The 57671-nt window shown below is 57.5% G+C and carries 56 protein-coding genes (1 of these 56 running past the window's edge); 41 read left to right on the top strand and 15 right to left on the bottom strand.

Features of this window, described 5'->3' with window-relative positions:
• From ACR0BU_RS18820 to ACR0BU_RS18810, 3 genes are all read right to left on the bottom strand, one after another.
• A protein-coding gene (locus ACR0BU_RS18820; protein WP_480738461.1) for a translocation/assembly module TamB domain-containing protein crosses the window boundary here: on the bottom strand, positions 1 to 2035 show its beginning. The gene continues 2054 nt to the left of window position 1, outside the view; the window shows 2035 of its 4089 coding nt (coding positions 1–2035); its start codon is at positions 2033 to 2035; the stop codon falls past the left edge of the window.
• Complete coding sequence (locus ACR0BU_RS18815; RefSeq protein ID WP_480738459.1) at positions 2032 to 3837, bottom strand: autotransporter assembly complex protein TamA; 1806 nt, start codon at positions 3835 to 3837, stop codon at positions 2032 to 2034. The genes ACR0BU_RS18820 and ACR0BU_RS18815 overlap by 4 nt, the downstream gene beginning before the upstream one ends.
• Positions 3838 to 3988: 151 nt before the next feature.
• Positions 3989 to 5212 carry a urate hydroxylase PuuD gene (locus ACR0BU_RS18810; RefSeq protein WP_480738457.1) on the bottom strand — a complete coding sequence of 408 codons (1224 nt, stop codon included), beginning with the start codon at positions 5210 to 5212 and terminating at the stop codon, positions 3989 to 3991.
• A 96-nt stretch (positions 5213 to 5308) separates the two neighbouring features.
• Here ACR0BU_RS18810 and ACR0BU_RS18805 point away from each other — a divergent pair, with 96 nt between their 5' ends.
• Positions 5309 to 6223, top strand: a complete 915-nt coding sequence (locus ACR0BU_RS18805) for a LysR family transcriptional regulator (protein WP_480738456.1) — start codon at positions 5309 to 5311, stop codon at positions 6221 to 6223.
• Positions 6224 to 6227: 4 nt separating this feature from the next.
• On the opposite strand, the gene uraH is transcribed toward ACR0BU_RS18805, so the two are convergent.
• Positions 6228 to 6584, bottom strand: a complete 357-nt coding sequence (uraH, locus tag ACR0BU_RS18800) for a hydroxyisourate hydrolase (RefSeq protein WP_480738454.1) — start codon at positions 6582 to 6584, stop codon at positions 6228 to 6230.
• A gap of 170 nt (positions 6585 to 6754) precedes the next feature.
• On the opposite strand from uraH, the gene puuE reads away from it, so the two are divergent.
• From puuE to ACR0BU_RS18785, 3 genes are read left to right on the top strand one after another with little or no spacing between them, the layout of a single operon-like run.
• Positions 6755 to 8173, top strand: coding sequence for an allantoinase PuuE (puuE, locus tag ACR0BU_RS18795; RefSeq protein ID WP_480738453.1), 1419 nt, complete (start codon positions 6755 to 6757; stop codon positions 8171 to 8173).
• Positions 8170 to 8676: an ureidoglycolate lyase gene (locus ACR0BU_RS18790; protein ID WP_480738451.1), complete on the top strand. Its 507-nt coding sequence runs from the start codon at positions 8170 to 8172 to the stop codon at positions 8674 to 8676. Before puuE ends, ACR0BU_RS18790 begins: the two co-directional genes overlap by 4 nt.
• Before the next feature lie 42 nt (positions 8677 to 8718).
• Positions 8719 to 10149, top strand: coding sequence for a uracil-xanthine permease family protein (locus ACR0BU_RS18785; RefSeq protein WP_299891038.1), 1431 nt, complete (start codon positions 8719 to 8721; stop codon positions 10147 to 10149).
• Between the two features lie 47 nt (positions 10150 to 10196).
• On the opposite strand, the gene ACR0BU_RS18780 is transcribed toward ACR0BU_RS18785, so the two are convergent.
• From ACR0BU_RS18780 to ACR0BU_RS18770, 3 genes are all read right to left on the bottom strand, one after another.
• Entirely contained in the window at positions 10197 to 11183 is a 987-nt protein-coding gene (locus tag ACR0BU_RS18780) for a type I glyceraldehyde-3-phosphate dehydrogenase (RefSeq protein ID WP_480738448.1), read from the bottom strand.
• Positions 11184 to 11237: 54 nt separating this feature from the next.
• Positions 11238 to 11561 (bottom strand): hypothetical protein, encoded by a 324-nt coding sequence (locus ACR0BU_RS18775; protein ID WP_300071014.1) that lies wholly within the window; start codon positions 11559 to 11561, stop codon positions 11238 to 11240.
• 100 nt (positions 11562 to 11661) lie between these two features.
• Positions 11662 to 12495, bottom strand: coding sequence for a bifunctional allantoicase/(S)-ureidoglycine aminohydrolase (locus ACR0BU_RS18770; RefSeq protein WP_480738447.1), 834 nt, complete (start codon positions 12493 to 12495; stop codon positions 11662 to 11664).
• Positions 12496 to 12670: 175 nt separating this feature from the next.
• Between ACR0BU_RS18770 and ACR0BU_RS18765 the strand changes: the two genes are divergently transcribed.
• Positions 12671 to 13027, top strand: a complete 357-nt coding sequence (locus ACR0BU_RS18765) for a hypothetical protein (RefSeq protein WP_298936617.1) — start codon at positions 12671 to 12673, stop codon at positions 13025 to 13027.
• 10 nt (positions 13028 to 13037) lie between these two features.
• Here ACR0BU_RS18765 and ACR0BU_RS18760 read toward each other — a convergent pair whose 3' ends face one another.
• A complete protein-coding gene (locus ACR0BU_RS18760; RefSeq protein ID WP_480738446.1) occupies positions 13038 to 13973 on the bottom strand; it encodes a 2-hydroxyacid dehydrogenase in 936 nt (311 codons plus the stop codon).
• A gap of 126 nt (positions 13974 to 14099) precedes the next feature.
• On the opposite strand from ACR0BU_RS18760, the gene ACR0BU_RS18755 reads away from it, so the two are divergent.
• From ACR0BU_RS18755 to ACR0BU_RS18740, 4 genes are read left to right on the top strand one after another with little or no spacing between them, the layout of a single operon-like run.
• On the top strand, positions 14100 to 15335 hold the full coding sequence (locus ACR0BU_RS18755; protein WP_480738445.1) for an acyl-CoA dehydrogenase family protein: 1236 nt from the start codon (positions 14100 to 14102) through the stop codon (positions 15333 to 15335).
• A gap of 12 nt (positions 15336 to 15347) precedes the next feature.
• Positions 15348 to 16148, top strand: coding sequence for a thioesterase family protein (locus ACR0BU_RS18750; RefSeq protein ID WP_480738444.1), 801 nt, complete (start codon positions 15348 to 15350; stop codon positions 16146 to 16148).
• A 29-nt stretch (positions 16149 to 16177) separates the two neighbouring features.
• The gene (locus tag ACR0BU_RS18745; RefSeq protein ID WP_480738442.1) at positions 16178 to 16870 is read left to right on the top strand and encodes a DUF1007 family protein; all 693 of its coding nucleotides are present in this window, start codon (positions 16178 to 16180) and stop codon (positions 16868 to 16870) included.
• Positions 16855 to 17769, top strand: a complete 915-nt coding sequence (locus ACR0BU_RS18740) for a nickel/cobalt transporter (RefSeq protein ID WP_299082477.1) — start codon at positions 16855 to 16857, stop codon at positions 17767 to 17769. Before ACR0BU_RS18745 ends, ACR0BU_RS18740 begins: the two co-directional genes overlap by 16 nt.
• Position 17770: 1 nt before the next feature.
• Here ACR0BU_RS18740 and truA read toward each other — a convergent pair whose 3' ends face one another.
• The gene (gene truA / locus ACR0BU_RS18735; RefSeq protein ID WP_480738441.1) at positions 17771 to 18538 is read right to left on the bottom strand and encodes a tRNA pseudouridine(38-40) synthase TruA; all 768 of its coding nucleotides are present in this window, start codon (positions 18536 to 18538) and stop codon (positions 17771 to 17773) included.
• A 108-nt stretch (positions 18539 to 18646) separates the two neighbouring features.
• On the opposite strand from truA, the gene ACR0BU_RS18730 reads away from it, so the two are divergent.
• The 11 genes from ACR0BU_RS18730 (at position 18647) to ACR0BU_RS18680 (ending at position 32997) form a co-directional block, all read left to right on the top strand.
• A complete protein-coding gene (locus ACR0BU_RS18730; protein ID WP_480738439.1) occupies positions 18647 to 20062 on the top strand; it encodes a YcjX family GTP-binding protein in 1416 nt (471 codons plus the stop codon).
• Entirely contained in the window at positions 20059 to 20514 is a 456-nt protein-coding gene (locus ACR0BU_RS18725) for an N-acetyltransferase family protein (RefSeq protein ID WP_480738438.1), read from the top strand. The genes ACR0BU_RS18730 and ACR0BU_RS18725 overlap by 4 nt, the downstream gene beginning before the upstream one ends.
• Positions 20507 to 21496, top strand: a complete 990-nt coding sequence (locus tag ACR0BU_RS18720) for a YcjF family protein (protein WP_480738436.1) — start codon at positions 20507 to 20509, stop codon at positions 21494 to 21496. The genes ACR0BU_RS18725 and ACR0BU_RS18720 overlap by 8 nt, the downstream gene beginning before the upstream one ends.
• Before the next feature lie 60 nt (positions 21497 to 21556).
• Positions 21557 to 22267 carry a VIT1/CCC1 transporter family protein gene (locus ACR0BU_RS18715; RefSeq protein WP_300071041.1) on the top strand — a complete coding sequence of 237 codons (711 nt, stop codon included), beginning with the start codon at positions 21557 to 21559 and terminating at the stop codon, positions 22265 to 22267.
• A 75-nt stretch (positions 22268 to 22342) separates the two neighbouring features.
• Positions 22343 to 23659: an SDR family oxidoreductase gene (locus ACR0BU_RS18710; RefSeq protein ID WP_480738434.1), complete on the top strand. Its 1317-nt coding sequence runs from the start codon at positions 22343 to 22345 to the stop codon at positions 23657 to 23659.
• Entirely contained in the window at positions 23659 to 24138 is a 480-nt protein-coding gene (locus ACR0BU_RS18705; RefSeq protein WP_480738432.1) for a DUF2269 family protein, read from the top strand. Before ACR0BU_RS18710 ends, ACR0BU_RS18705 begins: the two co-directional genes overlap by 1 nt.
• Positions 24139 to 24235: 97 nt before the next feature.
• On the top strand, positions 24236 to 26953 hold the full coding sequence (locus tag ACR0BU_RS18700) for a DUF2339 domain-containing protein (RefSeq protein ID WP_480738431.1): 2718 nt from the start codon (positions 24236 to 24238) through the stop codon (positions 26951 to 26953).
• Between the two features lie 176 nt (positions 26954 to 27129).
• Positions 27130 to 30090, top strand: coding sequence for an isoleucine--tRNA ligase (gene ileS / locus ACR0BU_RS18695; protein WP_480738429.1), 2961 nt, complete (start codon positions 27130 to 27132; stop codon positions 30088 to 30090).
• Between the two features lie 154 nt (positions 30091 to 30244).
• Entirely contained in the window at positions 30245 to 30805 is a 561-nt protein-coding gene (locus ACR0BU_RS18690; RefSeq protein ID WP_480738427.1) for a GbsR/MarR family transcriptional regulator, read from the top strand.
• Between the two features lie 65 nt (positions 30806 to 30870).
• Entirely contained in the window at positions 30871 to 31512 is a 642-nt protein-coding gene (locus tag ACR0BU_RS18685) for a DUF4166 domain-containing protein (RefSeq protein WP_480738426.1), read from the top strand.
• Positions 31513 to 31521: 9 nt separating this feature from the next.
• Positions 31522 to 32997 carry a TIGR01777 family oxidoreductase gene (locus ACR0BU_RS18680; protein WP_480738424.1) on the top strand — a complete coding sequence of 492 codons (1476 nt, stop codon included), beginning with the start codon at positions 31522 to 31524 and terminating at the stop codon, positions 32995 to 32997.
• 103 nt (positions 32998 to 33100) lie between these two features.
• Here the strand turns inward: ACR0BU_RS18680 and ACR0BU_RS18675 are convergent, their stop codons facing one another.
• Entirely contained in the window at positions 33101 to 35053 is a 1953-nt protein-coding gene (locus ACR0BU_RS18675) for a hypothetical protein (RefSeq protein WP_480738422.1), read from the bottom strand.
• Between the two features lie 142 nt (positions 35054 to 35195).
• On the opposite strand from ACR0BU_RS18675, the gene ACR0BU_RS18670 reads away from it, so the two are divergent.
• Positions 35196 to 35651 carry a methylated-DNA--[protein]-cysteine S-methyltransferase gene (locus tag ACR0BU_RS18670; RefSeq protein ID WP_480738420.1) on the top strand — a complete coding sequence of 152 codons (456 nt, stop codon included), beginning with the start codon at positions 35196 to 35198 and terminating at the stop codon, positions 35649 to 35651.
• A 76-nt stretch (positions 35652 to 35727) separates the two neighbouring features.
• Positions 35728 to 36195, top strand: a complete 468-nt coding sequence (locus ACR0BU_RS18665; protein ID WP_299082448.1) for a hypothetical protein — start codon at positions 35728 to 35730, stop codon at positions 36193 to 36195.
• A gap of 3 nt (positions 36196 to 36198) precedes the next feature.
• Here the strand turns inward: ACR0BU_RS18665 and ACR0BU_RS18660 are convergent, their stop codons facing one another.
• From ACR0BU_RS18660 to fsa, 4 genes are all read right to left on the bottom strand, one after another.
• Complete coding sequence (locus tag ACR0BU_RS18660; RefSeq protein WP_298936638.1) at positions 36199 to 36912, bottom strand: CDP-alcohol phosphatidyltransferase family protein; 714 nt, start codon at positions 36910 to 36912, stop codon at positions 36199 to 36201.
• A gap of 78 nt (positions 36913 to 36990) precedes the next feature.
• Positions 36991 to 37920: a tyrosine recombinase XerC gene (locus ACR0BU_RS18655; protein ID WP_480738418.1), complete on the bottom strand. Its 930-nt coding sequence runs from the start codon at positions 37918 to 37920 to the stop codon at positions 36991 to 36993.
• Complete coding sequence (locus tag ACR0BU_RS18650; protein WP_299890991.1) at positions 37917 to 38624, bottom strand: DUF484 family protein; 708 nt, start codon at positions 38622 to 38624, stop codon at positions 37917 to 37919. The genes ACR0BU_RS18655 and ACR0BU_RS18650 overlap by 4 nt, the downstream gene beginning before the upstream one ends.
• Before the next feature lie 200 nt (positions 38625 to 38824).
• Complete coding sequence (gene fsa, locus ACR0BU_RS18645) at positions 38825 to 39478, bottom strand: fructose-6-phosphate aldolase (protein ID WP_299890989.1); 654 nt, start codon at positions 39476 to 39478, stop codon at positions 38825 to 38827.
• An 88-nt stretch (positions 39479 to 39566) separates the two neighbouring features.
• Here fsa and ACR0BU_RS18640 point away from each other — a divergent pair, with 88 nt between their 5' ends.
• From ACR0BU_RS18640 to ACR0BU_RS18625, 4 genes are all read left to right on the top strand, one after another.
• Positions 39567 to 41762, top strand: coding sequence for a primosomal protein N' (locus ACR0BU_RS18640; protein WP_480738416.1), 2196 nt, complete (start codon positions 39567 to 39569; stop codon positions 41760 to 41762).
• Between the two features lie 79 nt (positions 41763 to 41841).
• The gene (locus ACR0BU_RS18635; protein WP_299082435.1) at positions 41842 to 43074 is read left to right on the top strand and encodes an MFS transporter; all 1233 of its coding nucleotides are present in this window, start codon (positions 41842 to 41844) and stop codon (positions 43072 to 43074) included.
• Between the two features lie 66 nt (positions 43075 to 43140).
• Positions 43141 to 44019 carry a 50S ribosomal protein L11 methyltransferase gene (locus ACR0BU_RS18630; RefSeq protein ID WP_480738415.1) on the top strand — a complete coding sequence of 293 codons (879 nt, stop codon included), beginning with the start codon at positions 43141 to 43143 and terminating at the stop codon, positions 44017 to 44019.
• Between the two features lie 100 nt (positions 44020 to 44119).
• Positions 44120 to 44464, top strand: a complete 345-nt coding sequence (locus ACR0BU_RS18625) for a hypothetical protein (RefSeq protein WP_298936645.1) — start codon at positions 44120 to 44122, stop codon at positions 44462 to 44464.
• Positions 44465 to 44562: 98 nt separating this feature from the next.
• Here ACR0BU_RS18625 and ACR0BU_RS18620 read toward each other — a convergent pair whose 3' ends face one another.
• Positions 44563 to 44778 carry a DUF1127 domain-containing protein gene (locus ACR0BU_RS18620; protein WP_298936646.1) on the bottom strand — a complete coding sequence of 72 codons (216 nt, stop codon included), beginning with the start codon at positions 44776 to 44778 and terminating at the stop codon, positions 44563 to 44565.
• A gap of 333 nt (positions 44779 to 45111) precedes the next feature.
• On the opposite strand from ACR0BU_RS18620, the gene ruvC reads away from it, so the two are divergent.
• The 15 genes from ruvC to ACR0BU_RS18545 form a co-directional block, all read left to right on the top strand.
• Complete coding sequence (ruvC, locus tag ACR0BU_RS18615; protein ID WP_480738413.1) at positions 45112 to 45609, top strand: crossover junction endodeoxyribonuclease RuvC; 498 nt, start codon at positions 45112 to 45114, stop codon at positions 45607 to 45609.
• A complete protein-coding gene (ruvA, locus tag ACR0BU_RS18610) occupies positions 45606 to 46283 on the top strand; it encodes a Holliday junction branch migration protein RuvA (protein ID WP_298936648.1) in 678 nt (225 codons plus the stop codon). The genes ruvC and ruvA overlap by 4 nt, the downstream gene beginning before the upstream one ends.
• A 4-nt stretch (positions 46284 to 46287) precedes the next feature.
• On the top strand, positions 46288 to 47307 hold the full coding sequence (ruvB, locus tag ACR0BU_RS18605; RefSeq protein ID WP_298936649.1) for a Holliday junction branch migration DNA helicase RuvB: 1020 nt from the start codon (positions 46288 to 46290) through the stop codon (positions 47305 to 47307).
• Positions 47308 to 47370: 63 nt separating this feature from the next.
• Positions 47371 to 47994, top strand: a complete 624-nt coding sequence (locus ACR0BU_RS18600; RefSeq protein ID WP_480738411.1) for a hypothetical protein — start codon at positions 47371 to 47373, stop codon at positions 47992 to 47994.
• Complete coding sequence (gene ybgC / locus ACR0BU_RS18595) at positions 47991 to 48374, top strand: tol-pal system-associated acyl-CoA thioesterase (RefSeq protein WP_298936651.1); 384 nt, start codon at positions 47991 to 47993, stop codon at positions 48372 to 48374. Before ACR0BU_RS18600 ends, ybgC begins: the two co-directional genes overlap by 4 nt.
• Positions 48375 to 48481: 107 nt before the next feature.
• Positions 48482 to 49177 (top strand): protein TolQ, encoded by a 696-nt coding sequence (gene tolQ / locus ACR0BU_RS18590; protein ID WP_298936652.1) that lies wholly within the window; start codon positions 48482 to 48484, stop codon positions 49175 to 49177.
• A gap of 1 nt (position 49178) precedes the next feature.
• Entirely contained in the window at positions 49179 to 49655 is a 477-nt protein-coding gene (gene tolR / locus ACR0BU_RS18585; protein ID WP_298936653.1) for a protein TolR, read from the top strand.
• 9 nt (positions 49656 to 49664) lie between these two features.
• Positions 49665 to 50768, top strand: a complete 1104-nt coding sequence (locus tag ACR0BU_RS18580; protein WP_480738409.1) for an energy transducer TonB — start codon at positions 49665 to 49667, stop codon at positions 50766 to 50768.
• Positions 50765 to 52084, top strand: a complete 1320-nt coding sequence (gene tolB, locus ACR0BU_RS18575; protein ID WP_298936655.1) for a Tol-Pal system beta propeller repeat protein TolB — start codon at positions 50765 to 50767, stop codon at positions 52082 to 52084. The genes ACR0BU_RS18580 and tolB overlap by 4 nt, the downstream gene beginning before the upstream one ends.
• An 83-nt stretch (positions 52085 to 52167) precedes the next feature.
• Complete coding sequence (gene pal / locus ACR0BU_RS18570; RefSeq protein ID WP_298936656.1) at positions 52168 to 52671, top strand: peptidoglycan-associated lipoprotein Pal; 504 nt, start codon at positions 52168 to 52170, stop codon at positions 52669 to 52671.
• A 4-nt stretch (positions 52672 to 52675) separates the two neighbouring features.
• Positions 52676 to 53500, top strand: coding sequence for a tol-pal system protein YbgF (gene ybgF, locus ACR0BU_RS18565; protein ID WP_298936657.1), 825 nt, complete (start codon positions 52676 to 52678; stop codon positions 53498 to 53500).
• Complete coding sequence (tilS, locus tag ACR0BU_RS18560; protein WP_480738407.1) at positions 53491 to 54750, top strand: tRNA lysidine(34) synthetase TilS; 1260 nt, start codon at positions 53491 to 53493, stop codon at positions 54748 to 54750. The genes ybgF and tilS overlap by 10 nt, the downstream gene beginning before the upstream one ends.
• Before the next feature lie 77 nt (positions 54751 to 54827).
• Positions 54828 to 56744: an ATP-dependent zinc metalloprotease FtsH gene (gene ftsH, locus ACR0BU_RS18555; RefSeq protein ID WP_298936658.1), complete on the top strand. Its 1917-nt coding sequence runs from the start codon at positions 54828 to 54830 to the stop codon at positions 56742 to 56744.
• Between the two features lie 100 nt (positions 56745 to 56844).
• Complete coding sequence (locus ACR0BU_RS18550; RefSeq protein ID WP_480738405.1) at positions 56845 to 57420, top strand: MOSC domain-containing protein; 576 nt, start codon at positions 56845 to 56847, stop codon at positions 57418 to 57420.
• 61 nt (positions 57421 to 57481) lie between these two features.
• Positions 57482 to 57671 (top strand): hypothetical protein (locus ACR0BU_RS18545; RefSeq protein WP_480738404.1); only part of this gene is annotated, 190 nt, incomplete at its 3' end.

Below are 57671 nucleotides of genomic sequence, written 5' to 3'. Positions count from 1 at the left end.
CAATCCTTTGCTGTGACAGGGCGCCGTCAAATTCGACCGATGTCTGGCCGGTCAGCAGCGGGTCGATCTCATCCATACCGGTTTTGATGTCACGTCCAGTGACGCTGGCGATGCCATCAAACTCCAGCGTTTGAACGGTGCCCATGCCGTCCAGTTTGGCCTGAACGCTGCCCCCCAGTTCGCGCTTCGCCAAACCAGAAAAAACCGAAAGGTCCGGTGCATTGACGCTGGCCTGACCATCGATGGAAACGTTGCCATCTGGTGTTGTGACCTTGCCGCTGGCCTTTGCGCTCAATGCCTCTCCGTTCACGGCAAATTCGCGTATTGCCACGCCGTCTGTATCGCGCTTTGCATCCAACGTGATTGTTGTTTCACCCGTGATCAGCGGATCGATATCGTCACGCCCGGTGGATAAATCACTGCCATTGACGGCAAGCCTGCCATCGAAGCTACCTTCAATCGGTGATCCGCTGCCTGTAACCTGCGCCGAGGCTTTCCCGCCCAGATCCAGCTTGGCCAGTTCCGAAAAACGCGAGATATCGGATGCTTCCAGCATGGCGGATCCGTCGATGTTCAGGCCGCTGTTCAATCCGCTGATCAGGGCGTCGACGCCCAACAGGAAATCCGACCCGATCAGTTCAAAGTCAGACAGGTTCAGAGACTGATCATCGCCATAGCCAAAAGTCCCATCCAAGGTGATGCGATCCCCAAGCGCCGAATTTAGGGCCGGGTCTGCCATGTCGATACCATCCAAAGCGGCCTGTAGATCACCGCTCACACTTACGTTGATCCCCTGATCCAAAACACCCTGCGCCGTTATCTGCGCGCGGTCCAGGTTGATGTTTTTGGATCGCACCGCATCGGCCGAAAGGTTCAAATCCCAAAGCCTACCGTTCTGCTGATCAAAAAGCGCTGAAATCTGGGCCGCTTCCACAGACGTGTCCCCTCCGGATACCGGCAAAACGACGGTTTCCCCATTGGGTGGTGTAATGCGCCCCTGCAGCGCAGCGACTTGAAGCGTGCCGCCAGCGCCCAGATTCAGATTGCCCTCCAAGCTCATGGCCTGAGAGGTGAACTTGAGATCATTGATGTCCAAGGCGCCATCCGGGTGGGTTTGCCCATCCACGAACAAGCTGGTTTCTTTGCCGAAGAACACGTCCATGTTTCTGGCTACAAAGGGGGTCAGATCGCCGCTGAGATCGGCTGTAAACGCGATCCCTTCGCCTTCGGTTCCATCGGGCTCAAGGGCCGAACGCAGACGCACCTGACCGCCAACGTATTCCTGATCGTTACTCGCCAGTCCGATGTCGGCGGTGAAATCATCGACAGGTCCGGACCCTTTGGCGGTTAACTCGATCGGAGGTTCATTGGGGATTTTCAGCGCGGTTGAGATCAATCCACCTGAAGATTCAATTACCTTCAGGTCCAGGTCAATCTGTCTGCTGGAGTTTTGAAATCCAGCAGCCAAGATTATTTCATCGCCGGCCCGATCCAAACGGGTAATGTCCAGATTGGTGTCCAGCTTGCCGTCGGCCAAAGACAGGTTGCCATTTACGGCAAGTTCGGCCGCCACACCGATCAAAGGCTGACCGAGTGCGAGTTCATCAATCCGGATCTCTCCGATTTCAATCGCGACGGGCAATTCCGGCAGTTGGAAAGGCTGTGTTTCAGCGGATGGTGGCGGTTCATCCGTTGTGGTGGTGCCTGGTGCACGGGCAATATCGATTTCTTGCGCTGTCAGTGTATTGACGGCGAACCGACCGCGGATCAGGCCCAATCTGTTCCAATCCAGTTCGGCATCCTTGATCGTCAACCATATGCCCTGGTCGTCAGACACCGTTATTTCCTGGATTGTCGCGCGAGAGCTCAGCGCCCCTTGCAGCCCTTTGACCGTGACGTTCTGATTATCCCCCGAGAGCGTATCCTGCAGGAACCGCTCGATCATGCTACCGCCTTGATCCTCTTGCGCGTGTACCACAACGGGGACGCAAGCCAGCGCGCCGATCAGAAGAGGGGTCGAAAGACGATGTATCAAAATGCCTGTCCAATGCCGATATAGAACTGCAGGCCGTCCCCGGTGTCGCCCTGAACGGGAACGGCAAGGTCAAGGCGCAGTGGGCCAAATCCACCCAGATCATATCTTACGCCAATCCCTGCGCCGGCGTGATCTTCTGCACCACTGCCAACAAATGACGATGTATCCACGATACCGTAGTCATAAAACCCGACCAACGACAGGCTTTCGGTGACCCTGCCGCGTACTTCACCGGAAAACCCAAGAAAGGATTTACCGCCGGCAGTCCCAGTACCCACCGGAATCCCGAGGCTCTCAAACGGTTGTCCGCGTACTGTTCCGGCACCACCGGAAAAGAACAGAAAGTCTGGTGTGACGCCATCTGCAGGCGGACCAATAACGGACCCCAACTGAACCCGTCCGGCCAGAACCAAATTCCCAGCTGTTCCAAAACTGGTATAGGCGCGACCATCAAAATATAGCCTGAGACCGGTGTCTGAACCGGAAAAGCCCACAAACGGCATCACCTGCGAGTCCAGATAGAAACCACGAGTGGCGCTGATCTTGCTGTCGCGTTTGTCCCATTCCGAGCGGAAGGGTAGGATGAAATACCGAAATTTACGCCCGTTGCCATAGGCGTCATCTGCATCAGACCACTGGAAGCCGGCCGATGCTTCGGCATAAAGTTGATCCGAAAACGTACGGCGTGCACCATAGGCCAGCGATGCCACTGTAACGTCGTAGTTTTCCGTGTTGCGCCGCTCTAGCAAAGTGCTCCAGAATGTGGCGTCATCGGGCCCCAGACGGTCGGGTTGATCCAGTCTCAGACCGATCCGGCCATCTATATCCTCGGCTCCGCCAATGTTGCGCACAGCAGCCTCAAAGCGTAACCGCTCGGCCCGCTTGAACATGTTGCGATGGGTCCAGGTTGCGGTGACATCGACGCCATCGCGCGACGCAAGCTCCACACCAAAGGTCAGACGGCGCTTGGGCAGATCTTCAAACGTTGCATCGAAATCCAGGGTGCCGTCCGGGTTGGCAGTTTCCCTTTCTTGCAAAGACACCACGTTGAATGTCCCGGTCCGGCGAAGCCGGGTGCCAACTTTCTGGATCTGTGCGGGCGAATACAATTCGCCGCTGGGAAATCCAGCGATCTTTTCGATTGAACGGTGACGGACATCCGTGTCGCCATCGATGAACATCCTGCCAAAGGTCAGCCTGCGATCGGGATCAAGGTTGATTTGCGCGTCAAGCTGCGCCTGCGCGTGGCGCGCGATGACCTTTTGCCCGGCCACACTTGCCTTGGCGTGACCTGCGTCCCTCCAACCCTGAACACCCGCAGATGCGGCTTCTTGAATGGCACCTGTCGTTGCTAGTTTGCCGGGCGCAAACTGCTCGGGCAGTACGGTGTTTGGGGCCAATGGTTGGATCGTGGCAGTTCCGAATTTGAATGTCGGACCGGTTTCGATGGTGATGACCGCACGATTGATTTGTGAGGGAACGCTGAGCGAGCTAAGCTCAGCGGCCTCCTGACCGTCGAGCTTGATGCTGACAACGGGGCTGAAATACCCTTCATCGTACAAAATCTGTACCAAGGTGCGATAGTCCGACAAGGCAGCAGACAGAATTTCCAGCGGCGTATCAAGTCCGCGGTTCTCGGCGGTCGCAACCGAAGATGTCTCTTCTAGCCGCTCGACCAGCTCCTTGGGTGCCCCTGGCGCCGTAAGCGTGGTTTCCAGGGCAGCCAGGCAGGTTGGTGCGAGAGCCATTACCGCTCCGATCATCCAGCATCTCAGAATGCCTGACGGCGTGCTCCCCTGCATCAAATAGCTCCAACTGTCCCTAGTCGAAATCAATTGTGCCGCGTTGTGATGTGATCGCAGCTCATTAAGCTTATGTTAGAGCATCTGAAACCCTTCGGGGAAAGGGTCTAAAAGTTTCCCCGGCCCATTTTAGGCCGAAACTTTGGTCGCGCTATAATCCGGCGTTTCGGACCCACCGTATGATGGCGTCGCGATCCTCTGGTTCCATATACGTAACATTGGCAGGGGGCATTGCGTGACTGACGCCAGCTTGCAAATAGATTTGCTTTGCATTTCTGGCAATGTCCGCCTCGGTTTCCAGCAAGACACCTTTGGGTGCCCACAGGATGCCTTCCCAAACCGGCTCGCGCGCATGGCACATGGAACAGCGCCCCAACACGACATCATGTGCTTCTTCGAAACCATCGGCTGAGGCGAAGCGTTGTTCAAACGGCGTCAGCGGCTGTGCTTCGGCTTCTTCCAGTGGTTTGTACATCGGCGCCGTCGACAGCCACATGATGGCTATGAACAAAAGCGCTGTGATCAGCCATGTCCAGGTCGGGTCGCCGCCGCGGGCGTGGCGGGTGTTGAAGTAGTGCCGGATAGTAACCCCCATCAGGAACACCAGCGCGGCTATGATCCAGTTGTATTGAGTCGCGAAGGCCAGCGGGTAATGGTTCGACAGCATCAGGAATACGACTGGCAGCGTCAGGTAGTTGTTATGAGTCGAGCGCAGCTTGGCGATCTTGCCGTATTTTGGGTCTGGTGTGCGCCCATTCTTGAGGTCATCCACAACGATCCGCTGGTTTGGCATGATGATGAAGAACACATTGGCCGTCATGATCGTGGCCGTAAACGCACCCAGATGCAGCATCATGGCCCGACCGGTGAAGATCTGGTTATAGCCCCAACCCATCGCAACTAGCAGTACGAACAGCAGCACCATCAACAGCGTAGGACGCTCACCCAATCCGGATTTGCACAGAAAATCATAGACCAGCCAACCCACCGTCAGAGAGACCGCAGAAATCAGGATGCCTTGCCACAAAGCGAGGTCGGCTTTCTGAGCGTCGATCAGGTACAGCTCGCCGCCAACCCAGTAGACGATCATTAGCAACGCCGCCCCGCTGAGCCATGTGGCGTAGCTTTCCCATTTGAACCATGTCAGGTGTTCGGGCATCCGTTCGGGTGCCACCAGGTACTTCTGGATGTGATAAAACCCACCACCATGGACTTGCCATTCCTCGCCATCCGCAGGCCCGGGGATGTCGCGGTTCAGACCAAGGTCCAATGCGATGAAATAAAAGGACGATCCGATCCATGCGATGGCCGTGATGACGTGCAACCAGCGCACGGCAAAGGCCATCCAGTCCCAGAACACGGCGAAGTCATACATTCAAGTGGTCTCCGATTGCGTGCCGCCACACTAGGCAAGCGCGTATTTGTTCGGTATTCCCGTAAATTGTCAAACTGTATCAAAAAAAACGAAAAGATGTCCTATCTAGATAACATTCGCACCTTCGTCAGGGTCTACGATCTGGGCAGCATGTCTGCGGCTGGCCGCGACCTGCGCATTTCGCCCGCCGTCACCTCGGCAAGGATATCACAGCTTGAGGATCATCTGAGTGTTCGGCTGTTCCAGCGCACGACCCGGAATCTGACGCCGACCGAACAGGGACGGGCGTTTTACCCCGGCGCTGTATCGGTTCTGGATGCAGTGGACGAGGCCGAGGCGAAAGTGGTGCATCTGACGGAAGCGCCGCGCGGCTCTTTGTTTGTGGCGGCTCCGTTTGGCGTTGGGCGTCGTCTTCTGGCGCCTCACGTACCTGATTTTCTGGCGCTTTATCCTGAGATTGACGTGCGACTACGGCTGACCGACCGATCGGTAGACCTGACGACCGAAGGGTTGGATTTGGCGTTTTTCATTGGCCAGCCCGAAGACAGCACGCTGCGCATTCGCAAGATTGCCGATTGCCAACGGGTGCTGTGTGCTGCGCCAGACTATGTGAAACGGCACGGCATGCCGCAGACCGGCGCCGATCTGATCTCAGGCAAGCATGAATGCCTGAACCTGAGGTTTCCGGGGGCGGCAGAGTTTCAATGGATGCTGGAAACGCCTGAAGGGCCCAAGAGGTTTGCGGTTTCGGGGCGCTTTGAATGTGATGATGGGGATGTGCTGACGGATTGGGCCCTGTCAGGCCAGGGCATCGCCCTGAAACCGGTGTTCGAGGTCGCAGACCATCTGAAAGCTGGCGACCTGATCCCGGTCGCGCCGCAATCTCCGCCTGTGCCGGTGCAAATGGCGTGCCTGTATACCCATCGCCGCCATCAAGACCCCAAGGCCCGGCTGTTTATGAATTTCATGATCGAGCTGATCCAAAAGGTGGTCAGCTCATCGGGTACATGAAACCTTAGCTACCGCGATAGGTCGAATATCCATATGGTGAAAGCAATAGGGGTACATGATAGTGCGCCTCGGCATCCGACATGCCAAATCGAATGGGGATCTGGTCCAAAAACAACGGTTCGTCTCCGGATTGACCCGAAGTACGAAGATAGTCTCCGGCGTAGAAAATCAGCTCGTAGGTGCCTGTCTTGAAGTCTTCCTGCGGAAATATTGGGCTGTTGGTGCGGCCATCCGCATTGGTCTGCACCTCTACAAGTTTCCGGTGGGAATTGCCGGTTACTCTGTAGAGTACGATTTTCATGCCCTCTGCCGGGCAACCTCGGGCGGTGTCCAGAACATGGGTCGTCAGAAATCCTGCCACGGTGGCCTCCTAATAGCTATGTATTTTCCTTTGCCACAGTGTGGGGCAAACATCAAAACTGTTGAAATGCCAAAAGAACCCGAAACACTGTTCGGATTGATTTGATAATCCTTCCCGGGTTTCTGCGCTATGGCAGTAACCAACGGACGAAAGAAAGGACGAAATCCGCGATGCAGCCTTCTCGTTACCCGCGTGACATGATCGGATATGGCGCCAAGCCGCCGGATGCGCAATGGCCGGGTGGCGCAAAGCTCGCCGTTCAGATCGTGCTGAACTATGAGGAGGGCGGCGAAAACTGTGTTCTGCATGGTGATGCCGCATCCGAGGCGTTTTTGTCCGAAATCGTCGGCGCCGCACCATGGCCCGAGCAACGTCATCTGAACATGGAATCGATCTATGAATATGGCGCGCGGGCCGGATTCTGGCGGCTTTATCGTCTGATGAAGGATCTGCCGATTACTGTTTATGGCGTGGCAACGGCCTTGGCCCGGTCGCCCGATCAGGTCGGCGCAATGAAGACCGCAGGATGGGAAATCGCCAGCCACGGACTCAAATGGGTCGAGCATAAGGACATGTCGAAAGACGATGAGCGTGCCCAAATTGCCGAGGCAATCCGCCTGCACACCGAAGTTGTCGGTGAACGTCCGCGTGGCTGGTACACCGGTCGATGCTCGGAAAACACGGTGACGCTGGCGGCTGAAGAGGGTGGGTTTGCCTATATCGCCGATACCTATGCCGATGACTTGCCCTATTGGACGCGTACGAGTGGTCGGGATCAGCTGATTGTGCCCTACACATTGGATTGCAATGACATGCGGTTTGCCACGCCTCAGGGCTTCAATGCGGGCGATCAGTTCTTTTCCTATCTCAAAGACAGCTTTGATACGCTGTATAATGAAGGCGAGGAAGGTGCCCCGAAGATGCTGTCGATTGGGCTGCATTGCCGCCTTATTGGCCGCCCCGGCCGGGTGATGGCGCTAAAGCGCTTTCTGGACTATGCGCGCGGGTTTTCGGATATATGGTTCGCAACGCGACTTCAAGTCGCGGAACATTGGGCGGCGACACATCCGCCACAAACACACCCCAAACCGTCACAGGTGAGCCGTTCGGATTTTGTCGCCGACTACGGGGGGATATTTGAGCATTCAGCCTGGATTGCCGAGCGTGCCTTTGACCTCGAACTAGGCCCCGCGCATGACACGGCAGGTGGGCTACACAACGCCCTAACACGTATGTTCCGGTCGGCATCCGAGGACGAAAGACTGGGCGTGTTGACGGCTCATCCTGACTTGGCAGGCAAACTGGCACAGGCCAAGCGATTGACTAGCGAAAGTACATCAGAACAGGCATCAGCCGGATTGGATGCGCTGACAGATGACGAACGCGCAACGTTCACCGATTTGAACCAGCGCTATACCGCAAAATTCGGATTTCCCTTTATCATCGCCGTTCGGGATCACGACAAAACCTCGATCCTTCAGGCGTTCCAACGCCGCATCGACCAAGATCGGACCACTGAATTCGCCGAAGCCTGCCGTCAGGTCGAGCGGATCGCTGAATTCCGGCTGCGGGATGTTTTGCCGTCATGAGCCGTCAAATCGTGACCGAACCGATTTCTGCAAACGCCTTTGCGCCTTTTGGAGATCTGATTGAAGTGTCCGGCACCCCGGACAAAATCATCAATCAAGGCCAATGCGGGCGCTACCATGATCGCGCGAGAATGAGCTTTGCAGAAGGTCGCGCTGGGATAAGCCTGTTCGACGCCAACCCGCGCAGTTTGCCCTACCGCCTTGATATGGTCGAACGTCACCCCGAGGGCAGCCAGGCCTTCATTCCCATGACCGAAAGCCCATTTCTGGTCATCGTGGCACTGGATGAGCAAGGCATACCCGGCCAACCCCGCGCATTTTTGACCAAGTCGGGCCAGGCGGTGAACTATCACCGTGGTGTTTGGCACGGCGTGTTGACGCCGCTTCACAGCCCAGGCCTGTTTGCTGTTGTCGACAGAATTGGCGAAGGCGCAAACCTTGAAGAATACTGGTTTGATACGCCCTACCAGGTCGTAGCAGAACCCAATGAAGCCGCAGGATAAGTGGCGATACCCCCGTGAACTCTGACAGAGAGGACAGTACTCATGGCTGAAACTTCCATAGGAACGCCCGAACAGCTTCGGGATCCGAATTATACCCCGGCCTTGCACAAAGCCATCCCGCTGGGCATCCAGCACGTGCTGGCGATGTTCGTTTCGAATGTGACACCCGCGATCATTGTCGCTGGGGCCGCCGGGTTCGGATTCGGATCAAACTCGCCCGATTTTCCTGAACTTCTGTACCTGATCCAGATGTCGATGCTGTTTGCAGGCGTTGCAACCTTGTTGCAAACAATCACATTGGGGCCGGTTGGAGCAGCACTGCCCATTGTTCAGGGCACAAGCTTTGCCTTTCTGCCGATCATGATTCCGCTCGTTGCGGGGAAGGGTGTCGACGGATTGGCCGCATTGTTTGGTGGCGTGATCGTTGGTGGCGTGTTTCATGCCTGTCTGGGGGCCGTCATCGGCAAGATCCGATTTGCATTGCCACCGCTTGTGACCGGCCTTGTTGTCACGATGATTGGTCTGGCATTGGTTAAGGTCGGCATCCAATATGCGGCCGGCGGGGTGCCTGCCATCGGAACGCCGGAATATGGGTCCATGTTGAACTGGTCAGCCGCAATGGTTGTCGTGGTCGTTACACTGGGGCTCAAGTTCTTTACCCGCGGGATGCTTTCAGTTTCTGCTGTTCTGATCGGCCTGGTCGTTGGTTACGTCTACGCCCTGATGGTTGGCATGGTGACATTTGAAGCCATCGGAACCAGTTGGAGCCGGGCCTCGGCCTTCGCCCTGCCGGTGCCGTTCAAATACGGGTTCGAATTCTCATTTGCGGCCGTCATTGGGTTTTGTCTGATGGCATTCGTATCTGCCATTGAAACAGTTGGCGACGTGTCCGGTGTTACCAAGGGCGGGGCCGGGCGCGAGGCGACGGATGATGAGATTTCCGGCGCGACCTATGCCGACGGTTTTGGCTCGGCGCTTGCCGGTGTGTTCGGCGGCTTGCCCAACACGTCCTTCAGCCAGAATGTCGGCCTGATCGCCATGACCGGTGTCATGAGCCGACATGTCGTGACAATCGGCGCATTGTTCCTGATCCTTTGCGGCCTTGTCCCAAAAGTGGGCGCGATCATCCGAACCGTTCCGATCGAAGTGTTGGGCGGCGGTGTCATCGTCATGTTCGGAATGGTTGTAGCAGCGGGTGTTTCAATGCTGTCCGATGTCGACTGGAACCGGCGCAATATGGTTATCTTTGCCATTTCACTGTCCATCGGGTTTGGGTTGCAGCTTGAACCGGATGCCGTGCAACACTTGCCCGATACACTGGGCATTCTGATGAAAAGCGGCCTGCTTCCCGCGGCATTAATCGCCATCGTGCTGAACCTGGTCTTGCCAGATGAGCTGTCAGATGAGGCGACCGAAGAGGTTTCAGGCGGCCTGTCCGGGCATGGGGCCGGTAGCTTGCCGAAAGAACACTAGGCGCTTGGTAACGGATCGCAACGCAACGCGGGTGCGTTGCGATCTGATCAGGCTTTGGCCATCAGGCGGGCGACATCAAGCATGCGGGCAGAAAACCCCCACTCATTGTCGTACCAGCCAAAGACGCGGATCTGACTGTTCCCGACCATCCGCGTTTCAGGGCCTGCGATCACCAGGGATTCCGGGCGTGCACGCAGGTCCGAAGATACAAGCGGCAGATCCGTCCACCCCAGAACCGGCGAGGTCGCAATGGCTTCGCGGAATTGGGCGTCGAAGGCTTCAGCGGTCATTTCCCGTTCCAGTGTGATCACAAGGTCAACGGCGGAAACGCTGGCGGTTGGAACGCGCACTGCCGCACCCGAGATACGCCCGGCCAGATGCGGCAGAACCAAATCAATCAGATGGGTCGCGCTGGAGGTCGTCGGCACCATCGACAAGGCTCCGGCGCGGGACCGGGCAAGATCTCCGCGTGGGGCGTCTACCATCGGTTGGCTGTTGGTATAACAATGGATGGTGGTCATATGGCCCGAGGCCACGCCGCCGATCTCATCCAGAACTCTCACCAGTGGCGCCAGCCCGTTGGTCGTGCATGAGGCGTTGGATACGATACGCGCGCTGCCCAGCTCGTCTTCGTTGGCACCAAGAACGATTGTCACTTCAGCAGCTGGTGAGGGGCCCGAGATCAGGACTTTGCCCACGCCTGCGGTCAACCCGCGACGCGCCACGTCCGAGCTGCGCGCGACCCCGGTGCAATCCAATATCACATCCACCCCTCGCAAATCGACCAGTGCCAGATCTGCGCTTTGGGTCATCGGAATTGCGCGGCCGTCCACGACCAATGCCGCATCGCCTTCGGCCACGTCCCCGGGGTAGGGCCCGAAGGTGCTGTCGTACTTGAACAGGTAGGCACAGGTTTCCAGCGGTGCGATATCATTGACCAGCACCAGCTCAATATCCGACCCCTCCGGCAAAGCCAAAACTTGCCGTAGGATCGTGCGGCCAATACGGCCGAATCCGTTGATCGCGAGTTTCATGCGCAAGCTATGGCAGGCCGTCGGAGCGACCTCAATGCCCGATCTGATGAGGGGTCAGTTGCAACTGACTTGCGAGAAAAACTGACCCGAGATGTTTTGGTACATGCTGGGCACGACAACTCTGCAGCCCGTGGCTTGCTGAATCGCGGCAATGGCCTGAATAGTGCGCAGACGCGGCGGTGGACCAAACGGGTTCAGGTTGTTGTTGTCACGTGTGGCGCGAAAAGTAACTGGTGCGTCCGAGATCTGCGTGACGGCCCATGTGCGGCTCATGACAAAAACGGATTTGGTTTCCTCTTTGGCTGCAGCGGGCGCTGCATCAAGTGTTGCAAGACCAAGCAAAGCCATCAGGGCAACCGTTGTTCCACGCAGTAACATCAAACTATCTCCAGTGCTAAAAACACTTTTATTTCATCAGATTCACTTGGTCCTGTGAAGCCCTGACACAGCAAATACCAATGATGTGTTCAATTGCTCATTAGCGCTTTGACAGTGACAAGGGCATGTGGCGGTTCACGTCTTTGTACAGCAGGTACCTAAATCGTCCTGGACCGCCTGCGTAACAGGCCTGCGGGCAAAAGGCGCGCAGCCACATATAGTCACCGGCCTCAACTTCGACCCAATCCTGATTGAGCCGGTAAACCGCCTTCCCTTCAAGCACATACAGCCCGTGCTCCATGACATGGGTTTCTGCAAAAGGGATCACGCCACCGGGCTCGAAGGTGACGATGTTTACGTGCATGTCATGACGCAAATCCTGAGGGTCGGCGAAACGGGTGGTGGACCATCGCCCGTCGGTGCCGGGCATAGGAATCGGCGCGACGTCCCGCTCATTCGTTATGATCGGATCCGGTTCGGACAGGCCCGGAACGGCATCATAGGCCTTGCGCAGCCAATGGAACCGGGCGGTTCCGTCTGACCGATTGTGCAACGTCCAGTCGCTACCGGGCGGAATATAGGCGTATCCCCCTGTATCCAGGAGGTGAGGCGCGCCATTAACGGTCAGCGTCACTTCACCTTCAACGACGAACAGAACCGCCTGCGCATTAGGATCAGTGTCTGGCCGGTCGCTGCCGCCACCGGGCTGAACCTCCATAATGTATTGTGAAAACGTCTCGGCAAACCCGCTCAGCGGACGCGACAGAACCCAGAGGCGCGTGTTTTCCCAGAACGGTAGGTAGCTGGTGACGATGTCACGCATTGTTCCCTTCGGAATCACGGCATAGGCGTCGGTGAACATGGCGCGGTCCGTCAAAAGCTGATCCTGGCTGGGATGTCCGCCTTTGGGGGCGTAATAGGTTGGATGTGTCATGACATGCCTCGGGGTCGTTTTAGGGCACTATGGGGGGAAAGACCTGACGCTCCTAGTCAGTGCCTTGCGATAGGTTTGTTCGGGATAATTTGAAGGTAGGCGAGCTGGGGGTTGGCCCTGCGCCCACCGGAGTATATCGTCGGGATCAAACGGATTTCATTTTAGCGAGGCGCGCATGACCACCCGATATTCTTTGACTGCGGCGGTACTAAGTCTGGCGCTGTTTGTTGGGGCGGCGCATGCCAAGCCGCTCTCTCGGATCATCGCTGAAATGGGCCTGACGCCGTCAGATTTCGAGGTGGTGAATGCAGCCTCAAACACGCTTCTGTCGAACGGCACTCCCAGCGTGGGAAAGGAACAATCCTGGGTAAATGAGGCAACAGGGTCCAAAGGAACAATCCGGGTTGGAAATGTTCAGGGAAACTGTGTCGAGCTGCAGCATGCTATCCACCCCGAAGGCGCCGATCAGACCCGTGAAATTCGGACGCGCCGATGCCAGGATGCCAGCGGCAATTGGATGATGGCGCCCTGATCTTACAGGATCAGTAGCCTTTGCTTCGATCCACTTCGTGCATCAAGGGCGACCCGGTGGTCAACCTTTGGAAATTCTCTGCCACATCTGACAACGCATCGCCCAGATGCCACCCCGAAACATGTGGGGTGATCGTGATAGAAGGGTGCCGCCACAACGGGCTGTCTTTGGGCAGGGGTTCTTCGCAGGTCACATCAAGAACCGCGTGAGCAAGCGTGCCCTGATCCAGCGTTGCGATCAGGGCCTGTTCGTCAATCAGATCACCACGACCGGCGTTCAGCAACTGGCTTCCGGGTTTCATCGCAGCCAGCATATTCGCGTCGAACAGGTCGATGGTTTGTGGCGTGGAGGGTAAGATCGCGCAAACATGATCACATTGATCCAACATACCGGGCAGGGCGCTTTCGCCATGCAAACAGGTGATGCCATCGATCTGTTTGGGTGACCGGCTCCAACCCATGACCTGAAATCCGACGGCATGAAGCATGCGTGCCGTGCGGCTGCCGATATGGCCCAGTCCCAAAACGCCAACCACTGTTTCCGGCGTAAACGTTGGGGCCTTGGGCTGCCATTCTGCCCGTTTTTGGGCTGCCTCATGAAACGCCATATGCCTCTGAGCGCGCAGAATATAGGCCAAAAACCACTCGGCAATTCCCTGCGCAGGCGCATCGGGCCTCAGCCGTGCGATGCGGACGTGGCTTGGAAGATCAGGATTCCCGACAATCGTTTCCACGCCAGCCCCAAGTTTTTGAACAAGTTTCAGGTTGGGCAGATCACCCAGACGGTCTGCCTTGAGATCTACAACCGCCATCATGGTGATGTCATTCGCGTTTCCGATTGTGTCGGGCGTGCGAACATCCGCATCCGGCATCTGGCGCATGACGTCGCGGGCGATGTCTGCGTCGTCTATCCAGTTCGACAATCCAGTGTCGATCAACAATGCCATTTGTATCCCCTGCTTAGAAAATGAATGTGGTGACGTCCCGTCACCTAGCTGGACAGCGTCATGAGAGTTAAGCCATCCTCAATCGCAAAGGTACAGTCCGGTTTCGGTACTTCAGGAGGAATTTTCATGAATATGTCGTTTGTTCTGCGCGAGGAAAACCGCGCGCTTTTGCAACGCGTTGCCGGTATGGTCCGGGACGAGATCATGCCGCTTGAAGAGGAGTATCAGGCCGAAATCGACAAAGGCGACCGGTGGCAATACACCGACCGCCAGGCCGAAATCCTTGAGGGTTTGAAAGCCAAAGCCAAGGCGGCGGGGCTTTGGAACTTTTGGCTGACAGACAGCGAGAGGGGATTTGGGCTGACGACGGTCGAGTATGCGTATTTTGCCGAGGAAATGGGCAAGACGCCCTTGGGTGCAGAGGTGTTCAACTGCTCGGCCCCCGATACCGGCAATATGGAAGTTTTTGAACGCTACGGTAGCGAAAAGATGAAGAAACAGTGGCTTAAGCCGCTGCTCGAGGGTCAAATCCGGTCTGCTTATTTGATGACCGAACCAGATGTGGCCTCGTCTGATGCAACCAATGTGGCGATGTCCTGTGTGCGGGACGGGGACGACTATGTGCTGAATGGCGAAAAATGGTGGTCTTCGGGCGCGGGTGACCCGCGATGCAAAGTCTACATTGTTATGGTCAAGACCGGCGGCGAGGAACAGCCCAAGCACAAGCGTCAGTCGATGATTGTGGTTCCTGCGGATGCTGCGGGCATCGAAATTCTGCGGCCGATGCAGGTCTATGGCCATGATGATGCCCCCCATGGTCATATGCATATCCGGTTCACAAACGTCCGCGTACCAGCTGAAAACATCCTGCTGGGCGAGGGGCGCGGTTTTGAAATCGCGCAGGGCCGTCTGGGACCGGGCCGTATTCACCACTGCATGCGTGCCATCGGACAGGCTGAAAGCGCGTTGGCCCAGATGTGCAAACGGTCCATGCAACGTGAGGCATTTGGCAAAAAACTGGCCCAGCTGGGTGCCAATTTCGACATCATCGCCGAATGCCGGATGGAGATTGAGATGGCCCGCCTGCTGTGTCTCAAAGCTGCTTGGTACATGGATCAGGGCGACGCCCGCGCGGCTGCCCCGTGGATCAGCCAGATCAAGGTGGTTGCACCTCGGGTCGCGCTGAAAGTCATCGATGAGGCCGTGCAGATGTTCGGCGGGCAAGGGGTCAGCCAGGATACACCTTTGGCGACGGCATGGACCCATGTACGGACGCTGCGGTTGGCGGATGGACCGGATGCGGTGCATCGCCGCCAGGTGGCGCGGGCCGAGTTGAAAAAGCACACGCAGGAAAAAGTCTGAGACATCGCGAGAATGCAAACTGACAAACGGATGCAGTCCTACTTTCGACTTCGCTCTGATGGGGCGTTTATTGGCAATGATCCCGTGCGCGGGCCTTGGTCTGCCGATCATTGCCATGCGGGGCCGGTGGCCGGCCTGATCGCACGCGCCGCTGAAACTGAGGTTGGGCCCGAGAAGATGTTGACCCGTCTGACGGTCGTTTTGTTGCGGCCGCTGCCATTGGCAGGTTTGCGGGTCGCGGCTGAAACCACGCGTCACACCAAAACCTTGGCGACGACCCGTGTGACGGTTCATGATCTGGACGACACGTTGTGCTGCACCGCGACCACGATGCACCTGGTACGTAAAGACTTGGGTCGCGTTCCAATTGTTGTGACCAAAAAACTCAGCGTCAACGATACCGTGGATGGTCCTTTCCCAATCGGTCAGATGCGGCACGATTTGCCCGGCTTTGCCCATTTCGTTGACGTCGTTTACCCCGAGGGCGGCAATCAAGGTCCTGGTCCCAAAACCATTTGGATGCGCGCGCCATCGCTTCTGGACGGGGAAACACAGTCGCCCATTCAATCGATGTGTCCGCTTGCCGATTGCGGCAATGGGATCTCTTGGAATGTTCCGCCGACCGAAATGGGGTTTATGAACACCGATCTGACGCTGCATATTCATCGCGAGCCGGTTTCCGACTGGTTGGCCTCTGACTCTGTTTCGCACTGGCAATCATCGGGCATCGGCATGTCGCAATCCGTCCTCTATGACACACAAGGACCTGTTGGGACCGCGTTACAGACACTGGTGTTGTTCCCGTCAGCCTGAAGTGGTCGGCTGGTTTCTGCAATTTGATCGTGAAACGCATTGCTGTTGGCAGACCGAAAACCTATCTTGCGGCCATGCGTTGGCTGACCACCCTTTTAACCTGTTGCCTGCCGATCCCGGGCTTGGCGCACCCGCATGTCTTCATTGACACCGGGCTAGAGTTCATTGTGGACGAGGCCGGCCAGCTAACCCATATCCGCGTGTCCTGGGCGTATGATGAGCTGTTTTCACTTTTGACCCTGGAAGACATGAAGCTGGATCAGGATTCCGATGGTGTTCTAACAGAAGCCGAGGAGAGGTTCCTGACAGGCTTCGACGCCGAATGGATCGAAGGATACAACGGTGATCTTGTAGTTACCGCTGGTGGTGCACCGGTTTTGTTGTCCGGTCCGCTCGAACCGCACGCAACCACCGAAGATGGGCGCATCGTGACCACTCATGTGCGGGCGGTAGAGGGTGGACCTGTTTCCGCGAATGCGCTGGTGGCCAAGGCCTTTGATGAGACCTATTACACTGCTTATGAAGTGACCCGTCCCGTTACGGTTTCTGGACCCAACTCTTGCCAGCTGGACCGGTTGGATCCTGATATTGATGGGCAATTGGCGCAGATGCAGGCCTTTCTGCTGACATTGGATGCCGACTACGATCTTGAAGAAAACGATATCCCGCTGGTCGGGGAGAATTTTGCGACCGAGATACGCCTTTCATGTCCAGATACCTGATTGTACCGGTCGCAATTGCGTGTGCTCTGCTGCTTTGGTTCTGGGGCAGCGGCGGGTTCGACCATCTGGCAGCTTGGGCTGCCGGTGAGCAGCGAGAGTTTCAGAACCAGATCGCCCGATCACTGCGCGCCGCACGCGCAGAACAGCCCGAAGCGGTCGCAACCCTGCTGACCGTGTGTTTTGCCTACGGCTTTTTCCACGCCATAGGCCCCGGGCACGGAAAGGTCCTGATCGGAGGGTACGGCCTTGGCCGTCGGGTCGCATTCTGGCGTCTGTCTGCTATCAGTGTTTTGTCCAGCCTGGGGCAGGCGGTAACGGCTATCGTGTTGGTCTATGCAGGCGTCCTTGTGTTCCAGATGTCCCGGGAAAGCATGGTTGGCGCAACCGAAAAGGTCATGGCCCCGGTTAGCTATGGGGCGATTGCGGTGATTGGTCTTTGGCTGGTGTTTCGGGCCGTGCGCAGTTTTTTAAGGCGGCATCGCACCGACGCATCCCACGCACATCACGATCATCATCACCACCATGATGACGTCTGTTCAGATTGTGGTCACCGCCACGGCCCAAGCGCCGAGGATGTTGCGAATGTCGGAAGCCTGCGCGAAGCCATAGCCCTGATCGTTGGCATCGCCGCCCGCCCCTGTACCGGAGCACTATTTGTTTTGATCCTCACCTGGCAGATGGGCATTGCGATGGTTGGCATTGCGGGAACCTTTGCCATGGCGCTGGGCACGGCAACCGTTACAACGTTGGTGGGCTGGACGTCCTTTGGATTGCGTGGCGGACTGTTGGCGTCTGCATCGGCCACGCGGTTTGCCTCGGTTCTGGCACCGACAATCGAGTTGGTGGCCGGTTTACTGATCGTCGTTATCGCCGGAGGTTTGTTGCTGCGTGCGCTTTGATTCAGTCAAAGACCGGGTCTGGATATCCAACGCATGCCAGATACAAGCCTTGCGGTGGGCAAACCGGACCACAGGCCGCACGATCAGCGGCTTCTAAAGCATCGCGCACATCATCCGGGGACCATGCGCCCGCGCCAACCCGCTCTAACGTTCCTACAAAACTGCGGACCTGATTATGCAGGAAGGACCGCGCGCGTACGTGGAAATGAACCTCGGGCCCTGAAAACCCCTGAACCAGTTCGACATGCAACGCGTCCAGCGTTTTGACAGGGCTTGCCGCCTGACAAATGGTCGAGCGGAAGGTGGTAAAATCATGTCGCCCGATCAACATATCTGCGCCAGCCTGCATTGCGTCGACATCCAGTAAATGATTGATCTGCCAGACCTGCCCTTTGTCATGTGTCGCCGGTGCGCGGCGCATCAGGATGCGAAACAGGTACTGCCGTTCCAGTGCAGAAAACCGGGCATGCCAGTCGTCATCGACCCGCGCCGCCTTCACAATGGCAATCGGTTGAGGCTTGAGATGGTAATTCAGCGCCTCGGACAGGCGGAACGGGTCCCAATCCTTGATCAGATCACAATGCGCGACTTGCCCAAGCGCGTGAACGCCCGCATCCGTGCGACCGGCGGCGGCTATGGTGTGCTCTCCGGGTTGGATACGGGACAGGGCCTGCTCAATGGCACCTTGCACCGATGGCTGTTCCTTTTGCCGCTGCCATCCGGCATACGGCTCTCCTTGGTATTCGACTTTCAGTGCGTATCTGGGCATGGGCCGCTGGTACAGCGCGGCGCGCAATCGGGCAAGGGGGGCAAAAGCTCTGGCATGTCCTGCGGGCGCTACCTATCTTAGGTAAAACAAAAATTGCGGGGCGGCGGCTTGGTCATCTCATCATTGGCAGACAGTCTTGTACGCGGGGTGGAATCCGTGGGGGATCGTGTGTCCGAGGCATTCTTTGAGCCCGTCATTCGCTTGGGCGTGACCGGGTTGGCGCGGTCGGGCAAGACGGTGTTTATCACTTCTCTGGTTGCCAATTTGTTAGACCGGGGCCGGATGACCGGCCTAGTTGCGCAGCAAGAGGGACGGATCAACGCCGCGTATTTGCAACCACAGCCAGATGATACAGTGCCACGATTTGACTACGAATCCCACTTGTCAGACCTGACCGGTCCCGAACCGCATTGGCCTGACAGTACGCGCGCTGTGTCTGAACTGCGTCTGTCGTTTAAGGCGCGTCCTGCGGGACTGTTGGCCGGGTTGCAGGGGCCGCGCACCGTACATCTGGATATTGTTGACTACCCGGGTGAGTGGTTGTTGGACCTGGCGCTGCTGGACAAGCCATACGAAGAGTGGTCACAGGAAACGCTGGCGCGCATTGAAACCCGTGCCGAAGCGGCTGAGTTTCTGCAAACGGTTCAGTCTGTCGACCCTGCGGGCGCACATGATGAACCTGCCGCACAAGCACTGGCTGTCGCGTTCACCGCCTATTTGAATACTGCTCGCGAGGCTGGGTTTTATGATTGCACGCCGGGTCGTTTCCTGTTGCCCGGTGACTTGGCCGGGTCCCCGGTTTTGACTTTTGCGCCATTGCCGATCTCTGGCCCATCGCGCCGCCGAACCTTGCAACGCGAGATGGAGCGGCGGTATGAGGCGTACAAGTCTCGGGTTGTGAAACCATTTTTTCGGGATCATTTCGCCCGGATCGACCGACAGGTCGTGTTGGTGGACGCGCTGGGCGCGATTCACAAAGGGCCGCAAGCTGTCGAAGATATGCGCCGGGCTATGGCCGATATCTTGTCGGCTTTTCGCCCGGGGCGAAACGCATGGCTCAGCCAGCTATTGCTGGGCAAGCGGGTCGAGCGTATCCTGTTCGCCGCCACCAAAGCTGATCATCTACATCACCTGCAACACCCCCGGTTGACCGCGATTATGGAGGCGCTGACCCGAGATGCACGCGACCGTGCGAGTTTTGCGGGCGCCGAAACGGCGGCCTTGTCACTGGCATCATTGCGCGCCACCACCGAAGAGATGCGTAGCCACAATGGATCTGAACTGCCTTGCGTTCGGGGCACGCTCCTCGACAGCGGCAAACCCGCCGCGTTTTACCCCGGTGAGTTGCCGGACGATCCGTCGCATCTTCTTAGCCCGGCCCGAAACGGAGCATCCACCTGGTTGGATGACGACTATGGATTTATGGCCTTTGCGCCAGCCAATTTGACCCTGCGCCCCGGTGATGGTCCGCCGCATATCCGGCTGGACCGCGCGGCTCAGTTCTTGATCGGAGATCGATTGTGACCGTGATCCTCCGACCCGCGCGCAGCACGGATGCTGGGGCCACTGGCACGATTCTGCACGGGTTCGCCAAAGAAAACGACTGGATGCCCGAGCTGCATAGCTGCGCCGAGACCATCGCTTTCTGCGGCAGAATGATCGACCTGAATTGGGTCACCGTGGCCGAAACGGATGCCGGCGTGGTTGGGTTCTTGGCACTCAACGGCGCGGAAATCCATTCGCTCTATCTGACTGAGACCGCGCGCGGGCAGGGGATCGGGCGACAATTTCTGAACCACGCCAAATCCCAGCACGCGCAGCTTAGCCTGTTTGCGTTTCAAGCCAATGAAGCCGCATGCAGGTTTTACCTAAGACATGGATTTGACGAGGTCGCGCGCGGTGACGGGACCGACAATGACGAAAATCTGCCCGACATAAAATACGCATGGAGTAGCAAGGGGTTGAATGATGGCTAAGGGCCCGGTTGTGATCGATCTGGAAGCCGACGAGCCGGCAACGGACGTCTCGCGGGCGCCGCCGGTTCCCGATATTGCGCAGCCGCAGGGGCAAGCGATGCAGAGCGCTGCGCGCTTGGCTGCCCGCAAACCTTCGGCCCTTGCAAAGTGGTTCTGGGGATTGGCTCTGGCTGTCATCGGTGCCGCTGTGTCTGTTGCCGCTTGGGATTTCGCGACGTCGTTGGTCGAACGTGCACCTGTTCTGGGGTGGCTCGTGACGGGGTTGATTTCGGCGCTGGTGCTGGTCGCGTTGATCATTGCGATCCGCGAATTGGCTGCGATTGGGCGCCTGTCCCGGGTGGACGGAATGCGTCGCGCCGCTGATGCAGCCCTTGCCGAGGCCGACTTGGCGCAAGCGCGCGCGGTCACGACCCGCTTGATTGCGTTCTACAAGGGCCGCGAGGAAACGCGCTGGGGCCGCGACCGTCTGGTCGAACGAATGCCTGAACAGTTCGATGCGTCTGGCCTGCTAAGCCTTGCTGAAGATGAGTTACTTGTACCCTTGGACGCCGCCGCCAGCCGCGAGGTTGAGGCTGCGGCACGTCAGGTCGCAACCGTGACAGCCCTTGTTCCTTTGGCCTTGGCAGACGTCGTCACCGCCTTGGCGGCGTCGTTACGCATGATCCGGCGGGTTGCCGAAATCTACGGTGGACGGGCTGGGTTTCTGGGCAGCTGGCGACTGACGCGGGCGGTCTTTGTACATCTGGTGGCCACCGGAGCTGTGGCCGTTGGGGACGACCTGCTGGAACCTGTGCTCGGCGGGTCTGTCCTGAGCAAACTGTCACGTCGGTTCGGAGAAGGCTTTGTAAACGGGGCCCTCAGCGCCCGTGTTGGCGTCGCTGCCATGGAGGTTTGCCGACCTCTGCCCTTCTCGGAACGGCACAAACCATCGACACGCGGGATGGTCAAACGCGCCTTGCAGGGCTTGTTCTCAAAAGGTTGATTCAACGCAAAGCCACCGGAGCCGCTTCGTCGCACACTTGGTGTGACAGAGGAGCGAGCCATGACGGAACACGGTCACAGCCAGCAGGAAATCAAAGCCCGGATCAATGACCCTGAGGGGCGCGGCGTGTTACGGGATGTGGTCTATGGAGGAATAGACGGATCTGTGACCACATTCGCAATCGTGGCCGGCGTCGCCGGAGCCGGTCTGTCTCCATTCGTCATCGTCGCGCTGGGTTTGGCAAATGTACTGGCCGATGGGTTTTCCATGGCTGCAGGGAACTATTCGGGCACCAAGGCCGAACTGGACAATATCCACCGTATCCGAGCGATCGAAGAACGACACATCAGCCTCTATCCTGACGGTGAGCGAAACGAAGTGCGTGAAATCCTCGCGCAAAAGGGATTGTCGGACGACGTTCTGGATGATGCCACCACGGCGATTACGGCCAACCGCGAGAACTGGATCAACCTTATGATCGAAGGGGAGTATGGCTTGGGCAGCGTTGACCCGCACCCGATCAAAGCCGCGCTGGCCACCTTTGGTTCGTTCTTATTGGCGGGCCTGATTCCTCTTATGCCGTTTTTGTTGTCAGTCGAGCGGGCCTTCGCCACTTCCGCATGCATGACGCTGGTAGTTTTCTTTGCTATCGGTGCCCTGAAAAGCCGATGGTCGCTCGCACCGTGGTGGCGATCTGGGATCGAGACGTTGCTGATCGGTGGTCTGGCCGCGTCGATCGCGTATCTGGTCGGATCTCTATTCCACCCGTAATTTGTCGCAGGTGACAGTCTCGGCTGGCGCGTGAGAGCCAATCGGATACTGTGACAAAAACAGGTTTGATTGGCGATGTCGCTACAGGAGCTAAACGGAAGAAACGTTCTGGTTTTGGGCGCTTACGGGTTCATTGGTGCCGCTGTTGTGCATGCATTCCAGGCGCAAGGCGCTGTGGTTTGCGGGTTGGTACGCAGCCTGCCCACGGGCGCCAAGGTTTTGCCAGGCATCGCATTGAAACAAGGGGACCTGCGCAACTTGGTGCAGCCCGACGCTTGGCGGGACATCCTTTCAGGCGTGGATGTTGTGGTCAACTGCGCAGGTGCATTGCAGGATGGTGGTGATGATGATCTGACGGCTGCTCATCACACGGCAATTGCCGCTTTGGGGCAGGCCTGCGCACGTGATGGCATCGCGATTGTCCAGATCTCGGCCATCGGTGCCGAGGAAAACGCGGATACGCATTTCATGCGCTCAAAAGCTGCAGGCGATGCGGCTCTGCGGTCGGCTGGCGTTGCGCTTTGGGTGCTGAAGCCCGGGCTTGTTATTGGACAATCGGACTATGGTGGAACCGCTTTGCTGCGGATGTTGGCGGCCGTCCCATTCGTGCAGCCACTGGCCTATCCGGATACTTCGGTGCAATGCATCGGAATGCCAGACCTGTGCGATGCAGTGCTGCGTGCGGTGGCTGGGCAATTGCCTCAGGGCACCTATGATCTGGTCGAGGATGAGCCACACACTTTGTTCGACGTTGTGGCAGCCACACGCGCTTGGCTGGGTTTCCGGCGCGCGGGGATCAGTGTGACGATTCCTCGGGTACTAACCCGAGCCGTTGCGGCGATTGCGGATGCTCTGGGCAGATTGGGCTGGCGCTCTCCGTTGCGGAGCACTGCAATGACCATCATGACAAAGGCTGTGATCGGAGACCCGGCGGCCTACAAGGCAGTAACCGATCACCCGGTCGCCTCGTTGGGCGATATCTACGCATCATTTCCCAGCGCCCGTGAACACCGTTTGACCGCACGGATCACGTTACTGATGCCCCTGGTTGTCGGTGTCCTTAGCGTTTTCTGGATATTGTCCGGGGTCTTTGGCCTGTTGGGGCTGGGTCAGGCGGCCGAGGTTTTGACAAGCGCAGGCTGGTCCCAGACTTTGGCGTCATTCAGCGTCGTGTTCTGGTCACTGGTCGATCTTGCCCTTGGACTGGCCATCTTGTGGCGACCTTGGGCCAGGCGAGCCTGTCTGGCCCAATTCACAGTGGCATCGATCTACTTGCTGGCAGCCTCGGGTACGGTGCCTGGCTTATGGCTTGATCCGCTGGGGCCTCTTGTGAAAATCCTGCCCGCGATGATGCTGTCCCTTGTCGCAATGCCGATGTTGGAGAGCCGCTGATGGACCCAGATCTGATCCTGCGGTGGCTGCATGTCATCGGCGCCTGCGTGTTGTTGGGCACCGGTGCTGGCATCGCATTTTTCATGCTGATGGCGCACCGCACGTCTGATCCGCGCATCATTGCCCACACCGCTGGCATTGTTGTATTGTCGGACCTGCTGTTTACGACGACGGCCGTCATTCTGCAGCCCATTACCGGCACTCTTCTGGCGTGGAACTTGGGTTGGTCGCTGACCGAAGGCTGGATCGCGCTGTCACTGGTGCTGTACGTATTGACCGGTCTCTTCTGGTTGCCGGTGGTTTGGGTGCAAATTCGGCTGCGAAAATATGCGCAGATCGCGGTCGATCAAGGTACGGCGATGCCCGAACAGTATGGCCGGTTGTTCCGACTATGGTTTGCCTGCGGCGTTCCGGCCTTTTTGGCGGTGCTTATTATCTTGTGGCTGATGTTGGCGCGGCCGGCGATTGCCATTTTCTAGCGTGATCATGCAACAGTATGAACGACTACGGGTTTCCTGACTGTCGTCCGTCCTTTGACCGCGCTAGCGTGTGGCCAATTGCCGAACGGAGGGTCACTTGGAATCACTGCTTGTTCTTGTCGGTCTCATTGTACTGGCTATTCCGGTGACAATCATTGTGCTGCTGGTCGGACAATCCCGTTTGCGGCGCCGGGTTGAGACGTTAGAGGCGCAGATTGCCAATTTGCCAACGGAGGTCGTTGGCGAAGACCTAAAGCCGACCCTGAAAGCGCAGCCTGCCCAAACGCCGGTAGAATCCGAAGATCGCAAGGCCGGGCCTTGGTCCCCGCCCAAGGCAGAGTCCACCGAAACCCCTGCGGACATGGCTATGGCAGAGCCCACGGAACCGTCCCCGGCTGTTGTATTCCGGCGGGAACGGATCGCAGCGCTGGGCGCGTGGCTGCGCGAGAATTGGTTTTACGCGGTGTCCGCGCTGTCACTGGCATTGGCGGGCATCTTTCTGGTGCAATACGGGGTGGAAAACGGGTTGTTGCCACCGGCCGCCCGTGTTGCTGCGGCCCTGGCGTTTGGTGTTGCCCTGATCGGTGCCGGAGAGTTTTTGCGCCGCAGGTTCGGGGACGGAGAAGACTCGGCGACGGCCTATTTGCCCTCGGTCTTTTCTGGCGCTGGTCTTGTAACCTTGTTCGGCGGCATTCTGGCCGCGCGGCAACTTTATGATCTTATCGGTCCTGAAACTGCGTTAATCGCGCTTGTTTTGGTTGCTTTGATTGGCCTTGTCTTTGGCTGGTTTCATGGCCCGCTTCTGGCCGCCGTTGGTCTGATCGGTGCCTTTGCAGCCCCTTTTCTTGTTGGAGGCGCATCAGAGGATCCGACATGGTTATACGGCTACTTCTTTGTCATCGCTGTTCTTGGGTTGGGTGTCGATACAGTTAGACGCTGGGCCTGGGTTTCGGTTCTGACTCTATTCGGCGCATATTCCGCATGTCTGTTGGTGGTTTTGTCCTCGCCCCTGACGGAACCGGGATATCTGACCTCTGTGGGGGCGCTGGCCTTGATTGCCATTGCGATTCCGGTTCGCCGGGTTTGGCCGGATCATGCAGGCCCAATGATTGTTGAAATGCTCCGGCGCCAAAAAGGCGCACCATGGCCAGAATTTCCAACCCGCCTAGCATTCGCTGCAGCGACGGCTAGCTCTGTCATTCTGTCAGTCCATTGGGCGGATTCAGCCGGAGAGTTTTGGCTGGGGGTTTGCCTTCTGGCTGGTCTGACGCTGGCCTTGATGCTGTGGGCGCGGGACGCACGTGCCCTTCAGGACCTGACGGTTTTACCTGCGCTGGGTCTGATCTGGTTTGTCTTGCGGCACGGTCTGGATAACGGGTCGGTCGTACGCGTCTTTGCCGAAACCTATGTCGAGACAGCCGAGGCCGACTACCCAATGGTCATTACCCTGCTCGTCGCGTTGGGGGCTTTGATCTCGGTTCTGGCAGCGTGGCGATCTTTCGGCGCTGACCGTGCCAAGGCCGCTTGGGCCGGTGCGGCAGCCTTGTTTGCCCCAGTAATGGCGATCGCACTGGAAGTTGGATGGCGTCCGGCAGATGTGATCGGGGCTTATCCTTGGGCATTGCACGCAATTATCTTGGGCGCCCTGATGGTTGTGCTAGCTGAACGCTTTGCCCGCGTAGACGGAGAAAACCGGATGCGCCCTGCCTTGGCGACGTTGTCCGCACTGTCTTGCCTGGCATTTGCCTGTGTGATCGTGCTCAGTTCTGCCGCGCTGACAATAGCGTTGGTGATAACTGTCGTTGTTGCAGCTGCTTTGGATCGAAAATTCACGTTGCCACCGATGAGCTGGTTTATCTGGGCCGGCGTGTTCACCGTGACTGTGCGACTGATACTGGATCCGGGCCTCGATTGGGCTTCCTATGCACCGGTTGGCGAGATGACCTTGGTCTACGGATCGGCGACTTTTGGTTTCTTTGTAGCCTGGCTGCTACTGAAGCCATTGGACCGTCCCGTCGCCACACTGATGCTTGAGAGCGCGGCCTGGGCAACCGGGGGCATTTTACTGACGCTGTTGCTGCTGCGCTGGCTGGAGGGGATCGGCGAAGTTGGTGCCGAGAACAGCCATTGGGGCGCAGGATTACTGTCCGTAATCTGGCTGTTGTTGGCCTATGCTCAGGTGCAAAGGTTCAAACTGGGCGGTAAGCTGCAGCCAGTGCGCTATCTTCTGGCCGTGTTCTTCGCGGCTCATGGAGTGCTGCGCCTGGGGCTCGCGCTGACCGAACTGAACCCACTGCTTGATCGTTATGCCGACCCTGTTTTGGGTCCGCCTGTTTTGAACACGCTTGCCGTCGCCTACCTATTGCCAGCCCTGGCCATCGGGTTGTCAGCCTGGCGTATTCCTGCGATTCCCCTGCGGTTGAAGCAGGTCTCATACACCACCGCTGGCGCGTTGATAGCGGTTTGGTTAGGGCTGACAATTCGTCATTTCTGGCAGGGAGCGGCCGGGATGTATGAAGGCAATGGCGTCACCCAGCCCGAGCTTTACACTTACACGATGACGCTTTTGATCATCGGGGCAGTGCTGTTCTACCAGTCGCTTGCACGCCAGTCCGATCTGATGCGCAAGGCCGGGTTGGCGGTGATCGGGCTGGCCGTGGCCAAAGTGTTCCTGATTGACATCGCGGGGCTGGGTGGTTTGATCCGAGTGTTCTCACTGCTGGCGCTGGGCCTTGCCTTGGCGGGCCTTGCATGGCTCAACCGTTGGGCCAAGCTGCGCCATTCGCCGCAGGAAGCGGAAGCTCTGGACCATTAGGCACGGGCGTCTTATAAGCGCGGCCATGTATGACCGTCTGGCCATCATTATTCGAATTATATCCCCGGCGCTCTGATCACGCGAGACGCCGGGCAAAGGTGCTTGAGAATTCGCACTGACCGCTTCGATCCACATATGACAAGATCATCCACCAGATCATCCTGAGGACGCCCCCAATGTGCGCCGACACGCCCCAGACACCTGACTATAAAGACACGCTGAACCTGCCCAAAACCGATTTCCCCATGCGCGCCGGCCTGCCCAAGCGCGAGCCGAACTGGCTGGAGCGGTGGGAGAAGATCGGCGTCTATGACCGCCTGCGCGAGAAAGAGGGCCGTAAGCCCTTCACACTGCATGACGGCCCACCCTATGCCAACGGTCATCTGCATATCGGTCACGCGCTGAACAAGACCATCAAAGACATGATTGTACGCAGCCATCAGATGATGGGTCACGATGCGCGCTATGTGCCGGGCTGGGATTGCCACGGTCTTCCGATCGAATGGAAGATCGAAGAGCAGTACCGCAAGAAGGGTAAGAACAAGGATGAGGTGAGCATCGTCGACTTCCGTCAGGAATGCCGCAAGTTCGCCGAGGGCTGGATCGATATCCAGCGCGAGGAGTTCAAGCGTCTGGGCATCACCGGCAACTGGCCCGATCCCTATATCACGATGGACTATCACGCCGAGGCCGTGATCGCCGATGAGTTCATGAAGTTCCTGATGAACGGTACGCTTTATCAGGGCTCGAAACCCGTTATGTGGTCGCCGATCGAGAAGACGGCTCTGGCAGAGGCCGAGGTTGAATACCACGACAAGGAAAGCTTCACCATCTGGGTGAAATTCAAGGTGCTGCTGAACGAAACCACGCCGCCGGTCACTGGCGAGGTGGGGCAGGTGCAGCCGCTGAGCGATCTTGACGGGTCTTGCGTTGTGATCTGGACCACGACGCCCTGGACCATGCCATCCAACAAGGCGGTGGTTTATGGGAAGGATATTTCGTACGGCTTGTACGAAGTCACCGACGCGCCGGACGAGTGCTGGGCAAGTGCAGGCGACAGGTTTCTGCTTGCTGATAATCTGGCTGCTGACGTGCTGGGTCGCGCGCGCCTGAACGACGATCAGTGGACCCGTGTCCGTGGCGTTACCGCAGATGAGTTGGCGAGCGTCAGCTTGACCCACCCATTGGTCGGTGCCGAAGGTGGCAACGGCGAATGGGACGACATCCGCGATTTCCGCGCGGCTGAGTTTGTGACCGACACCGAGGGCACCGGCTTCGTTCACTGCGCGCCTTCGCATGGTATGGAAGAATTCGAGCTGTACCGCGATCTGGGCATGCTGGAACAGGTCATCACCTATAACGTGATGGATGACGGCTCATTCCGTGCCGATCTGCCATTCTTTGGCGGCAAATACATCCTGTCCCGCAAAGGTGGCGAAGGTGACGCAAACAAGGCGGTCATCGACAAGCTGGTCGAGGTTGGCGGGCTGCTTGCGCGTGGCAAGATCAAGCACAGCTATCCCCATTCGTGGCGCTCGAAAGCTCCGATCATCTATCGCAACACGCCACAGTGGTTTGCATCCGTTGACCGCAAACTGGATGACGGTATGAGCGAGATGGGCGACACCATCCGCGAACGCGCGCTGCGCTCGATCGACGAGTTGGTGAAATGGACTCCTAAGACAGGCCGTAATCGTCTGTACTCCATGATCGAAGCCCGCCCGGATTGGGTTCTGTCGCGCCAGCGCGCCTGGGGTGTGCCGCTGACCTGTTTCACCAAGAAAGGCGCTCTGCCGACTGATCCCGACTTCTTGCTGCGTGACCCAGCAGTGAATGCGCGCGTCAAAGAGGCTTTTGAACAGGATGGCGCCGATTGCTGGTACGTTGAGGGCGCCAAGGAACGGTTCCTAGGCAATGATTACAATCCAGACGATTGGAACCAAGTTTTTGACGTTCTGGACGTGTGGTTCGATTCCGGTTCGACCCACGCCTTCGTTTTGCGCGACCGTGAGGACGGGGCCGAAGACGGCATCGCCGACGTCTATATGGAAGGCACTGACCAGCACCGTGGTTGGTTCCATTCGTCCATGCTGCAGGCCTGCGGCACCAAAGGTCGTGCGCCGTATCGCAACGTGGTGACCCACGGCTTCACGCTGGACGCTAAGGGCAACAAGATGTCCAAATCTCTGGGCAACACCATCGTGCCGGAAGAGGTCATCAAGCAATACGGAGCTGACATCCTGCGCCTGTGGGTGGCCCAGACCGATTACACCGCCGACCAGCGGATCGGGCCGGAGATTCTGAAAGGCACCGCCGACAGCTATCGCCGGTTGCGCAACACCATGCGGTTTATGCTGGGCTCGTTGGCTGACTTCACCGAAGCCGATCGCGTCGAACCCAAGGATATGCCGCGTCTGGAGCGCTGGGTGCTTAGCCGTTTGGCTGATCTGGATGAGCAGGTGCGCAAAGGCTATGCGTCCTTCGATTTCCAGGGCGTCTTCAGCGCGGTCTTCACGTTTGCGACTGTCGATTTGTCGTCCTTCTACTTCGACGTCCGGAAGGATGCGTTGTACTGCGACGGTGACAACCTGCGCCGACGCGCGGCGCGCACCGTTCTGGACATCCTGTTTCACCGCCTGACCACATGGCTGGCGCCAGTTCTGGTCTTCACCATGGAAGAGGTTTGGTTGGAGCGCTTCCCGGGTAACGACAGCTCGGTCCATCTGGTGGACTTCCCCGATACTCCGGCTGATTGGCGCAATTCCGAGCTTGAGGCTGGCATGGCCAAGATCCGTCTTGTGCGTCGCGCGGTCACCGCTGCGTTGGAAGTTCAGCGTCAGGACAAGGTGATTGGGTCCAGCCTTGAGGCAGCACCGATTGTGCATGTCGATGACGAGGAAACGCGCGCCTTGCTGGCCACCTTTGACGTGGATGACATGTGCATCACGTCTGGCTTGACCGTGACAGGTGATCCGGCCCCTGCCGAAGCGTTCCGGGTGCCGGAAATCGAAGGCGTGGGCGTTGTGTTCGAAAAAGCCCAGGGCGACAAATGCCAGCGCTGCTGGAAAATTCTGCCTGATGTGGGGCGTCACACTCATGACGGTGTCTGCGGGCGTTGCGACGAAGCATTGAGCTGAGCTTTTCATTCCCGCTTTTATGTAGCCAACTAAAACAGAAGCTTGCCGGGAAACACCGGCAAGCTTTTTTGTTTGCTCCGTCTTATTCGGACATTTGCGCGCAGTCGGATCAGACGATCTTGACTTTGGTTTGTTGACATCTAATTTTTCTGTTATGACAGAAACAAGTGAAATATCTAGCGGCTCGGCCAAATCCAAGTTTATCCTTTATTGGGGCGATATGGGCAGCCAGTGGGGCGTGAACCGTTCCGTGGCGCAGGTACATGCGCTTTTGTATCTTAGCGAAACGCCACTTAATGCCGAGCAGATCTCTGATGAATTGGGGATCGCACGCTCGAACGTCTCGAACTCGCTGAAAGAGCTTGTCGGCTGGCGGCTGATCCATCGTGTGCCGGTTGCAGGTGATCGCAGAGAGCACTTTGAGGCCGAAACTGATGTGTGGGAAATGGCCTTGTTGATCGCCAAAGGGCGCAAAGAGCGTGAAATTGACCCGGCGATGCGGGCGATAGATGTCTGCGTCAACCAAGCAGCAGATGAACCAAATCTGCACCCGGTTGTCTTGGATCGGATGCGAAGCATGCAGGACTTTCTGAATACGGCGGACCATTGGTCGGCACAAATGCTGCGGGTCCCTAAGACGAAGCTCTCGATGCTGATGAAAATGGGCGACAAAATACTCTCACTTCTTCAGGTTGGCAGCAAAAAGAACGAGTAGGATTTTTTTTGAGCAACAATTTCTCTTAATACAGAAATCACTGACAAATCAGCAGGAGATGGCAAATGAAGCAATCTCAGATGCCCACCGATTTAGAGATCATCAGAGACAGCCGCTTCCGTGGCCTCGTCGGCGCGCACTCCTGGAACGCCTTGCCAAAACCGGTGCGTAAGCGCTTTGGGCATCGCCTGACCGGTGGGGCAAGCGTGGTCTATCAGGGAAAGGTAACTGCCATGCGCATGTCTTTGATCGGTCGTGTTCTCGCCCATCTGGCCCGGTTGGTTGGAGGGCCATTGCCGTATGACGCGTCCTGCCTCGATCAGCCTGCCGTTGTCGCCGTGACCGAGGATTGCGCCGGCAGCGGCCAGTTCTGGATACGCCAATATGGGCGCGCGGCGGGTTTTCCGCAGGTGATACACAGCTCAAAGAGATTTTCCGGGCCGACAGGTGTTGAAGAATACATCGGCCGTGGGATCGGCATCGCGTTGCGTGTCCGCACAGATCACAGGGGCATCTACTTTGAAAGCGATCACTACTTTCTGAAACTTGGACGCGTGAAGGTCAGGCTTCCATCCTGGCTCCAACCCGGGTCCTTGACCATTGCGCATCAGGATCTTGGTAATGCGCGGTTTCTCTTCTCATTGACCCTTAGCAGCAACCTGTTTGGCGAATTGATCCAGCAGGATGCACTGTTTCACGACACATAGGAGTTTCTCATGGACAACCCTATCCTTTGGACGCTGATCTTGGTTCAGGTGCTTATGGGGGCGTTTGATACGCTTGTTCACCATGAAGGCACTGAGCGGTTGGCGTGGCGCGCGTCACAAAAGACCGAGCTGCGCCTGCATGGTGTGCGCAATTTCTTTTACGCCGTGATTTTCTTTTGCATTGCCTGGTTCGAGCCACACGGCGCTTTCACATTCGCTCTTGCGGTGATCCTGATCGCTGAAGTGATCATAACACTTTGGGATTTTGTCGAAGAAGATATGACCCGAAAACTGCCCGGCAGCGAACGCATTAACCACACGCTTCTCGCGCTGAATTATGGTGCGATTCTGGCCTTGGCTGCCCCGTACTTGTGGGCCTGGTCGTTTTTGCCCACGGCGTTGATTCCAGTGACCTACGGCTGGTGGAGTGTCATGGCCACCGCCTCGGCCCTTGGGGTCGGACTGTTCAGCGCGCGTGACTTATTGGCATCGGCCCGAAGTGACCGATTGAAGCGCATTGAACCCGCTGAACTGATCGCCGATCTTGCGCCGCGCCAAAGCATCCTGATTACGGGTGGTACGGGTTTCATTGGGCAACGGTTGGTGAGCGCGCTGGTCGCGGGCGGGCATTTTGTAACGGTGGTCACTCGGGACCCACGCAATGCCGATGATCTGCTCGATCCCGTTCGTGTCATCACCAGCCTTGATCAGGTTCACAGTAAGGATTGCTTTGATGCCATCGTCAATCTGGCGGGCGAACCCGTTGCAAACTGGATTTGGACGCAGAAAAAAAGAACGAGAATAGTTGAGTCCCGGGTCGAGACTACCAAAGCGCTAGAGGCGTTGATCCAGCGGTTGGAGCACAAACCAGAGTGCTTGATCAACGGTTCCGCCGTCGGTTGGTACGGGTTGCGCGGCGATGAGGAACTGTCCGAAACATCAAGCCCTGCACCTGCATTTGTGCATGATGTTTGCGACGCATGGGAAGGGTCCGCCAATAAAATCAAGGCACTGGGCGTGCGTGTTGTTGTTTTGCGCATCGGGCTTGTTCTGGGGGTCGAAGGGGGGATGTTGTCGAGGTTGCTGACCCCCTTTGAATTCGGCGGAGGAGCGGCTCTGGGCAATGGACAGCAATGGATGTCGTGGATTGAACTTGACGATTTGGTGCGTATTGTTGCCTTCGCGCTGTCGCAAAAAGACCTTTCAGGCCCGGTCAACGCGACCGCACCCTTTCCTGTTCGAAACAAGGCGTTCACGCAGGCGCTTGCCACGGCCTTGCACCGCCCGGCCATCTTTCGGTTTCCGGCCGGTGTGCTGACGATCCTATTGGGAGAAATGGGGCGGGAAACCATGCTAAGCGGTCAACGTGTCTTGCCAACTTTGTTGCAGCGAAATGGCTTTGTCTTCAAGCATCCAAAGCTGCCTGACGCGCTGCGTGAGATCACGGGTGCCATGCCTCAGCGATCAAGGTCTGCCGCGCATTGAAACAACAAGATCAAAGGAAACGAGGCAGCCCTGGCAGAGTGCCAAGGCTGCCCAACGAACTGACAATCAAGCGGAGTTCAGGCCGTGTTCCCTCTAAGCAAAACTAGTCGTGAGATTTGGGGTGGAACAGGTCAAATCCGATATCGTCCCCCGACAGAATTTTCCAGACCTGATAGTCGGTAAAATACCCGGTGTGACCGCCGGGTTGAACCGGAAAGTTCCTCGCGTCATCAATCAAGCCGCCCTCAATCCGGGTTCCGACGAAATCATCCTGTCGGAAGATGTTGAACCAGGCAGCGTTCAGTTGTCCCGGATCAACTGTGAACATTTCAGGAAAATACCGCTGATAGATATGGGTGACCGGAGAGCCCATCGTAATCAGTGTAACCGGTCGACCATCAATGCGTCGCTGGACTCGTTTGTCCGCTAGCATCTGGGTGGCGATCACCGTTCCCTGGGAATGCGAAACCACCGTAATATGATCCGCTGGAAAGACATCTAACGCGTAGAACAACGCACGATAAAACCGATTATCGATGGCAGTGCGATCTGGGTAGTTGTTGTACCTTGCTTTCAGATCGCCACTCAACAGGCACTTGTCGCGGATGGCGTAGGTCACGATATCTCGGGCGACCCCCAAACCGGCGGCAACAAAACCCGAATACCGGTACAGCAGAGCGGTTGACCCAAGCACTGCAATGCCAATCATGCCTTGAAGACCCATCAGATCGTTCAGAGTATTGCCAAGGATATTGCATTCGACGAGTTCTGTTGTGTCAGACGCAGTCGTGCAAAGAGGGTCATCTTCTCGGATGAAAATACTAAGCCCTCTGTACGTCACAATCGACAAAGTGGCGGTGGCCAAAAGAAACACCCATTGGGCAGACCTGTTCACGATGGCACGGCTCAGCACCTCGGGCTTGTGGTGCAGGTTGTGTTTGCCAAGGTGGCGACCAGCATAAACTAACCCGCCGACCAGCGCGAGGACAACAATGGCGGCAAACGCAACGCTGAGGGTTTCGATGGCGTCACGAAGGTGAGTGTCGAACAGTGAATTCAGCTGACTTTCCGACAGGACGGGAACAGTTTTAACCACTTCGTCAAAGGTCAGCCAAAGCCCGGATATGAAGAACATCCAAAAGACCAGCATAGCCGCACAGGTGCTTGGGTATATCCGACGGTGTTCAGAAGTAAGTTGGTCGGTTATCTCAGTCTTTTCCATCGACGTTAGATACATAAGGGCCGTCAAGACAATCAGTGTGGCCCAGCATCCTGCCAGGGCAAACACCTGAAGGCTTACAAACTGTTCCAGCGCCGATCCTGTTTCGAGACTCCAAAATCCGGCCCCAAGAGGGCCACTCAAAAGGGCGACAAACAGCAGTCCTCCGACCAGGGCCATACCCCGCCAGAACACCCGCCTGAGGTAAGTTGGCGCAGAGTTCGATCTGCGCAATCCGATCCCGGCTCCCCCGCCGTAGAGCAGCAGTAGCAGCAAGAACAAAGCGTTCGATCTGTCCACATATGTCTCGGGGATCAGGTCGACTAGAACCACACCCGCACCGATCAGCAGGTAGGCGTTCAATGTCGCGACGGCACCGAAGAAAATCCACGTGAACAGATGGACCACTCTGGCCGCATGCGTTTCACGCCCCTTCGCATTGGACGGATCAACGTCCGACCGCCTATGGGTTTGTTCAACATTATCCATGGCCAGATACCCAAGGGCCAGCACCACCCAGATAAGATCGAGTACGGTTTTGATAGCGCCCTTTGGTGCTGGGGAGCGATCTGCCCAGAAAACTTCTGCAAACAAAGCTTCATCTTCTGTGACGTTGGGTTTCGCCACCTTTCGAAGGTGAACTTTGAATAGTTTGGCGTTGCGGTCGGATCCGTCGAACGTGCTCTCGGCCAGCTCAATCATTTCGCGCTCGACCGTGATTGGTGGTCTGGCTTTGCCGTCAAGCCAGGTTGTGGCCGCGCCCACGACCTGATCCACGGTTTCACCAGGTTTTTGTTCACCGATTCCATGAACCGTCAGGACCAGATGTCGACCCACTTCCCCCTCCTAATTTCTTTAATCAATATGAACAGATTAACACGAGTAGGGCGAATTCCCAAAGAACCTGAGAAAAGGCTTACTTGCAGCGGCGGAAGTTTCCCCGCTTGCGTCAGGCCTGCCGATCTGAAAACCTGAACGCATGGCGATGATCGAAGTAGAAACCCAGTTTGGACGGCTTGGCGTGGAAGACACCGACGGCGCCATCACACGCCTTGTCTGGAATGGGCGGACGGATGGTGAACCCACGCCCTTGTTGCAGGAAGCGGCGAGGCAGTTGAAGGCTTACGATGCAGGGCAGCTGGATCAATTTGACCTGCCTTACCACGTTGCCGGTTCTCAGTTTCAGCGGCAGGTTTGCGATCTCATGTTTGCTATTCCGCTGGGTGAGACGCGCACCTATGGTGACATCGCCAATGAGCTTGGCCAACCCGCGCAGCCGGTTGGTCAAGCCTGCGGTGCAAACCCCATTCCGGTTATTATTCCATGCCATCGTGTGCTTGCGGCTAATAGTCTTGGTGGCTTTTCTGGCGATGGCGGTATTGAGACCAAAGTGGCCCTGTTGCGCCACGAACGTGCCGCCGGTCTGTTGATCTGATCTGTGAAAATCAGTTGCAATCGCCCAACCTCGGACACAACTTATATCAGAAGCTGAATTTGAAGGACCAGAGTGCATGACGACCGAAACAGACCGCGCAGCCCGCAAGAAGGCCGTTATCGACCGGCTGATGTCACTGGAAGCACAGGAATTGGCAACGGCGCAGGCACATTACGATGCCTATCTGAAGGATGCTCAGCTGGACGACCGAGAAGTTCACGACAAAGACGACATAGTGGCGTCGCGTGAAAATGCTGATCTGGCAGCGGCCTTTGACGCCCCGGTTCACGCGCATCACGCCAAGATTGACGTGATCGAGAACACCGATTTTAGCCTGACGGATACGGTGCAGCCGGGTGCAGTCATCAAGTTCAACAACCGGCGGTTTGTTGTGTGCGTCTCGACCACTCGGTTCGATGTGGATGGTGGAACCTATATGGGGATTTCAACGCAAAGCCCGATCTATCTGGCGATGGTCGGGCTGAAGCAAGGGGATGTTTTCACCCACAACGGAGTCGAATTCGAGGTGGAGGAAATCCTGTAGCCCCTATAAGTCACCAGGCATTTGGGCGTTGCGTGGTGGAACTATCATCTGCGCGATGCCCGCAAAAACCAGATACAGGCTGGTGACAACCAGTCCCCAATGCGCCCAGCTTTCAGGGTGAAAATCGACCCATGCAGCCCATCCCGCAAAGAAGGTCCAGGCAAATGCCATGGGTAAAGTTAGGTTGCGCCAGCGTTCTGTGCGCACCGGGTGGACGAATTTGAGCGGCAAAAACATTGAAATTGACAGCAAGGTCACCAGCACAAGGATGATCCAGAAATTCGGCTCTAGCGCAAAAATCACGATGACGAACATGTTCCAACAGCCCGGAAAACCGGAAAAGGAATTGTCCTTGGTTTTCATGCGGGTGTCAGCAAAATACATCGCGCTTGCAAAGGTGATTACGATAATCGCGAACCAGCCTGTCCAACCATCCATAAGCCCGGATTTGAACAGGGCGAAGGCCGGAATAAACACATATGTCAGGTAGTCGATGATCAGATCGAGAAGAACACCGTCAAACTCGGGCGCGTTTTTTTTGACATGATAGTGTCGTGCCAACGGGCCATCGATGCCATCCACAATGAAGGAAACCACCAGCCAAAGATACATCAGGCTCCACTTTTCTTCGACGGCGGCCAGCATGGCCAGCATCGCAAAAACGGCACCGGTGGCAGTGAAAAGATGAACGGATAGCGCTTTGAATCTCAGTGTCATCAGGACGTCATGTACGAAGCGCGCCATAGATGCAAAGCAAAAAAGCCCTGAAAACTCATTTGTGGATACCCTCTTGGGTTAGATGTTTCGGGCCTTCGGATGGGCGCTGTTGTAGACTTCCATCAAGCGCGCGGTGTCGACGGCGGTGTATGTCTGAGTCGTGGACAAAGATGCATGGCCCAGCAATTCCTGAATGGCCCGCAAATCGCCCCCGGCAGACAAGAGATGGGTGGCAAAGCTGTGTCGCATGGCATGAGGTGTCGCAGTTGACGGCAAGCCAAGTTGCATCCGTGCCTTCTCCATCACGCCCTGAATGGCGCGAGGGTTCAACGGCCCACCGCGAACGCCGCGAAACAAGGCCGCCTTGGGTGACGGCGGGTGCGGGCACAGTTCGACATAGCGATCTACGGCGTCGCGGGCGGCAGGAATGACCGGAACGATCCGCTCTTTGTCGCCTTTACCCACAATGCGCAGTGTCGCGGGCAAGGGTGCATCCGCGCCTGTCAGCGAGAGTGCCTCGGAGATGCGTAGCCCGCAGCCATAAAGTAGGGTCACAACCGCGGCGTCCCGAGCAGCCACCCAATCTGATTTCGATTGCAATTCAACTGTATCGATCATGGCGCGTGCCGCGTCTTCGGCCAAAGGACGCGGCAGCTTCTTGGTAAATTTCGGCGCCCGGGTCGACAAAACGGCGGTCGGTTCAAACCCCTCACGCTCTGCCAACCAGCGATAGAAGCTTTTGACTGCCGAAAGCTTGCGCGCCAGAGACCGAGCACCGACGCCGGAACCACGTTGATCCGCCATCCAGGCGCGCATGTCCGAGATCGTGATACGCTCCAAAGCCGCCAATCCCTGACGAGCGCTATGATGCAGGGTCATGAAAGACAGAAAGTCGGTGACATCGCCGCGATATGCGGTCTGCGTGCTTTCAGATCGTCCTGCCAGTGCCCCCAAGCCGTCAAGCCAATGCTGCAGCGCATCGCGGCAGGCTGGGGAGATCAGGCTCACGACAGCCAGTGGCGCATCGAGCGTTCGAATACGCCAGCAAAGAAGGTCAGAAGATCGGTGCCCAGCTGAGGCGTGAAATGACGCGGGTCTTTTGCGCCCATTGCGATCATGCCTGGCAAGCGGCCTTCGCCAAGGTTCAGTTTCAGGCAGGCCTCGGACTGCAACCGTCCGGATTGCGTGCCGTAAACCATTGGATTAGCTTGGTGAATTTCGCGCATGATGACGTCTCGGGCTGGTCCGCCGCGATCAAAACTGAGGTATCTGTCGACAAAACCAGGCTCGGTCACAGTCAGAACACCGCCCAACCTGTCGATGGCCGGATCATTTTGTACGACTGTTGTTTCCAGCACTACCGTAATGTGATCCACCCGCAGAATCTCGGCCACATCGTTGCCGAGGGCACGCAGGAAATCCTCGAACTCCACCGGTTCAAGCAGGCGCAGGATCGCGCGGTGTATCTGGTTGGTGCCCGCCAGGTTTTCATAAGCGGCGGCGATGACCGAACGGTGCGTGTCCTCCAGACGGTCCAGCCGAGTCTCGAGCCGTTGCATAGCAATCCCGCGCAGGTCGATGACATTGTCTCCGCGTGCGCGCTCGTTTGCGGCGACCAGCGCCTGCATCAGATCCTTGTCATCCAACACCACATCTGGTTCAGCCAGAATCGCCGCGCGGAGGTTATCCTCGAGTTTGGGATTGCTGCTCATGTCCTGTCCGGTCTTTTTTTGTTGTGCGGCTTATAACACGGGTTGACAGAATTGCTTGGCAAAAAAAGAGCGCGACGATGTATTTCGTCGCGCACTGTGTTTTTAGGGAAGCTCCCGCCTGTCACGTCCTGATCAAAGATCAGACCGTGACAGTTGGGCCGGGCGCGTCGCCTGCCGGCGCCGCGCGTCAGCGCTTTGGATTAGAGGATTTTCTGACCGGTTTTGGCCCAATCTGCCAGGAAGGTTTCAAGCCCTTTGTCGGTCAGCGGATGATCAGCCAGTTTTTTGATTACGGCGGGCGGTGCGGTGATCACGTCGGCACCGATGCGCGCGCTGTCGGTCACGTGGTTCACTGTGCGGATTGATGCGGCCAGGATTTCGGTTTCGAACCCGAAATTGTCATAGATCTGGCGGATATCAGCAATCAGATCCATGCCATCCACGTTGATATCGTCCAAACGCCCGATGAAAGGAGAGATGAAGGTTGCGCCAGCCTTGGCCGCCAGCAGCGCCTGATTGGCAGAGAAACAGAGCGTCACGTTGACCATCTGACCTTCGTCGGTCAGTGCCTTGCAGGTTTTCAGGCCCGCCCAGGTCAACGGAACTTTCACAGCGATATTCGGCGCGATCTTGGCCAGCTTGCGGCCTTCGGCGATCATGGCGTCTGCTTCAGTTGCGACAACCTCGGCCGAAACTGGGCCTTCTACGAGATCGCAGATTTCCTTGGTCACTTCCAGAATGTCACGACCCGATTTCAGGATCAGCGAGGGATTGGTGGTCACGCCGTCCACCATGCCCAGATCGTTCAGTTCAGCGATTGCATCTATCTCGGCGGTGTCTACGAAGAATTTCATGCGGGCAGTCCTTTGATGGGTTGGCCTTGGTCGCGGATGGCTTTACCTCAAAGAGACCCATGCTGGAACCCCCTGCGAAGGATATGCCGTGAGCGCTAACGGATTTTTCGACCAAGGAGAGCTGGTTTCGGTGCTGACAACGCAGCCACTGGACCGAACGCTGGATTACAAAGCACCCGAGGGCGGGTGCTTTCAGGGTGCGTTCGTCGAAGTGCCGCTTGGACCGCGCAAGGTTCTTGGCGTGGTTTGGGGCCCGGGGCGCGGTGGCTTTGATCTTAGCAAAGCCCGGTCGATAATCCGCGTGCTTGAGGTCGCGCCGATGCGCGAAGAAATGCGCCTGTTTCTTGGTAAGGTTGCTGACTACACCCTTACGCCGATGCCCGCGATGTTACGACTGGCGACGCGTGCCCCGGGGTTGGGTGATCCGCCGTCGATGCGCAAGATTTACCGGCTGGGAAGTGGTGAACCCGATCGGATGACTGACGCGCGAACCCGTGTACTGGAGGTGTTGCGCGACTATGGCGGGCTGGCATTTACGCTCAAAGAACTGGCTGAGCAAGCGGGTGTGACGTCGTCGGTTGTCAAAGGGCTGGTCAAGCTGGGGGCAGTACGGGAAGAGGACAGCCCGCGGGATTTGCCATATCCGCATCTCGACCCGGAATTGCCGGGCAAAGAGCTGTCGGAAGATCAGGCCCGCGCAGTAGCGACCCTGCAGACCGGTTTGCGCACCCGAGATTATGGCACCACCTTGCTGAAGGGCGTCACCGGATCCGGCAAAACTGAGGTGTATCTGGAAGCTGTGGCCGAGACACTGCGGATGGGACGTCAGGCATTGGTTCTGTTGCCCGAGATTGCCCTAACTGCCGAATTTCTGACCCGTGTAGAAGCCCGGTTTGGCGCGCGACCGGCGGAATGGCATTCGGGTGCAACGATGACCGAACGTCGAAGGGTCTGGCGTATGGTCGGGCAGGGCGATGCGCAGATGGTGATCGGCGCCCGGTCGGCCCTTTTCTTGCCCTTTCGCAACCTCGGGCTTGTTGTGGTCGATGAGGAACATGACACGTCGTACAAACAAGAGGACGGTGTTCATTACAGCGCTCGTGACATGGCGGTGTTGCGCGCGGCGATCTGCGGTGCAAGGGTGATCCTTGCCAGTGCCACGCCCTCTTTGGAAAGCTGGGCCAATGCCGAGGCGGACAAATACGATCGGCTGGATCTGACCTCGCGCTTTGGCGCTGCGGTTCTGCCAAAGATGAAGCCTATCGACATGCGCGCCGAACAGATGCAGCCGGGAACGTGGATCTCACCATCTCTGCGACAGGCGGTGCTGCAGCGGATCGAGAGATCTGAGCAGTCCCTGCTGTTCATCAACCGCCGTGGCTACGCCCCCGTGACTTTGTGCCGGGCTTGTGGCGAACAGATCGCGTGCGATCACTGCGACGCCCGAATGGTCGAGCACCGGTTTCTGAAACGCCTGATGTGCCACCAATGCGGCGAGACCAAGCCAATGCCCGAGGCCTGCCCGTCCTGTGGTGTGGAAGGGAAGATGGCGCCGGTCGGACCGGGGATTGAGCGGTTGGCCGAAGAAGCCGAGGCAACGTTCCCAGACGCCAAGATTGCAATGCTCAGTTCCGATCTGTTTGGATCGGCACGGGCGTTGAAGGCCAAGATCGAAGAGATTGCCCAGGGCGACGCAGATATCATCATCGGTACTCAGTTGGTGGCCAAGGGGCATAATTTTCCGAAACTGACCCTTGTTGGTGTGATTGACGCTGATCTCAGCCTGCATGGGGCCGATTTGCGCGCAGCAGAGCGGACATTTCAGTTGATGAGGCAAGTGTCGGGGCGTGCCGGACGAGCGGACAAGCCGGGACTGGCGCTGTTGCAAACCTTCCAGCCCGAACATCCCGTGATCCGCGCGATCCTATCGGGGGATGAGGAAGGGTTCTGGGCCGCCGAAGCTGCTGGTCGTCAGGCAGCAGGCGTGCCGCCTTACGGCCGAATGGCCGGAATAGTGCTGTCAGGGCCAGAGGTCGGACCGGTGTTTGATATCGGCAATGCGATGGCCCGCAACGATGCGCCGCTTCGTGATATCGGCGCGCAGGTCTTTGGTCCGGCCCCAGCCCCGATCGCCCGTATCCGCGGGCGCCATCGCGTGCGCTTGCTGGTCAAAGCGCCGAAAGGCGCACCCATTCAGGATGCGATTGCAAAGTGGATCGCTCCGCTCCGCTTGAAAGGGGATATTCGACTGACGGTCGATATTGATCCACAGAATTTCTACTGACCTCTGCACCAGTGCAGAGCCGTTGTGCGCGCTCAGCTTTCCGCTCGCCAATACGGCGATTTGGGCGTAGAGGACTCTCATGCTGAAACCAATGCCACTTTCCAAGGCGCAAAGCCTGCCATATTGGCGACGCCCCGTAACGCTTTTGTTCGTGATGGCACTGACCATGCCGATCGCGTTCAATGCGTGGAGCGCGTTGTTGAACAACTTCGTCATCGAAGTGGCAAATTTCGATGGGGCAGACATTGGTTTGCTGCACACGGTGCGAGAGATTCCGGGGTTCCTGGCCGTCGGCGTCATAGCTGTGATACTGATTGTCCGCGAGCAGGTGCTCGCGATGATATCCCTGATGCTGCTGGGCGTCGCAACGGCAATTACGGCTTGGTTTCCAAGTCTTGGCGGCCTTTTGTTTGTTACGTTTTTCAGCTCAGTTGGCTTTCACTACTACGAGACAGTGAACCAGTCCCTGCAATTGCAATGGCTCCGTAAAGACCGGGCACCTCAGGTGCTGGGATGGCTTGTGGCAATGGGATCCGCGTCGACTTTGGTGGTCTATGGCCTGATCGTGCTGACCTGGGACCGGTTCGATTTATCTTACAATACGGTCTTCATGGCCGCGGGCGGTTTTACCGCCGTGTTGGCCCTGTTCTGTCTGATCGCCTATCCGCAATTCGATGCGCCCACGCCGCAGACGAAAAAGGTGGTGCTGCGCCGACGGTACTGGTTGTATTATGCGTTGCAGTTCATGGCCGGAGCACGGCGCCAAATTTTTGTTGTCTTCGCGGGTTTCATGATGGTCGAGAAATTCGGCTTTGAGGTGCATGAGCTGACCAGCCTCTATCTGATCAATCTGGTGATCAACATTGCTGCCGCACCCTTGTTGGGTAAGGCAGTGTCTATGTTTGGCGAGCGACGTACACTGATCTTCGAGTATGCCGGGCTTGCCATCGTCTTCGCGGCATACGGTGGGATCTACTGGTTCGGGTGGGGCGTTTTGCTGGCAGCAATCCTATATGTGATCGATCACGTGCTGTTTGCGTTGGCGTTGGCGCTCAAAACCTATTTCCAGAAAATTGCTGATCCTGCCGATATCGCGCCGACCGCAGCCGTGGCCTTTACTATCAACCATATCGCGGCTGTGTTTCTGCCCGCGCTTCTTGGCCTGCTATGGGTGGTGTCGCCTGGTGCAGTATTTGCGCTGGCGGCCGCTATGGCGATGATTTCCCTGGGGCTGTCTCTGTTGATCCCACGCCACCCGGAACCGGGCAACGAAACAATTCTGTCCAAATACGCTCCGGCCCCGGCGGAATAGGGTGCAGAGCTTGACCTTGGCGATCCGTCGCCATAGGCGCTGGAGCGACTTGAACAGGAGACTTTCATGCCCACATTCACTGCGCTGACAACCCTGACCGGCAAAGCCGCAGCCGAGAATCTGGGCGAAGCGATGGAGCGTCTGGATCCCGAACCCACTGGTATTGGTGTCTTTGAGGTCGAAGACGGGTCGGGCCTGTGGGAAGTTGGCGGGTACTTCACCGAAGCGCCAGACGAAACCGCTCTGGCCGTGTTGACCGCGGCGTTTGGTGCAAAGCCCTTTGTCGTCTCCGAGTTGCCCGATACAGACTGGGTCGCGCATGTGCGCCGCGAACTGGCGCCGGTCGAGGCTGGGCGCTTTTTTGTCTACGGCAGCCATGACGCCGACAAACTGCCGAAGAATCGCATCCCCTTGTTGATCGAGGCGGCAATGGCCTTTGGGACGGGGCATCATGGCACCACACTTGGGTGTTTGAACGCGTTGGATCATCTGCTGGATCAGGGTTTTAGCGCGACCAAGGTGGCCGATATCGGGTGCGGCACCGCCGTTTTGGCAATGGCCGCGGCGCGTGTCTGGAATGGTGAAATTTTGGCCAGTGATATCGATCAGGTCGCCGTAGATGTGGCCGAGGCCAACCTGAAGGCAAACGGTATGTCCGGTGCCGTTCGCTGTGTGGAAGCGGCCGGTTTTGATCACCCGGACCTGAAAGCTTTGGCGCCCTATGATCTGATCTTTGCCAACATCCTGAAGGGCCCGTTGGTGGCGTTGTCTCCTGAAATTGGAGCGAATCTGCGTGACAGAGGGCATGCCATCTTGTCGGGAATCCTCAACGAACAGGCCGATGATGTGGTCGCGGTTTATCTACAAAACGGATTTAATCTTAGTAATCGCAGCGAGATTGGTGAATGGACAACGCTAATCTTAACCAAACAGGGCGCAATTTAGGCCATTTGCAGGAGCTTTGTGGATTCTTGCCCAGATTTTGACGTAATCTCTATTTACCGTTTCTTAATGGATTTGAGGGGGGCGGTTTGTGGAGGCTGCCATGACGGGAAAACAACTTGAGTTTGATCAGCGCGTTCATCGCCTGAGCAAAAAACACCAAAAGATGAGCCGCGGCTATCGCGCATCCATGCGCAAGGATGGCTTGGTTGTGATGAAGCCGCAGCGTGTGCGCTCTGCGGTGCCGGCAAAAGTGATGTTGCTAAGTCTTCTGGCGTTCTTTGCATTCAAAGCGTTCTTATTGTCCAGTCTCGGGCCGTCCGGGTATCAGTACCGGATCGATAGCCTGAATGAGGGCACATCGGTCGAACAGGCCGGTGCTTGGGTCATGCAGATCGACCCGCTGTCCGAAGCGATGGCAGTTCAGCTGAACAAAATCCTCTACTAAGCTCTTCTGACGTAAAAAAACACCGCGTGCTGTCCAGCGCGCGGTGTTTTCTTTGCCCCACAGGGAGGATGTGGGGTGTGTGAGCGATTGGTCGGTGTTTACCGGCGACCCTCAGCAATGGCGTCGATGTCGCCACGGCACAGACCGATATCTTCCAGTTCGCGGTCAGTCAGACCAGTCAGCGCGTTCCGCGTTACGCGGGCGTCATTCCATTCGACAGCAGCATTCACAGCTGTTGCGAAAAATGCGCCGATACGGCCGACGAGGCCGAATGAGCCAGTGGTTGCGAAGCGGGTTGTGTCTAGTGCAGCCATATCCTGTTTCCTTCTGGTTTGTGTTAACTTTGCAATCTTGCGATCTGAGCGGCATGTAGTGCTGAGATTCGCTGTGCGCAAGTTCAGTTTTTGCATGTGTCCTATGCATTTTCTGCAATACTTCACGCAGGTGTAATACCCTTAAATAATTAGTGAATTTGCGTTCATGAACGTGTCAAATTCAGGCTTTCTGAGGTCGCAAACTGCCCTTGGCGGCACGGCTACGACACGCATGTCGTTTTCCGGCTTCAGGTCAATTCGCTTGGAAAATGTTCACGCTTCGTGCTAGGCGTTGAAAAAAGATCACATAACCCGAGCAGGCCGAGACAAACTATGCGAATTCTAGGCATTGATCCGGGGTTGAGAACCCTGGGATGGGGCGTCATCGAATCGAATGGCAGCCGCCTGAGCCATGTTGCGAATGGTTTATGCAAATCCGATGGGGACGATCTTGGTGAACGACTTTTGTCTCTGCACAATCAGATCGTCGAAGTGATTGCAGAACATCGACCCGATCAAGCCGCCATCGAACAGACTTTTGTGAACAAGGATGGGGCGGGGACGCTCAAACTGGGTCAGGCCCGCGGCGTGGCGTTGCTGACGCTGGCAAAGGCTGGGTTGCAAGTGGGGGAGTATGCTCCGAACCGGGTCAAGAAGACTGTGGTGGGTGTCGGCCACGCCGAGAAAGAACAGGTTTTGCACATGGTCAAGCTGCAACTACCAGGCTGCCAGCCCAAAGGGGCCGATGCTGCGGATGCGCTGGCGATCGCAATCTGTCATTCCTACTATGGCACTTCTCCACAGGCACGATTGAATGAGGTACGGGCATGATCGGCAAGCTGACGGGACGATTGGATTATCGCGCGGCGGATCATGTGCTAATTGATGTCCGGGGTGTTGGCTATCTGGTCTATTGCTCCGACAGGACCATGGCCGCCTTGCCAGGCGTGGGTGAGGCGATCTCGATCTACACCGACATGGTCGTGCGCGAAGACCTGATGCAGCTTTATGGGTTCCTGTCACTGGTCGAAAAAGAATGGCACCGGCTGTTGTGTTCGGTTCAGGGGGTTGGGGCCAAAGTGTCGCTTGCGATCCTGAGCGCTTTGGGACCAGATGGTGTCAGCCGCGCAATCGCGTTGGGTGACTGGGCTACGGTCAAGGCCGCCAAGGGCGTTGGGCCCAAAACAGCGCAGCGCATCGTCCTGGACCTGAAGGACAAAGCCCCGGGCGTTATGGCGATGGGCGGTACGGTGACCGAGGCGATGGACGGCCCCGCGTTGGATGTAATCGAGCCGACTGGCCCCACGCCAGTTGCAAAACGAACGCTAAAACCACCTACCGGAGCAGCTGCCGCGTCAGCTGGCGCTTTGTCTGCGCTGGCCAATCTAGGCTATAGCCCGTCCGATGCTGCGACGGCGGTGGCCGAAGCTGCGGCGAGTCTGCCTGACGCTGAAGAAACAGATCTGATCCGTGCCGCATTGAAGCTGCTGGCTCCGAAAGGCTGAATGAATGGTAGACGTCGATCCCACCCTGCGCCCAGAGCCGTTGCCGGAAGACAATGACCGCGCCTTGAGACCGCAGACATTGGATGATTTCATCGGTCAGGCCGAAGCCCGTGCCAATCTGCGCATTTTCATCCAATCCGCCCGTCAACGCGGTGAAGCGATGGATCACACGCTGTTTCACGGCCCTCCAGGGCTGGGCAAGACGACGTTGGCGCAGATCATAGCGCGCGAGCTGGGCGTGAATTTCCGCATGACTTCGGGGCCGGTGCTGGCCAAGGCCGGCGATCTGGCGGCGATTCTGACCAATCTTGAAGCCCGCGATGTGCTTTTCATCGACGAAATCCACCGCCTGAACCCGGCGGTCGAAGAGGTGCTCTATCCTGCGATGGAGGATTTCGAGCTGGATCTGGTAATTGGCGAAGGTCCGGCTGCGCGGACGGTGCGGATCGAATTGCAGCCTTTCACGCTGGTTGGTGCGACCACACGGATGGGTCTGTTGACCACACCATTACGCGATCGATTTGGTATTCCGACACGGTTGCAATTCTATGAGATTGATGAGTTGCACGAGATTGTCACGCGAAATGCGCGCAAGTTGGGCGCGCCAGCGGATGATGATGGTGCGTGGGAAATTGCGCGACGGTCGCGCGGCACGCCCCGGATCGCTGGCAGGCTGCTTCGGCGGGTTGTTGATTTTGCCATCGTCGAAGGAGATGGGCGGATCACGCGGGATCTGGCGGATGGTGCCCTGACGCGATTGGGTGTCGATAACTTGGGTCTGGATGGAGCGGATCGTCGATATCTGAAGCTGATCGCCGAAAACTACGCGGGTGGTCCCGTGGGGATTGAGACGCTGTCTGCGGCGCTGTCCGAAAGCCGGGACTCGTTGGAAGATGTGATTGAACCCTTCCTGTTGCAGCAGGGCCTGATCCAGCGTACGCCTCGCGGCCGGATGCTGGCGCAAAAAGCTTGGACGCATCTTGGTATGGCTGCACCCAAAGGCCAAAACGATCTGTTTGGTTGAAGCCGCAGCTTAGAGATTTTATGCCTTCGGCGAGAGTATTTTTGAAAAGATGAAGGATTGGGTGTGACACCTGACGAGATCGAAGCGCTTTTTACACGCGAAAGCGGTGAGTTTCTGTTCGCGCGGTGGGGTCGCCCCATCGTGCCGATTGTTTTTGGCGTCGAAGATAAAACGTTGGCCACGGTGAAAGGTGCTTTCGAGGCAGTCGTAGCTTTGGCAGGCCACAAAATGGCCGAGACGGACCCCGAGTTGGGCGCAAATTGCATGGTCTTCTTTTTTCGGGACTGGCGGGAATTGACCGACGTGCCGGATCTGGATCGTCTAATCCCGGATCTCGGACCGCTGGTTGAACGTTTGGTCGCGGCGGACGCCAATCAATATCGCATCTTCCGGTTCGAAGAGGACGGCGCGATCCGCGCGGCATTTGTGTTTCTACGCATGGATGCCGAATTGTCAGACATTCCGGCTGAGACTCTTGCGCTGAGCCAAGTGGTCCAGACAACCCTGCTGTGGTCGGACACTGCCTTTCGCGACGCATCACCATTGGCGGTTGCGGGCGATGCAACGATCTTGCGTCCCGATATTGCCGGGGTGATCCGTGCCGCTTATGATCCGGTTTTGCCGGGGGCAGCGCGGGACAAGTCCCATGCGCTCAGGCTGTTTGCCCGGCTGGAGCAACAGCAATGACACATACCTATCCTGTCCGGGTATATTATGAAGATACAGACATGGGCGGGGTCGTTTACCATGCGAACTACCTGCGTTACATCGAACGTGCCCGCTCGGACTGGGTGCGCAAGCTGGGCAATGACCAGAACGCGATGCGCGAGGAAGGGGTCGTCTGGGTCGTGCGCCGGGTCGAGGCGGATTACCTCGCGCCAGCGAAGTTCGAGGACGAGTTGGTGGTTGAGACGGACGTTGTCTCGCTGTCGGGTGTGCGTCTGACCATGTCACAGAGTGTTCGGCGCGGAGAAACCGAGATTTTTCGTGCCACAGTCACGGCCGTTTGCATCAACCGCGCCGGTAAACCGATCCGCCTTCCGGCAGAGATTCGCGCATTGATGTAACAAATTGCGGGACCGGGGTGGTTCTGTTGGCTTTTCGGGGCCAACTGCGTTAGCGTCTGGCAAAATAAGGCCAAATAAACGGCCGTCAGGCAAAAAAGAGCAGGTTCATGGAAGCTGAAACGCTGGCGCTGGCGCAGGAGATCGACTTCTCCATGTGGGGGCTGTTTGCCCGCGCGACTTTTATCGTCAAACTGGTGATGCTGATGCTGGTCGTCGCGTCGGGCTGGTCTTGGGCGATCATCATACAGAAGCTCATCAACTATCGATCTGCACGTCGTGAGGCGCAGATATTCGATGAATCCTTCTGGTCCGGGAATCCGCTGGACGAGCTGTTCGAACAGATCGGATCACGGCCCGATGGCAGTTCTGAGAAGATTTTTGCGTCAGGCATGATCGAATGGCGCAGGTCGCATCGCAACGATGGCGGGCTGATCGCAGGTGCCACGGCGCGGATTGATCGGTCAATGGATGTTGCCATCGCAAAAGAGGCGGAAACATTGCAGAAAGGTCTGCCGATTCTGGCGACCGTGGGGTCAACCGCACCGTTTATCGGCCTGTTCGGAACCGTTTGGGGTATCATGAACGCCTTCATCGAAATCGCCGAGCAGCAGAATACCAACCTGGCCGTTGTTGCACCCGGCATTGCCGAAGCTTTGCTGGCCACCGGTTTGGGGCTGCTGGCCGCGATTCCGGCGGTGATATTCTACAACAAACTCAGCGCAGACAGTGATCGCATCGTTGGTGGCTATGAGGCGTTCGCCGACGAGTTCGCCACCATTCTGTCGCGTCAGTTGGACAGCTGACATGGGGGCCGCGGTACAGCAACCGTCGGGTGGCAATGGCCGCAGACGCGGGCGGCGTCGGGGTCGTGCGCAGCCGATGGCTGAGATCAACGTGACCCCCTTTGTCGATGTCATGCTGGTGTTGTTGATCATCTTCATGGTTGCCGCACCTTTGTTAACCGTTGGTGTACCCGTCGACTTGCCCAAGACTGCGGCCAGTGCGCTGCCCGGGGATAACGAAGAACCGCTGACAGTGACCTTGACTGCGGAAGGCTTGGTACAGATCCAGACCACAGACGTTTTGCGCGAAGAGTTGATTGGCAAACTGCGTGCGATTGCAGCAGAACGCAGCAGCGACCGCGTGTTCCTGCGGGCTGATGGTGCAATACCCTATTCGCAGGTCATGCAGGTCATGGGCGCGTTGAATGCGGGTGGGTTTTCCAATGTGGGCCTTGTGACCGATACCGGTGGCCCGACGCTGGATGATGGTGGAGAGTGAGGTCGCACGGTGGACACCGGCACCAAGATTTCAGCGATTGCTCATGTGAGTTTGATTGGATGGGCGCTGTTCGGCGGGACCTTCAAGTCCGAACCGCTGCCTATGGCCGTACAGGATGTGTCTGTGATTAGCGCGGAACAGTTTGCGGCCTTGACTGCACAGCGCAACGCGCCCGAGGTACCGACCCTGCCCAGTACCTTGCAACAGCCCGAAGAGCCAGAGCCCGAGGCCAACGCGCCGGAACCTGTTCAGGAGGAACAACCGCGCCCTGAACCGGTAACGCCGACCGAACCTGAGCCGGAGGCGGAACCAGAAACGGTCGAAGCACCTCCTGAGCCTGAAGTGATCGAAGAACCGCCGGTTCTGATCGAACCTGAAACCGAATCCGCCGCACTTCCTGTCCCTCCGGGGCCCGAGGCACAGCCGCGCCCTGCGGACCGGGTTGCACCAGAAGCCATTGCGCCACCACCCCCCGAAGCGAAACCGGATGACGTTGAAACACCGCCTGTTTCCCTTGATGAGGGCGCGGAAACGCAGCAGGAACAGCAGGATCAGACAGCACCGGAAGAAGCCGCGCCCGAAATTGTGACCGAGGCCGAAGAAACCGAAGAACAATCGCCTCGAACGTCGCCGCGTCCGCGGGTACGGCCCAACAGACCGACACCTCCGGCCGAGCCGGTTGTAGCAGAAGCACCTGAGCCAGCGCCGGAAACGCCTTCGCAGAACGACGAAGCGGCGATCAATGATGCCTTGGCCGAAGCGCTGGAGGGGAGCACAGAACCTTCGGGCCCACCGCTGACCAGCGGCGAAAAGGATGCGATGCGCGTAGCTGTTTCGCGCTGTTGGAATGTCGGGTCACTTTCGACGGATGCCCTGAACGTGGTGGTCGTGGTTGGTTTTTCGCTGAACCGAGACGGCACAGTTGTGGCCAACAGTGTGCGCAAGCTGGACAGTTCTGGTGGGTCGTCCGCTGCTGAGGGCCAAGCTTACGAGGCCGCACGACGCGCGGTTTTACGCTGCGGGTCGAAAGGTTACGATCTGCCTGCTGACAAATACGACCAGTGGCAGGATATTGAGATTACATTCAATCCCGAGAGGATGCGGATCAAATGATGAAACTTCTGACAAGCCTCGTTCTTGGCCTGACGCTTTTGTCGGCACCGGTACACGCTCAGAGTGGCCCCCTTCGTCTGGAAATCGACGAAGGGATCATCGAACCCATGCCCTTTGCCGTTCCGAACTTCGTGCCTGATGGTGCATCTGCCGCGCAATACGCCACGGATATCTCTCGGGTCGTTGCCGCGGATTTGACGGGAACAGGGCTGTTCCGGGAAATATCCTCGGATGCGTTCATCAGCCGGGTCAGCAGCTTTGACGCTCCGGTTCAGTTTGCGGACTGGAAGGCGATCAATGCTCAGGCTCTTGTTACAGGTGCGGTCAACGTTTCGGGTGAGCGCCTGACTGTTCGGTTTCGGGTTTGGGATGTGTTCTCGGGTCAGGAACTAGGGGATGGTCTGCAACTGGCCGGAACAACCGATGGCTGGCGGCGCATGGCGCACAAGGTAGCCGATCAGGTCTACAGCCGGATCACAGGTGAAGGCGGTTACTTTGACAGCCGTGTCGCGTTTGTCTCGGAAAGCGGGCCTAAGAACCAACGGCTCAAGCGTTTGGCGATCATGGATTACGACGGCGCAAATGTGCAATATCTGACGGACAGCGCTGCGATTGTGCTTGCGCCGCGGTTTTCGCCCTCTGGCGACCGGCTGCTATACACCAGCTACGAAAGCGGCAGCCCGCGCATCTATGTTCTGGATGTAGGCAGCGTGCAGCGCCAAGAACTGAGAACCCAAGACGGCACCATGAGCTTTTCGCCCCGGTTCTCACCTGATGGGAGATCAATTGTGTATTCGCTGATCCAGGGCGGAAATACGGATCTTTGGAGGATGGATCTGGCCTCGGGTCAAAGTGCGCGGCTCACCAATACGCCAGCGATCGAGACCGCGCCAAGCTATTCACCGGATGGCAGTCAGATCGTGTTCGAAAGCGACCGTTCGGGGACACCACAGCTTTATGTCATGCCAGCCAATGGCGGCGAGGCGACGCGCATCAGCTTTGGGCAGGGGCGCTATGGCACCCCCGTATGGTCGCCGCGTGGGGATCTAATTGCCTTTACCAAGCAGAACAAAGGCCGGTTCCATATCGGTGTCATGCGGACAAATGGGGATGAAGAACGGTTGCTGACATCCTCTTTCCTGGATGAAGGCCCAACATGGTCCCCCAATGGTCGGGTGATTATGTTCACCCGCGAGACGCAGGGTGCCAGCGGCCGCGCCACGTTGTACTCGGTGGATATCTCGGGCCGCAATCTGCGGCCAGTACGGACGCCGGATGGCGGCAGCGATCCGTCCTGGGGGCCACTGCAAAATTGATCGCCGCTTGGGCGCGGCAAAGTTCACAACAATCCGTCGCTGTGGTAAACAGGCGGCAATAATCAAAACACGAGGCACTTGAAATGAACGTATTGGGCAAAATCCTGGCATTGGGCGCGCTGAGTGTGATCGCCGCCTGTTCAAACAATGATCCTTCGGCACTGGGTGGTGGCGCTGGTGGCAGCGGTGCGATTGTGCCGGGCTCACCCAGTGATCCGCGCTCGCCCGCGTATTTCCAGCAGACGGTCGGCGACCGTGTCCTGTTCTCGGTAGATCAGTCGACATTGACGCCGCAGGCCAAAACCACCTTGCAGGGGCAGGCCGAATGGCTTTTGGCGAACCCGGATTATGTAGCCAAAATCGAAGGTCACGCGGACGAACAAGGCACCCGTGAATACAACCTTGCTCTGGGCGCACGTCGGGCAAACGCAGCGCGGGAATTCCTGATCTCACGCGGGGTTGCGGGCAACCGTTTGCAAACCGTCAGCTATGGCAAGGAACGCCCGATCGAGATATGCAGCACCGAGGAATGCTATTCCAAGAACCGTCGCGCGGTGACGGTGCTGACCGGTTCAACATTGGGGTAAGACAATGCGAGTTGCAGGATGGGTCTTGGCCGCAGTCATGGCGACAGTCGGCGTAGCACAAGCGCAAGATCAACAGACGCTGGCGGATATCCGGCAGGAACTGACGGTGTTACACGTCGAAATTCAACGCCTCAAGCGCGAGTTTTCAACGACCGGGTCGCCAGCGCCGAACCTCTCCGGCAGTTCGGTCCTTGAACGGGTCGACGCAATCGAGGCCGAGCTTCAGCGCCTGACGCGTCAGACAGAACAATTGAACCAACGTGTGCAGAATGTTGTCACAGATGGCACAAATCGGATCGGAGATATGGAGTTTCGGCTTTGTGAGTTGGAGCCGAATTGCGATATTTCGACCGAGGAAACCCCAACGCTAGGCGGAGATAGCGGAACAGAAAACCTGCCGTCGGTACAACCGACTGATCCAAACCCAAGTGATCAAGTTGAACTGGCCGTTGGTGAGCGAGCCGATTTCGACGCGGCATCTCAGGCGCTGGCGGATGGTGATTTTCAAGCCGCGGCCACCTTGTTTTCGCAGTTTGACACGTCATACCCCGGCAGCCCATTGGCGCCTGAAGCAAACCTGAAACGCGGTCAGGCGCTGGAAGGGATGGGCGACACGCGCGAGGCGGCACGGGCCTTTCTTGCCAGCTTTACGGGCGATTCCGAAGGGACGTTTGCGCCCGAGGCTTTGTTTGAACTTGGCGCCGCTCTGGGGCGTCTGGGGCAAACCGATCAGGCCTGCATCACGCTCAGCGAAGTTGGTGTGCGCTTCCCATCCTCGGCAACCGCATCAAGTGCCACGCAGGAGATGTCGTCGCTGGGGTGTTCTTGACCAGCCACGCCGACAGCTTAAAATCTGACCTTCGCGCGCGGCTTCCCAACGTCCTGCCGCGCCGTCTTGGTATCGCCGTTTCGGGGGGGGGTGATTCCGTCGCGCTGATGCATCTTTTGCATGAGATTGCGCAAGCGGAAGGGATCGAACTGCGGGTCGCTACAGTTGATCACGGATTACGCGCCGCATCAGCAGATGAGGCGCAGACGGTTGCTAGACAAGCTCAGAGATTGGGGATCTCGCACGATACGCTGCGTTGGCAAGATTGGGACCAGACAGGCAATTTACAGGATCAAGCCCGTCAGGCCCGGTATTCTTTGCTGACAAAGTGGGCGCGTGATCAGGACGTAGCCGCCATTGCTTTGGGACACACCGCAGACGATCAGGCTGAAACCGTTTTGATGCGCTTGGGGCGCGCCGCGGGCGTAACAGGGCTGTCGGCTATGTCGGCCACGCGCTCTCAGGGTGGGGTTCAGTTGCTCCGTCCGCTATTGGATGTGACCCGCCAAAGGTTGCGCAATTACCTGACCGAGATCGATGTCGGTTGGATCGAAGACCCTTCGAATCAGGACACGCGGTTTGACCGGATAAAGGCGCGAAAAGCCTTGCAAGATCTTGAACCTGCGGGAATTACGCCGGAAGTCTTGACGAGGGTTGCAGAAAACCTTGCACAAGCGCGTGAGGCCTTAGCTCGTTATGCGCAGGAATCCGCGCGAAAAATCGCATCTGTGAACGACGGTGATGTGGTGCTGGATCGCGCAGGATTTGGCGCTCTGCCTGATGAAATTCAGCGGCGCATTTTGGTAGGGGCCGTCCTGTGGATTTCTGGGGCAAGGTATTCGCCACGCCGAACAACGGTTGCGCAGGCGTTAAAGGCTGTTCTGAGTGGGCAAGCGGGCTCGATTGGGGGCTGCCTTGTGGTGCCGCAGGGTAATAAAGCTTGGATTTGCAGGGAATTCGGGACCATTGAAGGGCTTTCTGCCCCGCTCGGCGAACGCTGGGACGGACGGTGGGTTTTCTCTGGGCCCAAGGTGGAAACGGCCGAAATTCGGGGTCTTGGAGAGGGCGGTCTGTTGCAGCTGCCGGACTGGCGTGTAACCGGCAGACCGCGCCTTGCGTTAAAGTCTTCACCTTCGATCTGGCAAGGGACCGACCTGCTTGCTGCACCATTAGCAGGGCATTCAAACGGATGGCGCGCGGAACTGGCCTCGGATTGGCCCGAGTTTCACACGTTGCTTTTATCGCATTGAACCTGCCGCAATCCTCTCTATTTTAAGAAGTAACCCGGCAGATCCCCATCTGCCGTAATCTTTTTGGGAGAATTTCCTTGGGCAACGCTCGCAATATCGCCTTTTGGGTCGTTCTGTTTCTGCTGATCCTTGCACTGTTCAATTTGTTCAGCGGACCGGGTGGAACGCTTCAGAGCAATGAAAGAACCTATTCTGACTTTGTCAGTGCCGTGCAGGGGGGCGACGTCAAGAATGTGACCCTCGATGGTGAGCAGATCCGCTACACGACCGAAAGCGGCGGCACCTATGTCACGATCAAACCCGGCGATGCCGAAGTAACCAAGCTTCTGATCGACGAGAACATTCCGGTCCGGGCTGAAAAGCAGCAGCAATCAGGCTTCCAATCGTTCCTGATTACGCTCCTGCCCTTCTTGCTGCTGATCGGCGTCTGGGTCTATTTCATGAACCGGATGCAAGGTGGCGGCAAAGGCGGTGCGATGGGTTTTGGCAAGTCCAAGGCCAAGATGCTGACCGAAAAGCATGGCCGCGTGACCTTTGATGACGTTGCGGGCATTGACGAGGCCAAGGAAGAGCTGGAAGAGATCGTGGAATTCCTGCGCAACCCGCAGAAATTCTCGCGTCTTGGCGGCAAGATTCCCAAAGGCGCATTGCTTGTTGGCCCTCCGGGTACAGGTAAGACGCTTTTGGCGCGTGCGATTGCGGGTGAGGCCGGTGTGCCATTTTTCACGATCTCGGGCTCAGACTTTGTCGAAATGTTTGTGGGTGTCGGTGCAAGCCGTGTCCGCGACATGTTCGAACAGGCCAAGAAGAACGCCCCCTGTATCGTCTTCATCGACGAGATTGACGCCGTAGGTCGCCATCGTGGCGCCGGCTATGGCGGTGGTAACGATGAACGCGAACAGACGCTCAACCAGTTGCTGGTCGAGATGGACGGGTTCGAAGCCAACGAAGGCGTGATCATTCTTGCGGCCACCAACCGGAAGGACGTTTTGGACCCTGCGCTGCTGCGTCCGGGCCGTTTCGACCGCAACGTGACCGTAGGCAACCCAGACATCAAAGGCCGCGAGAAGATCCTGGGCGTTCACGCGCGTAAGACACCCTTGGGCCCCGATGTCGATCTGCGCATCATTGCGCGCGGTACACCGGGATTTTCGGGCGCTGATCTGGCCAACCTCGTAAATGAGGCCGCGCTAATGGCCGCACGTGTCGGTCGCCGCTTTGTCACGATGGAAGACTTTGAGAACGCCAAGGACAAGGTGATGATGGGGGCCGAGCGTCGCTCGATGGTGCTGACCCAGGATCAAAAGGAAAAGACCGCCTATCACGAGGCCGGTCACGCCGTTGTGGGCCTGACCCTGCCGTTGTGTGACCCGGTCTACAAGGCGACTATCATCCCGCGCGGTGGCGCGCTGGGTATGGTTGTGTCGCTGCCCGAAATGGATCGTCTGAACTATCACCGCGATGAATGCGAGCAGAAACTAGCCATGACCATGGCTGGCAAGGCTGCCGAGGTGATCAAATACGGTGAAGATCACGTCTCGAACGGTCCCGCAGGTGATATCATGCAAGCCAGCCAGCTGTCGCGCGCCATGGTGATGCGCTGGGGCATGTCCGACAAGGTTGGTAATATTGACTACGCAGAGGCGCATGACGGTTATTCAGGCAACACAGCCGGGTTCTCGGTTTCGGCGCATACCAAAGAGCTGATCGAGGAAGAGGTGAAACGCCTCATCCAGCAGGGCTATGAACGCGCCCACCAAATCCTGTCTGAACAAACTGAGGAATGGGAACGGTTGGCACAGGGCCTTCTGGAATATGAAACCCTGACCGGTGATGAGATCAAGCGCGTCATGAATGGGGAACCGCCCAGTGAAAACGACGATGAAGGCGACACCCCTGATGAGGGCAGTGCACCCAGCGTGACTGCGATTCCCAAAACCAAAGTCAAAAAATCTCCGCCCGAGGGCGGGATGGAGCCGGAACCCACGGCATAGTGACAGAGACCCGGGCCTTGTCCCGGGTCTTTTCATTTTCGCTTTTCATCAGATCGCATCAGGTCAATATGGCGGGCGAGTATCTTCCGATGGGGTGCACATGCCGGTCTTGCGTGAAACAGAGTTTGTAGCTGAAGTGGTTTGGCTGGGTCATGTCCCTGCCGCCAAGTCTTTGCGCGCCCAAGCGGTGAACCGGGTAAGCCTTGGGTTCGCGGGTGACAGCGGAGCCCGTCACGAAGGCCTGAATCGTGCATCCTGCGTGCGGGTTAAGAACCTCTATCCGCAAGGCACCGAAATCCGAAACGTCCGCCAGCTTTCTGTTCTATCGGCTGAGGAACTTGATGCGATTGCGCGTGAGATGGGTCTGGACCAACTGGATCCCTCGCATCTGGGGGCTTCGATTGTTTTGAGTGGAATCCCCGACTTTACCCATATTCCACCATCCTCTCGGTTACAGGCCGCCAACGGTCTGACAATAACGGTTGATATGGAAAATCGTCCCTGCGTTTTGCCCGGGCGCGAGATCGAAGCGGATCAACCTGGGCACGGCGCGGCGTTCAAACCCGCAGCAGAAGGGCGTCGTGGTGTAACAGCCTGGGTGGAACGACCCGGGGTGCTTCAACTGGGGGATACGATGACGCTGTTCGTGCCCGACCAGCGAAATTGGGCGTCATAGCTCCCTCTCGTTTCCGATTACAAACCGCAGACATGCCCTGACGCCGTTTCGCGGCATGAAAATGTCGGAATCCACAACCATCGAGATTGTACACAACGGTATGGATTGCACATCGTCGGCGCACCGCGTCGGTTTTGCGCGGCATTCAATCAGGGACCTTGCCCACATGAGTTATAAATCTGACATTGAGATTGCCCGAGAGGCCATTAAGCAGCCGATCCAGGAGATTGGTGGTAAGATTGGGATTTCCA

This window comes from Ruegeria sp. CK2 (assembly GCF_056536585.1).
Note: the sequence above shows the minus strand (reverse complement) of the source record. Positions and strands in the feature narration are given on the sequence as shown.

Coding starts and splice junctions, on each gene's coding strand:
- ACR0BU_RS18815 (WP_480738459.1), bottom strand. CDS start 3,837: ATGCAGGGGAGCACGCCGTCAGGCATTCTGAGATGCTGGATGATCGGA.
- ACR0BU_RS18810 (WP_480738457.1), bottom strand. CDS start 5,212: ATGTATGACTTCGCCGTGTTCTGGGACTGGATGGCCTTTGCCGTGCGC.
- ACR0BU_RS18805 (WP_480738456.1), top strand. CDS start 5,309: ATGTCCTATCTAGATAACATTCGCACCTTCGTCAGGGTCTACGATCTG.
- puuE (WP_480738453.1), top strand. CDS start 6,755: ATGCAGCCTTCTCGTTACCCGCGTGACATGATCGGATATGGCGCCAAG.
- ACR0BU_RS18790 (WP_480738451.1), top strand. CDS start 8,170: ATGAGCCGTCAAATCGTGACCGAACCGATTTCTGCAAACGCCTTTGCG.
- ACR0BU_RS18785 (WP_299891038.1), top strand. CDS start 8,719: ATGGCTGAAACTTCCATAGGAACGCCCGAACAGCTTCGGGATCCGAAT.
- ACR0BU_RS18780 (WP_480738448.1), bottom strand. CDS start 11,183: ATGAAACTCGCGATCAACGGATTCGGCCGTATTGGCCGCACGATCCTA.
- ACR0BU_RS18775 (WP_300071014.1), bottom strand. CDS start 11,561: ATGTTACTGCGTGGAACAACGGTTGCCCTGATGGCTTTGCTTGGTCTT.
- ACR0BU_RS18770 (WP_480738447.1), bottom strand. CDS start 12,495: ATGACACATCCAACCTATTACGCCCCCAAAGGCGGACATCCCAGCCAG.
- ACR0BU_RS18765 (WP_298936617.1), top strand. CDS start 12,671: ATGACCACCCGATATTCTTTGACTGCGGCGGTACTAAGTCTGGCGCTG.
- ACR0BU_RS18760 (WP_480738446.1), bottom strand. CDS start 13,973: ATGGCATTGTTGATCGACACTGGATTGTCGAACTGGATAGACGACGCA.
- ACR0BU_RS18755 (WP_480738445.1), top strand. CDS start 14,100: ATGAATATGTCGTTTGTTCTGCGCGAGGAAAACCGCGCGCTTTTGCAA.
- ACR0BU_RS18750 (WP_480738444.1), top strand. CDS start 15,348: ATGCAAACTGACAAACGGATGCAGTCCTACTTTCGACTTCGCTCTGAT.
- ACR0BU_RS18740 (WP_299082477.1), top strand. CDS start 16,855: ATGTCCAGATACCTGATTGTACCGGTCGCAATTGCGTGTGCTCTGCTG.
- truA (WP_480738441.1), bottom strand. CDS start 18,538: ATGCCCAGATACGCACTGAAAGTCGAATACCAAGGAGAGCCGTATGCC.
- ACR0BU_RS18720 (WP_480738436.1), top strand. CDS start 20,507: ATGGCTAAGGGCCCGGTTGTGATCGATCTGGAAGCCGACGAGCCGGCA.
- ACR0BU_RS18715 (WP_300071041.1), top strand. CDS start 21,557: ATGACGGAACACGGTCACAGCCAGCAGGAAATCAAAGCCCGGATCAAT.
- ACR0BU_RS18710 (WP_480738434.1), top strand. CDS start 22,343: ATGTCGCTACAGGAGCTAAACGGAAGAAACGTTCTGGTTTTGGGCGCT.
- ACR0BU_RS18705 (WP_480738432.1), top strand. CDS start 23,659: ATGGACCCAGATCTGATCCTGCGGTGGCTGCATGTCATCGGCGCCTGC.
- ileS (WP_480738429.1), top strand. CDS start 27,130: ATGTGCGCCGACACGCCCCAGACACCTGACTATAAAGACACGCTGAAC.
- ACR0BU_RS18690 (WP_480738427.1), top strand. CDS start 30,245: ATGACAGAAACAAGTGAAATATCTAGCGGCTCGGCCAAATCCAAGTTT.
- ACR0BU_RS18685 (WP_480738426.1), top strand. CDS start 30,871: ATGAAGCAATCTCAGATGCCCACCGATTTAGAGATCATCAGAGACAGC.
- ACR0BU_RS18680 (WP_480738424.1), top strand. CDS start 31,522: ATGGACAACCCTATCCTTTGGACGCTGATCTTGGTTCAGGTGCTTATG.
- ACR0BU_RS18670 (WP_480738420.1), top strand. CDS start 35,196: ATGGCGATGATCGAAGTAGAAACCCAGTTTGGACGGCTTGGCGTGGAA.
- ACR0BU_RS18665 (WP_299082448.1), top strand. CDS start 35,728: ATGACGACCGAAACAGACCGCGCAGCCCGCAAGAAGGCCGTTATCGAC.
- ACR0BU_RS18660 (WP_298936638.1), bottom strand. CDS start 36,912: ATGACACTGAGATTCAAAGCGCTATCCGTTCATCTTTTCACTGCCACC.
- ACR0BU_RS18650 (WP_299890991.1), bottom strand. CDS start 38,624: ATGAGCAGCAATCCCAAACTCGAGGATAACCTCCGCGCGGCGATTCTG.
- fsa (WP_299890989.1), bottom strand. CDS start 39,478: ATGAAATTCTTCGTAGACACCGCCGAGATAGATGCAATCGCTGAACTG.
- ACR0BU_RS18635 (WP_299082435.1), top strand. CDS start 41,842: ATGCTGAAACCAATGCCACTTTCCAAGGCGCAAAGCCTGCCATATTGG.
- ACR0BU_RS18630 (WP_480738415.1), top strand. CDS start 43,141: ATGCCCACATTCACTGCGCTGACAACCCTGACCGGCAAAGCCGCAGCC.
- ACR0BU_RS18625 (WP_298936645.1), top strand. CDS start 44,120: ATGACGGGAAAACAACTTGAGTTTGATCAGCGCGTTCATCGCCTGAGC.
- ACR0BU_RS18620 (WP_298936646.1), bottom strand. CDS start 44,778: ATGGCTGCACTAGACACAACCCGCTTCGCAACCACTGGCTCATTCGGC.
- ruvC (WP_480738413.1), top strand. CDS start 45,112: ATGCGAATTCTAGGCATTGATCCGGGGTTGAGAACCCTGGGATGGGGC.
- ruvA (WP_298936648.1), top strand. CDS start 45,606: ATGATCGGCAAGCTGACGGGACGATTGGATTATCGCGCGGCGGATCAT.
- ruvB (WP_298936649.1), top strand. CDS start 46,288: ATGGTAGACGTCGATCCCACCCTGCGCCCAGAGCCGTTGCCGGAAGAC.
- ybgC (WP_298936651.1), top strand. CDS start 47,991: ATGACACATACCTATCCTGTCCGGGTATATTATGAAGATACAGACATG.
- tolQ (WP_298936652.1), top strand. CDS start 48,482: ATGGAAGCTGAAACGCTGGCGCTGGCGCAGGAGATCGACTTCTCCATG.
- tolR (WP_298936653.1), top strand. CDS start 49,179: ATGGGGGCCGCGGTACAGCAACCGTCGGGTGGCAATGGCCGCAGACGC.
- tolB (WP_298936655.1), top strand. CDS start 50,765: ATGATGAAACTTCTGACAAGCCTCGTTCTTGGCCTGACGCTTTTGTCG.
- pal (WP_298936656.1), top strand. CDS start 52,168: ATGAACGTATTGGGCAAAATCCTGGCATTGGGCGCGCTGAGTGTGATC.
- ybgF (WP_298936657.1), top strand. CDS start 52,676: ATGCGAGTTGCAGGATGGGTCTTGGCCGCAGTCATGGCGACAGTCGGC.
- ACR0BU_RS18550 (WP_480738405.1), top strand. CDS start 56,845: ATGCCGGTCTTGCGTGAAACAGAGTTTGTAGCTGAAGTGGTTTGGCTG.